37 protein-coding genes, 1 tRNA gene and 1 CRISPR repeat array are annotated in these 42,372 nt (G+C 57.3%); of the genes, 21 read left to right on the top strand and 17 right to left on the bottom strand.

Going from position 1 to position 42,372, the window contains the following annotated elements:
• Window positions 1–197 precede the first annotated feature (197 nt).
• From HZB29_05865 to HZB29_05855, 3 genes are all read right to left on the bottom strand, one after another.
• The gene (locus HZB29_05865; protein MBI5815119.1) at window positions 198–440 is read right to left on the bottom strand and encodes a CopG family transcriptional regulator; all 243 of its coding nucleotides are present in this window, start codon (window positions 438–440) and stop codon (window positions 198–200) included.
• Window positions 415–708 carry a BrnT family toxin gene (locus tag HZB29_05860; GenBank protein MBI5815118.1) on the bottom strand — a complete coding sequence of 98 codons (294 nt, stop codon included), beginning with the start codon at window positions 706–708 and terminating at the stop codon, window positions 415–417. The genes HZB29_05865 and HZB29_05860 overlap by 26 nt, the downstream gene beginning before the upstream one ends.
• A gap of 172 nt (window positions 709–880) precedes the next feature.
• The gene (locus HZB29_05855) at window positions 881–1,267 is read right to left on the bottom strand and encodes a DUF302 domain-containing protein (GenBank protein MBI5815117.1); all 387 of its coding nucleotides are present in this window, start codon (window positions 1,265–1,267) and stop codon (window positions 881–883) included.
• Window positions 1,268–1,486: 219 nt separating this feature from the next.
• On the opposite strand from HZB29_05855, the gene lexA reads away from it, so the two are divergent.
• From lexA to HZB29_05835, 4 genes are all read left to right on the top strand, one after another.
• Window positions 1,487–2,095 (top strand): transcriptional repressor LexA, encoded by a 609-nt coding sequence (gene lexA / locus HZB29_05850; GenBank protein ID MBI5815116.1) that lies wholly within the window; start codon window positions 1,487–1,489, stop codon window positions 2,093–2,095.
• Between the two features lie 315 nt (window positions 2,096–2,410).
• Entirely contained in the window at window positions 2,411–3,367 is a 957-nt protein-coding gene (locus HZB29_05845; protein MBI5815115.1) for a M23 family metallopeptidase, read from the top strand.
• 100 nt (window positions 3,368–3,467) lie between these two features.
• Entirely contained in the window at window positions 3,468–4,016 is a 549-nt protein-coding gene (gene pgsA / locus HZB29_05840; protein MBI5815114.1) for a CDP-diacylglycerol--glycerol-3-phosphate 3-phosphatidyltransferase, read from the top strand.
• A 174-nt stretch (window positions 4,017–4,190) separates the two neighbouring features.
• The gene (locus HZB29_05835) at window positions 4,191–4,634 is read left to right on the top strand and encodes a nucleotidyltransferase (GenBank protein ID MBI5815113.1); all 444 of its coding nucleotides are present in this window, start codon (window positions 4,191–4,193) and stop codon (window positions 4,632–4,634) included.
• 17 nt (window positions 4,635–4,651) lie between these two features.
• Here HZB29_05835 and HZB29_05830 read toward each other — a convergent pair whose 3' ends face one another.
• Window positions 4,652–6,169, bottom strand: coding sequence for a DHA2 family efflux MFS transporter permease subunit (locus HZB29_05830; GenBank protein MBI5815112.1), 1,518 nt, complete (start codon window positions 6,167–6,169; stop codon window positions 4,652–4,654).
• A gap of 215 nt (window positions 6,170–6,384) precedes the next feature.
• Window positions 6,385–7,557 carry an efflux RND transporter periplasmic adaptor subunit gene (locus HZB29_05825; protein ID MBI5815111.1) on the bottom strand — a complete coding sequence of 391 codons (1,173 nt, stop codon included), beginning with the start codon at window positions 7,555–7,557 and terminating at the stop codon, window positions 6,385–6,387.
• A 108-nt stretch (window positions 7,558–7,665) separates the two neighbouring features.
• On the opposite strand from HZB29_05825, the gene HZB29_05820 reads away from it, so the two are divergent.
• The 4 genes from HZB29_05820 to HZB29_05805 are packed head-to-tail and all read left to right on the top strand — an operon-like array spanning window position 7,666 to window position 9,793.
• The gene (locus HZB29_05820) at window positions 7,666–7,905 is read left to right on the top strand and encodes a rubrerythrin (protein ID MBI5815110.1); all 240 of its coding nucleotides are present in this window, start codon (window positions 7,666–7,668) and stop codon (window positions 7,903–7,905) included.
• Between the two features lie 19 nt (window positions 7,906–7,924).
• Complete coding sequence (locus HZB29_05815) at window positions 7,925–8,392, top strand: TIGR00725 family protein (GenBank protein MBI5815109.1); 468 nt, start codon at window positions 7,925–7,927, stop codon at window positions 8,390–8,392.
• Window positions 8,389–9,126 carry a M23 family metallopeptidase gene (locus tag HZB29_05810; GenBank protein ID MBI5815108.1) on the top strand — a complete coding sequence of 246 codons (738 nt, stop codon included), beginning with the start codon at window positions 8,389–8,391 and terminating at the stop codon, window positions 9,124–9,126. The genes HZB29_05815 and HZB29_05810 overlap by 4 nt, the downstream gene beginning before the upstream one ends.
• A gap of 7 nt (window positions 9,127–9,133) precedes the next feature.
• Window positions 9,134–9,793, top strand: coding sequence for a methyltransferase domain-containing protein (locus tag HZB29_05805; protein MBI5815107.1), 660 nt, complete (start codon window positions 9,134–9,136; stop codon window positions 9,791–9,793).
• Window positions 9,794–9,844: 51 nt separating this feature from the next.
• On the opposite strand, the gene HZB29_05800 is transcribed toward HZB29_05805, so the two are convergent.
• From HZB29_05800 to HZB29_05785, 4 genes are all read right to left on the bottom strand, one after another.
• Window positions 9,845–10,387, bottom strand: coding sequence for a response regulator (locus HZB29_05800; GenBank protein MBI5815106.1), 543 nt, complete (start codon window positions 10,385–10,387; stop codon window positions 9,845–9,847).
• A 13-nt stretch (window positions 10,388–10,400) separates the two neighbouring features.
• Window positions 10,401–11,774, bottom strand: coding sequence for a response regulator (locus HZB29_05795; protein ID MBI5815105.1), 1,374 nt, complete (start codon window positions 11,772–11,774; stop codon window positions 10,401–10,403).
• Window positions 11,775–11,869: 95 nt separating this feature from the next.
• Complete coding sequence (locus HZB29_05790; protein ID MBI5815104.1) at window positions 11,870–13,702, bottom strand: PAS domain S-box protein; 1,833 nt, start codon at window positions 13,700–13,702, stop codon at window positions 11,870–11,872.
• 222 nt (window positions 13,703–13,924) lie between these two features.
• The gene (locus HZB29_05785) at window positions 13,925–14,914 is read right to left on the bottom strand and encodes a hypothetical protein (GenBank protein ID MBI5815103.1); all 990 of its coding nucleotides are present in this window, start codon (window positions 14,912–14,914) and stop codon (window positions 13,925–13,927) included.
• 88 nt (window positions 14,915–15,002) lie between these two features.
• Here HZB29_05785 and HZB29_05780 point away from each other — a divergent pair, with 88 nt between their 5' ends.
• The 5 genes from HZB29_05780 (at window position 15,003) to HZB29_05760 (ending at window position 20,622) form a co-directional block, all read left to right on the top strand.
• Entirely contained in the window at window positions 15,003–16,082 is a 1,080-nt protein-coding gene (locus HZB29_05780; GenBank protein ID MBI5815102.1) for a VCBS repeat-containing protein, read from the top strand.
• Between the two features lies 1 nt (window position 16,083).
• Window positions 16,084–17,844: a VCBS repeat-containing protein gene (locus HZB29_05775; protein ID MBI5815101.1), complete on the top strand. Its 1,761-nt coding sequence runs from the start codon at window positions 16,084–16,086 to the stop codon at window positions 17,842–17,844.
• A 146-nt stretch (window positions 17,845–17,990) separates the two neighbouring features.
• Complete coding sequence (locus HZB29_05770) at window positions 17,991–18,320, top strand: flagellar protein FlaG (protein ID MBI5815100.1); 330 nt, start codon at window positions 17,991–17,993, stop codon at window positions 18,318–18,320.
• Window positions 18,321–18,448: 128 nt separating this feature from the next.
• Entirely contained in the window at window positions 18,449–19,420 is a 972-nt protein-coding gene (locus HZB29_05765) for an ROK family protein (protein MBI5815099.1), read from the top strand.
• Window positions 19,417–20,622, top strand: a complete 1,206-nt coding sequence (locus tag HZB29_05760) for an ABC transporter permease (protein ID MBI5815098.1) — start codon at window positions 19,417–19,419, stop codon at window positions 20,620–20,622. Before HZB29_05765 ends, HZB29_05760 begins: the two co-directional genes overlap by 4 nt.
• On the opposite strand, the gene HZB29_05755 is transcribed toward HZB29_05760, so the two are convergent.
• Complete coding sequence (locus HZB29_05755) at window positions 20,590–22,365, bottom strand: hypothetical protein (protein MBI5815097.1); 1,776 nt, start codon at window positions 22,363–22,365, stop codon at window positions 20,590–20,592. The two genes, HZB29_05760 and HZB29_05755, sit on opposite strands and share 33 nt — an antisense overlap.
• Before the next feature lie 130 nt (window positions 22,366–22,495).
• Here HZB29_05755 and HZB29_05750 point away from each other — a divergent pair.
• A tRNA-Ser gene (locus HZB29_05750) sits at window positions 22,496–22,588 on the top strand.
• 8 nt (window positions 22,589–22,596) lie between these two features.
• Here the strand turns inward: HZB29_05750 and HZB29_05745 are convergent.
• Window positions 22,597–23,133 carry a hypothetical protein gene (locus HZB29_05745; GenBank protein ID MBI5815096.1) on the bottom strand — a complete coding sequence of 179 codons (537 nt, stop codon included), beginning with the start codon at window positions 23,131–23,133 and terminating at the stop codon, window positions 22,597–22,599.
• A gap of 123 nt (window positions 23,134–23,256) precedes the next feature.
• Between HZB29_05745 and rnc the strand changes: the two genes are divergently transcribed.
• Together rnc and HZB29_05735 are read left to right on the top strand one after the other, a co-directional pair.
• Complete coding sequence (rnc, locus tag HZB29_05740; GenBank protein MBI5815095.1) at window positions 23,257–24,024, top strand: ribonuclease III; 768 nt, start codon at window positions 23,257–23,259, stop codon at window positions 24,022–24,024.
• The gene (locus HZB29_05735) at window positions 24,011–24,658 is read left to right on the top strand and encodes a radical SAM protein (GenBank protein MBI5815094.1); all 648 of its coding nucleotides are present in this window, start codon (window positions 24,011–24,013) and stop codon (window positions 24,656–24,658) included. Before rnc ends, HZB29_05735 begins: the two co-directional genes overlap by 14 nt.
• Before the next feature lie 28 nt (window positions 24,659–24,686).
• On the opposite strand, the gene HZB29_05730 is transcribed toward HZB29_05735, so the two are convergent.
• From HZB29_05730 to HZB29_05720, 3 genes are all read right to left on the bottom strand, one after another.
• Window positions 24,687–24,908: a YgiT-type zinc finger protein gene (locus tag HZB29_05730; protein ID MBI5815093.1), complete on the bottom strand. Its 222-nt coding sequence runs from the start codon at window positions 24,906–24,908 to the stop codon at window positions 24,687–24,689.
• Window positions 24,909–24,972: 64 nt separating this feature from the next.
• Entirely contained in the window at window positions 24,973–25,968 is a 996-nt protein-coding gene (locus HZB29_05725; protein ID MBI5815092.1) for a response regulator, read from the bottom strand.
• Window positions 25,969–25,983: 15 nt separating this feature from the next.
• Window positions 25,984–27,108, bottom strand: a complete 1,125-nt coding sequence (locus HZB29_05720) for an 8-amino-7-oxononanoate synthase (protein ID MBI5815091.1) — start codon at window positions 27,106–27,108, stop codon at window positions 25,984–25,986.
• 621 nt (window positions 27,109–27,729) lie between these two features.
• Here HZB29_05720 and HZB29_05715 point away from each other — a divergent pair.
• Together HZB29_05715 and HZB29_05710 are read left to right on the top strand one after the other, a co-directional pair.
• A complete protein-coding gene (locus tag HZB29_05715) occupies window positions 27,730–28,401 on the top strand; it encodes a hypothetical protein (GenBank protein ID MBI5815090.1) in 672 nt (223 codons plus the stop codon).
• A 174-nt stretch (window positions 28,402–28,575) separates the two neighbouring features.
• Window positions 28,576–30,102 (top strand): Rne/Rng family ribonuclease, encoded by a 1,527-nt coding sequence (locus HZB29_05710; protein MBI5815089.1) that lies wholly within the window; start codon window positions 28,576–28,578, stop codon window positions 30,100–30,102.
• A gap of 94 nt (window positions 30,103–30,196) precedes the next feature.
• Window positions 30,197–30,828: a CRISPR direct-repeat array (repeat unit 36 nt; unit sequence GTTGTGGATTCCGCGCAGGCTCCTATCTGATATAAT).
• A gap of 49 nt (window positions 30,829–30,877) precedes the next feature.
• Here the strand turns inward: HZB29_05710 and cas2 are convergent.
• From cas2 to cas9, 3 genes are read right to left on the bottom strand one after another with little or no spacing between them, the layout of a single operon-like run.
• The gene (gene cas2, locus HZB29_05705) at window positions 30,878–31,183 is read right to left on the bottom strand and encodes a CRISPR-associated endonuclease Cas2 (GenBank protein ID MBI5815088.1); all 306 of its coding nucleotides are present in this window, start codon (window positions 31,181–31,183) and stop codon (window positions 30,878–30,880) included.
• Between the two features lie 20 nt (window positions 31,184–31,203).
• Complete coding sequence (gene cas1, locus HZB29_05700; protein MBI5815087.1) at window positions 31,204–32,085, bottom strand: type II CRISPR-associated endonuclease Cas1; 882 nt, start codon at window positions 32,083–32,085, stop codon at window positions 31,204–31,206.
• On the bottom strand, window positions 32,078–35,047 hold the full coding sequence (cas9, locus tag HZB29_05695) for a type II CRISPR RNA-guided endonuclease Cas9 (protein ID MBI5815086.1): 2,970 nt from the start codon (window positions 35,045–35,047) through the stop codon (window positions 32,078–32,080). Before cas9 ends, cas1 begins: the two co-directional genes overlap by 8 nt.
• A gap of 293 nt (window positions 35,048–35,340) precedes the next feature.
• Here cas9 and glgP point away from each other — a divergent pair, with 293 nt between their 5' ends.
• The 3 genes from glgP to HZB29_05680 are packed head-to-tail and all read left to right on the top strand — an operon-like array spanning window position 35,341 to window position 42,163.
• Entirely contained in the window at window positions 35,341–37,896 is a 2,556-nt protein-coding gene (glgP, locus tag HZB29_05690) for an alpha-glucan family phosphorylase (protein ID MBI5815085.1), read from the top strand.
• Between the two features lie 15 nt (window positions 37,897–37,911).
• A complete protein-coding gene (locus tag HZB29_05685) occupies window positions 37,912–40,188 on the top strand; it encodes a glycosyltransferase (GenBank protein MBI5815084.1) in 2,277 nt (758 codons plus the stop codon).
• The gene (locus HZB29_05680) at window positions 40,172–42,163 is read left to right on the top strand and encodes a glycosyltransferase (GenBank protein ID MBI5815083.1); all 1,992 of its coding nucleotides are present in this window, start codon (window positions 40,172–40,174) and stop codon (window positions 42,161–42,163) included. Before HZB29_05685 ends, HZB29_05680 begins: the two co-directional genes overlap by 17 nt.
• Window positions 42,164–42,372 lie beyond the last annotated feature (209 nt).

Genomic DNA, 42,372 nt, shown 5'->3' with positions numbered 1-42,372 from the left:
TTGAAATCAAAAAGAAAAGGAAGGCCGCGGCGTAACTGTCCGCCGCTTGCGGCCCCGCCGGGATTAATCGGAAATCACCGGATGGACAAAGCGGACAATTCATGTGCTACTAAACCGGACATTTCTATTTGTTGCTAACATAGGGCGAAGGGGCAAGACAGCCCACTCCACCCCCGATATTTGCGATTGCGGACAATTCACTTCGACTGGTTGATCTCGGCATATAAGTCCAGGGTCTTTTTTATCATCGTCTGATACGGCACATGGCGCAGCTTGGCCTGCCGCTTGAAAAATTCAACGCTGTTCCTTGTGAGGCTCAACGTCACCTTCACCGACGGTTCCTTTGCCACAAGCTTCTCCGGCGGCGGCAGGAAGTCCCTTATCACCTCCATGTCAACCGGCTCGTCAGTGTACTTAATCCGCGTTGCCCGCTTTTTCATATGCAACTTTTCCCTTTCGCCAGTAACCGGCCCCTATTATCCGTATCCGCCCGCCGCGCCACGTGAAACGGACGGTGAGTATGCCTCCGCTCGCCTTGCCTATGCAGTAATATCGTTCTTCACCGGCCCCATGCTTTAAATCCCTGGCGATAACGCGTTTCGGATCGAAAAACGCCGACTGGGCAAGCGCAAACGAAACTCCGTGCTTCGCGAGGTTTTCCTTGTCCTTGCGCGCGTCCCATTCAAAGCTGGTTCTTGGTGAAGCCATATAAAAGTATGGCTCATCCGGACGTTTTATGCAATAACGGGATTACCGGCCGGTTCAAAACGCTGTCCGGGTTGTTGTGGCCCGCAAGGTCGGTCACCCCGGACTCATCATGCCGCCATAACGACGGCGGGGTGACGCGCTTCGCGCTCAAACACCCCGCCGAGCGAAAAGATCACACCTTGCCGATGGCGGTGGTCAGCTTGGCCGAAGCCTGTGTGGCCATCTCCGAAAGGTCCACCTCCGGCATCACCTGGGCGAACATGGCGGGATTGACGGCGCTCACCGATATACGCCCCGGGCCAACCTCGCGCACGACCACGTTGCACGGCATGAGCAGCCCCACCTCGCGGGTGGCGGTGAGGGCCTTGTGGGCCAAGGGGGGATTGCACGCGCCGAGAATCACGTAATTTTCAAAATCGGCGCCCAGCTTTTCCTTCATTGTGGCCTTCACGTCTATGGTCGTGAGTATGCCGAATCCTTCGCTCTTGAGCGCTTCTTTCGTTTTTTCCAGCACCGTGTCAAATTCGCCCGCCACGGTTTTATCTATGCCCAGTTTCATGCGCGATCTCCAGTTTTAACGATTAAACCTATGCCAGTCGCCTAGGTGACATTCCCGGAACAAAATCCTGACACATGAATATAGATGCCCCTCAGGCGGTTTAGGATTTATCAATGCACTGATGCGCCTGCAAGAAAACAAAAGCGAACTTTTTGCGAAATATTTATTGACTTTCGCTTTGCGTTCGCTTAGATTGACCACAGGTAAGGAGGCGCACATATGCACCTGACGAAAAAGCAGAAGCTTATTTTCGATTTTATCGTTTCATTCCTGGAGAAAAACGGGTACGCACCCAGCATTGTGGAAATTTGCGAATATTTCGGGCTTTCATCCCCAGCCACAATCCACAAGCATTTGACCAACCTGGAGGGCAAAGGGCTTATCCGCCGCCAGAAGAACATGAGCCGGGCCATCGAGCCTGTGCGCAAGGAGGACCAAATCCGGGCCGGGTCGGCGGAGGTGCCGCTGCTGGGGCTTATCGCCGCCGGATCGCCCATCGAGGCCTATCCGGGGGAGGACACTGTGGCCATCCCGGAGGACATGCTTGGGCGGAACAGGACATATGTTCTCAAGGTTCGCGGGGAGTCAATGATCGAGGACCAGATACGGGACGGGGATTTTGTGATCGTGGACGAGCGCCAGTACGCCGACAACGGGGACACGGTGGTGGCCCTGGTGGACGGAGAGGCGGTGACGCTGAAAAGGTTTTTCCGTGAAGGAGGCTCGGTGCGCCTTCAGCCGGCAAATTCGGCCATGGAGCCGATAATCCTTCCGGCGGATTCGGTGAAAATCCAGGGGGTGGTCATCGGATTGCTGCGGAAATTTTGATTCATTTGCGGACAACCACCGGACTTGGGAGCCTCACCACCCGGGCAAAAGTATTTAACATGACTGCCGGGTATTTCATACTGCGGTACATACCTTCATAACAGCTTGATGGATTACGGTGTTAACTGGCCCCCCGCCCAACAAAAAAAGGCTTGACTTTACTTGAAATAACTATTATAAAAACACGACTAGGCAAGTTTTAAGATTCTGTTAAGGCTTGTTTAAGTGACGTTAGAACACCAGGGGGGTTTTCCAACGGATTCTTTCAAAATCGTTTTGGATTGTTACTAGTCTTCAACTGCAAACACGGAAAGAATGTTTAAGGTAAAGCTGGCTGTATATAAAGAAAAACTCAAGGCCTTGATGGCCAAGAAGTACACCTTCATATTCGTCCCCGACGTCACGGGCAAATTCATGCGTTTCTCCGTCCCCAAGGCCGTTATTCACGGCATGGGGGGGGTGGCTGTCGCCATGTTTTTCCTTTTCACGTATTTTTCCCTTTCCATAATCAAAAAGAGCGAAGACCTTGGGGAACTGAGGGATTTGCGATCGGTGACCGCCAGCCAGAAACTTGAGATCCAGCAGTTCAACCAGAAAATGAAGCTGATCGAGACCCAGCTTGCAAGGCTGGAGAAGTTCGACAGGAAACTTCGCGTTATCACGGCGCTGGAAAAGCAGTCCCCGTCCAGCACGGAATTCGGTTTGGGCGGCCCGGGCCGGGACGACATGGACCTGACGGGATCTTCCCAGAAGTTGACCCATTCGGTGCTTGACTCGCTGAACACGGACCTGGACCGGGTCAAGCAGATGGCGGAGAACCAGGAGCTTTCCTTCTTCGAGCTTGACGAGTTTTTCAAGGAGCAGTCGGCCCTGTTCTCCCACACCCCGTCCATATGGCCCGCCAGGGGTTTTATAACATCCAACTTCGGCTACAGGCGCTCGCCTTTCACCGGCATGCGCGAACTGCACGAAGGGCTGGACATTGCCACGCAGGCCAACGCGCCTGTCCTGGCCCCCGCCAGCGGCGTGGTGATCAACGCCGGATTTAATCCCGGCTACGGCAACGTTCTGGAAATAGACCACGGATACGGCGTGGTGTCGCGGTATGGCCATGCGGCCAAAGTCACTGTGAATATCGGCCAGCGCGTCAAGCGGGGAGACACGGTCGCCCTTGTTGGCAGCACCGGCAGGTCCACCGGCCCGCACCTTCATTACGAGGTGCGGCTAAACGGAGTGCCGGTCAACCCATACCGGTACATCCTGGAGGACTAGAACACCGGGCAACGTTATTAACGTCCGGGCGGGAATTTCCATCCCGTCCGGATTTTTTATTTTCACCCCTTATTTTTTTAGAGCGTCCACTATGCTCGACATAAACCTTCCAAACAGGATAACGCTGCTGAGGATATTCCTTGTCCCGCTGGTCCTGGTGTTCCTCATTTCCCCCTCGTTATGGTCGTGCCTGATAGCGGCGGCCCTATTCGGCTTCGCCGCGGCGACGGACTGGCTGGACGGCCACCTTGCCCGGGTCACCAACCAGGTGACACTCCTGGGGAAGCTATTGGATCCCGTGGCGGACAAGCTTCTGGTTCTGGCGGCCCTGGTGCCGCTGGTGGAGCTGGACCGGGTGGCGGCATGGATCGTGGTGGTGATAATCGGGCGGGAGTTCGCCGTGTCCGGCCTTCGCGCCATCGCCTCGTCCCAGGGGATACACATCGCCGCGGGCGCCTGCGGCAAGTACAAGATGGGGGCGGAGATCACGGCGATTTTATTGCTGATACTCGATTTCAACCCGGTGTTCCACTACGCCGGGCAGCTTGCCATATGGACGGCGATGGTGCTTGCGATAATCTCGGCGATAGACTATTTCGGCCAGTTCTGGAACAGGCTGGACACGGAGAAGGCGGGGGAAGTGGTGTGACGCGCGCGGGATCGCGCCGACTTATGTCCGTGGTAAAATAGGCAATGCTCAAGAAAACCGTAAAAAAGCTCAATATGCGGGAAGCCTCATCGGCGAAGGCCGACCTTGCGTACTGGCTTTCCAGAACACCAGAAGAGCGCATCAAAGCTGTCGAACAACTACGCGGCCAATATAATGGACATACAGGCAGACTTCAAAGAGTTGTTAAAGTCATTCAACGCCCACAACGTTGAATACATGATCGTCGGCGGTTATGCGCTGGCGTTCCATGGGGCTCCGCGATTCACCGGAGACCTGGATATTTTCATAAAGCCTTCCTTCGATAACGCACGGCGCATCGTCGCGGCGCTGGCGGAATTTGGATTCGGTTCCATGGGCCTTGCCGAGGATGATTTCGCAAAAGAGGACAGCGTCGTGCAGCTTGGCGTCCCTCCCGTGCGGGTGGACATAATATCGTCTATCACAGGCGTAACATGGCCGGACGCTTTCGCGGGAAAAGTTGAGGGGAGCTACGGCGATATCCCGATTAACTTTATCGGCCGGGAACAATTCATCGCCAACAAGCGCGCCATCGGACGCAAGCGGGACATGGCGGACATAGAAGCGCTGGGAGAATAACGGTTCCCCGGGTTTTCTTACCGTCTTCCCACTGGCTCCGTACTCCTGGCCAGCCACACGAAAAACACCAGCAGGCTGAACACCGCGCCGCATAGCAGGAATATGTCGTTGGTGGCCAGCATCACCGCCTGGTTCCCAACCGTCCTGTGGAGCATCGCGTAAGCCCCTCCCTCACCGATCCCCAATGATTGCGCCCCTTCCAGCGCCGCGCGGCCCACCGGATCGAGCATGTTCACTTTCTCCACCAGGTAAGACTGGTGATACGACTCCCGCCGCTCCCACATCGTCACGCTGATGGATGTGCCGAAACTCCCGCCGATTATCCGCAGGAAATTCGTCAGCCCGGAGGCGGAAGCTATCCTGTCCGGCGAAAGACCGGCGATGGAAAGCGTGGTGAGCGGGATGAAAAAGCAGACCATGCCCAGCCCCTGCGCGAGCCTTGGCGCCGCCACATCGAAAAAACCGGCGGAAGTGTTGAACATCCCCTGCCAGAAGCAGGTGAACGCGAACACCGCGAACCCGAAGCTGGCCAGGGGGCGCACGTCCACCTTGTACACGATGGAGCCTATCACCGGCGACATGATAAGCGTGACGATCCCGATGGGAGCCGCCGCCAGCCCGGCCCAGGTGGCCGTATAGCCCATCTGGGTCTGCAACCACAGCGGGAAAATCACCACTCCGCCGAAGAATGTCATGTACCCCAGGCTTATCGAAAGCGTCCCCACTGTGAAGTTGCGAAGCTTGAAAAGCGAAAAGTCCACCACGGGGTGCTCCTCGTAATACTCCCACACCAGGAAAAAGCTCAGCGCCACCACGGAGGCCAGGGCCAGGAGCGTCACCTGATTCGACTCGAACCAGTCCATCTCGTGCCCCCAGTCGAGCATAAGCTGCAGGCTCCCCACCCCCGCGATGAGCAACATCAGCCCCACCACGTCTATCGGCTGCTTGACCACCGCCGACTCCCTTTCGCCAAGCACCCGCAAGGTGATGTAAGAAGAGGTGATCCCCACGGGAATGTTGATGTAGAAAATCCAGGGCCAGCCGATGTTGTCGGTGATGTAGCCGCCAAGGATGGGGCCGAGGATCGGCGCCAGCACGGTGGTCATGGACCAGAAGGCCAGCGCCAGCCCCTTTTTCTCCGGAGGGTAGCACCGCAGCAGCAGGCTTTGGGACAGCGGGATCATCGGCCCGGCCACAGCCCCCTGCAAGGTGCGCAGGAGCACCAGGGTGTAAAAGTCCGGCGAAAGGCCGCACAGCCACGAGGCAAGGCTGAATAAGGCCGTACAGGCGGTGAACACCCGAACCTCGCCGAACCTGCGCGCAAGCCAGCCGGTGAGCGGCAGCACTATGGCCATGCTCACCGAATACGACGTGATCACCCACGTCCCCTGGCTTGGGCTCACGGAAAGCGACCCGGCTATGGCGGGGATGGAGACGTTGGCGATGGTGGTGTCCAGCACGTTCATGAACGTGGCCAGCGTCAGCGAGAAGGTGGCGATGCCCCTTCGCGGGCCTTCTAGATAGGTGGGGTTCATCGGATGATTATAACAGCGGCGCGGCGGATGGTTTTGCGGTGAGGAAGAAGAATGTTGCAACCACAGAGGCACAGAGGCACGGAGGGGAAAGGAGCTTGCATGTCTCCACCTGACCACGGACAGCGGTAGAAACCTGATTTTTACCACAAGGAATGGAGAAAAACATTTCCTGACTCTGTGCCTCTGTGTCTCTGTGGTGAATAATTCCTCCTGGGCTACCGCGCCGGTTTGGCGCCGTTTATTATTTCCTCTATCATTTCGTCCGCCCCTTCGGACTGCGCGGCGTAAACTTCCGTCCCGTAAACCTCCTTGCCGCGCTCCACTGTGGCAAGGGCCTTGCCGCTCCTGTCGGAGGTGTTCACGTCCGCCTTCATTGAAAGGCCGATGAAAAGCGGATGCGCCGCAACCTCCGCCGGGTCCAGGTCTATCTTCACCGGGACGCGCTGGACGATCTTGATCCAGTTGCCCGTGGCGTTCTGCGGCGGGAGCAGAGAGAACACGCTCCCCGTCCCCGCCACTATGCCCGCCACCTTGCCGTGGAACACCACGGAACCGCCGTACATGTCCGAAGTGAGGGTGGCAGACTGGCCGATGCGCATGTTGGAAAGCTGGTTCTCCTTGAAATTCGCCTCCACCCGGATAGCGGCCACCGGTGCGATGGTCATAAGGGGCCTGCCGGGGGCCACCCTTTGGCCCGCCTGCGCCCCGCGCTTTGCCACATACCCTTCCACCGGGGAGACTATCACCGTCCTCTTCCACGCCAGGTGCGCCTCGCGCGCCTTGGACATGGCAAGTTTCACCGCCGGATTGTCCCGCACGTCCTTGTCCGGCGCCAGCGCCTGCGCCCCTTTAAGCTGGCGCACGGCGCCCCGCAGCGCCTGCCCGGCCACGTCATACGCGGTCTTGGCCCGGTCGAAGTCCTCCCGGGATATGGCGCCGCTCTGCTCTAAGGTCTTTCTGCGTTCAAACTCGTCCCGCGCCTTGGAAAGCTCCGCCTCCTTAAGCGAAACGCCTGCCTTCGCCTGCTCCACCTGCTCTATCATCTGGCCGGCCCGGCGCACGTTTTCGGCAAGCTCCGCCTTCGCTTTCTCCAGCGCCACCTGGGTGTCCGCCCCGTCCAGCCGGACAAGCACGCTCCCCTTTTTCACAAAATCGGTCTCGTCGGCGCCGATGGAAATGATGGAGCCGGCCACCTGCGGCTCTATGCTTATCAGGTTGCCTGTGACATATGCGTTGTCGGTGGTCTCGTGGAACCTGCCGTGGAAAAGCCAGTAGGCGCCGTATAGCGACGCGGCCAAAGCGAAGGCTCCGGCAAGCTTTATGAGGGCGTTTTTACGCCCCCCGTCCGGCTTTTCCCCCGGCGGTTTGTCCGATGGTTTGCCTTCCATGTCCGTTCCGTCACTTCGCAAGGTTTGCTTCAAATCGTTATTTTCGGCGCGAAACACCCCTTTTTCAATGTTAAAATTTATAATGGTCAATTTTGAGCGCCGGAAAAGATGACGGAAGACAAACGGATAGTGGAGGAAGAAATTCTCGCCATTCTCGAAGAAGCGATCCGGGAGGAAAGGGAATCGGCCTCCCGCTATCAAAAAGGGCTGGCGCTGGCCGCGGACCCCGAGGTAAAAAGCATGTTCGAACGCCTTATCCGGGACGAAGAAACCCATGAGAGGGTTTTAAAGGAGCGCTATTATGAAATAAAAAAGCGCCTCGGCCTGAAAGTGATGAAAGACAAGTGACCCGCCGCAAATTCAAGCCATGCCGGAAAAACAGCTAATCATCGGGATCATCGGAGGAGGCTCTTGCGGGCCGGAGGCGGCGGCGATGGCCCAACGCGCCGGCGAGCTTATCGCCCGGCGGGGGGCGGCGCTGGTGTGCGGCGGCCTTGGAGGGGTGATGGAGGCCGCGTCGCGCGGGGCTTCAATGACCGGGGGCGTTGTGATCGGCGTGCTGCCGGGGGACGACGCGCGCGCCTGCAATCCACATGTCACCTACCCCGTGGCCACCGGGATGGGGCACGCCCGCAATGTGATAATAGTCCGCACGGCCCATGTCCTTATAGCCTTCGAGGGGGAGAGCGGCACATTGTCGGAAATAGCCATCGCCTTAAAGCTTGGCAAACCGGTGATCGGCGTGGACGCGTGGAGAACGGTCAAAGGGGTAATCGTGCGCTCCACCCCGGAAGAAGCGGTGGAAGAAGCGTTCGGGCGGATCGGACGGCCGTGAAAAAGTTCTGTCTGCTCATAGCGCTGGCCATGATGGTGGTCCTCGCATCGTCGTGCGCGGAACGGGAGGCCATCCGCAGGCCATCGTACAAGCGCGGCGACGAGGCTCCCGCCGATTCCGGCAAGGGGCGGTATCATATCGTGAAAAGAGGCGAGACGCTGTACAGCATCGCCCGCAGATACAACCTTCCCCCCTCCACGCTCATCAAGCTGAACAACATCACCGACGTGCGCAACGTGAAGGTGGGCGCAAAGCTTGTCATCGCCCCCGGCGCCGCCGGACCGGAAGAGGAAAAGGCGAAGGACTACGAGGAGGAGGAAGAGGACAGCAAGGTATATACACCCCAGATGAAAGGAAAGTTCATCTGGCCGCTCAAGAGCGTGGCGATAGGCTCCGGCTATGGAATCCGGCGCAACATAAAACATGACGGGATAGATCTGCGGTCGTCCAAGGGAAGCCCCATCATGGCCAGCGCCGACGGGAAAGTGATCTACACCGGGTGGGGGCCTTCCGGTTACGGCAAGATAGTGATCCTCAAGCACGACAGGCGCACCATAACGGTGTACGCCCATAACGACGAGAACATCGTAAAGGAAGGGCAGGAGGTCAAACAGGGCGAACAGGTCGCCACCGTCGGAAAGACCGGCCGCGCCACGGGCTTCCATTGCCATTTCGAGATGCGTGTGGACAGAAAACCGGTGGACCCGAAAAAATACCTTCCGGCGCTGGAGTGATTGACCGATGACTTTCCTTTCAAAACTTGCCCACAAGGCCGCCAACTTCCCGTTCGTCAAACGGGCGCTGGCGGAGAACCGCTTTATCGTGCGGATGTATTTCAACTGGAAATACAAGAAACAGGACCCGTATCATGTGGGGCAATCCGATTACGAAAAGGAAAAGCTGGACCGGGCCATGGCCGCGCTGGCCTTCAAGGACAGTTTCGATAATGTCCTGGAGGTGGGCTGCGGCGAGGGTTTCATGACAGAGGCGCTGGCCGGCAAGGCGGCGCATGTGCTGGCCGTGGACATATCGGACATCGCCGTGAAAAGGACCGCCGAACGCACCGCCGGAACCTCCTGCGTCACCGCAAAAAGGATGGACGTGTTCACCACCCCTCCCTCGCCGGAGTATGACCTGGTGGTGTGCTCGGAGGTGTTGTACTACTTCGAGCCAGAGCAGCTTCCCGGAGCCGTGGAGAACATCATCGGCTGGATAAGACCAGGCGGCCACGCGGCGCTCATCCACGCCAGGGCGAAGGCGGACGACACCACGGGAATAGACATGAAAAAATTCGGCGCCGCGACGATACACGGGATGTTCGGGAAGGATCCCCGTTTCACCATCGTCTCCGACGACGTACAACCGCTTTACAGGATCACCGTGGCGCGAAAGGAATTGTAGCGCCGCCGTCCCGGTGGCATGCCGGCATCACGGCGCGACGCGCCCCCAGTGTCACGAAATCGAGCTTATGTAATTGCCTTCATCGTCCATCGTGAGCTTCGTTATCCCCGGATGGAGCTTTTCAAGCCGCTCAAGCTCGCGTTTCTGGAAGGTCATAATGTCGTTCAATTCGGACACCTTGCGTTCCCGCTGCCGCACAGTATCGGCAAGGCGCTGGTTTTCGGCCAACAGCTTGCTATGGGCGATGGCCTGGGCGATGGTGACCTTCAGTTCGTACTCGTCCCAGGGTTTGCTCAAAAACCTGTAAATCTCCGCCTTGTTGATCGCGCCGATAAGCTCGTCCCGGTCGGTGTATCCGCTCAATATCAGCCTTGCGGCGTGGGGCTGGCGCTCCTTTACCGCCGCCAGAAAGTCCACCCCGTTCATCTCCGGCATGCGGTAGTCGGACATCACCAGGTCGAACTCTTTCCCGTTGGCCCGCGCCAGCGCGGCGGATGGGGACTCGAACGATTCTATCTCATATTCGCCCGCAAGCGCCCGGGTGAGCGATTTGATGATGTTCACCTCGTCGTCAACTATCATTATCCGGAACATTGAAAAACTCCTTTCATGATTTAACATGGAAGACCATTGGGGCTTCGTCAATCCGCTCGATGGTCTTAAGAAGCGATATGGTGGACTCTGTGAGCGCCTGGCCTTTTGAAAGATAGAATACCTCGTGGGACGAATACAGGTCCCTTGAGAGCATCATCCCCGCCCGCAGACTGGACGAATCGAGCACCATCTCCCGGATGGAGGTCTCCATCGAGGAGCTGATGCGGCTGGCGATGAAGGCGTCCACCACTTCAGGATCGTATCTTTTGCCGCTGTTTTCGACTATGTACTCCACAGCCTGCTGGCTTGTGAACTTCTCCTTGAGCAGGAAGCCTTCCTGCAGCGCGTCCAGGTCGTTGGCCAGAAGCACGATCCGCGCCCCCATCGCAATGTCCTTGCCCGCGGCGTGGCCGGGGAATCCCTTCCCGTCGTGCTGCTCATGGTGCTGGCGGATGATCCCGCCGGCCTCGTTGAGCGATTCCAGCGGCATGAGCATCGCCTGGGCCAGGGTGGGATGCTTGGCGTATTCGGCCCGTTCGCTGTTGTTCAGCGTTATGAACGGCTTGCGGAGCATTTCGTCGGACCAGCCGATCTTGCCGATGTCGTGCAGCAGAGCCGCCACAACGATGTTCTGGATTTCGGTCTCCGGCAGGCCCATCCTTAGCGCCAGGTCCCTGGCGGTGGCGGCCACACGGCGCGAATGGCCGGCCATCGCCCCTTCGCGGCACTCCACTATGTTGGCGAACACCTTGATGGAGGTGAAGAACGACTTGCGAAGCTCCGAATGGGCGGCGGAAAGGTCCTGCAGCGATTTTCTGATTTCCCGCGTCTGCTCGGCCACCTTGGCTTCCAGGCTGGCGTTAAGCTCCATGAGCATGGCGTTCTGGACGCGGATTTTCTCCTCCAGCGCTTTCTTTTCCTGCTCCGCCCTCTTGCGCCCCAGGGCGTTGCGAACGACGATGAGGACCTCATTGTCGTCCCACGGCTTCATGAAATACTGGTAGATGTGGCTCTTGTTGATCGCGTCTATGGTGGCCTCGGTGTCCGCATAGGCCGTGAGCAGTATCCTGAACGCCGCCGGCCATTTCTCCCGCACGGTGTCAAGGAAGGTGACGCCGTCCATTCCGGGCATCTTAAGGTCGGATATCACAAGGTCTATCTTCCATTCCGACAGGATGGCAAGCGCCGGGGCGGCGCCCTGCGCCGTGTACACCTCATACCCGGCGTGGGTGAGAAGTCTTTTAAGGGAGGTGAGTATTTTTTCCTCGTCGTCCACCAGCAGGATGCTTGGCGTTTCTCCCGATGGCGCGGAAACAAAATGGGCGTCCGCCTTGTTGGACGCTTTTCCGGCGGTGGCCGTCTTGCCGGAACTATTCCCGTTCTCCACCACAGTATCATCCCTTCCCCGTTGCGCGCATTACGCGCGTCCGCCGGCGGCATGCCGGCGAAAAAACCACAGGATATGCGGCGTCCCCCGGCGCCTTATTCCGGTTGCGTCAAAGGCAGGGTCACCGTGAACGCCGTCCCCTTGCCAACTTCGCTTTCCACCGAAATGGTCCCGTGATGTTTCTGAACGATATTATACGCCAAAGCCAGCCCAAGGCCAGTCCCTTCACCAGGGGGCTTTGTCGTAAAAAACGGATCGAATATTTTTACCATGTTTTCCGGCGGTATTCCAGACCCGGTGTCCGCTATTTCCACCGCCACGCAGCCCTGTTCGTCCCGGGTGCGGACCGTTATTCTCCCTTTTTCCTTTATCGCATGGGCCGCGTTCACCAGCAGATTCACCATCACCTGCCCCACCTGGCTCGGGACGCATTCTATCGCCGTATTGACGGCATCATACTCTTTTACCACTTCCGCCTTGTACTTTAATTCGTTGTGGACGATGTTGAGCGTCCCGTCCAGGATCGCATGTATGTCCTCCACCTTCAACTCCTCGCCGGAAACGTGGGTGAACGTCCGCAGGTCTTTCACAATCGATACGATCCGCTTTGTCCCTTCCAGCGTTTCGTTCACCACTTCGATGGACTCTTCTTTCAGTTTGGCAAGCTCCTTGAGTTCGCCCTCTCTGTCCGCTGAGCGGCTTTGGGCCAGATCGAACATCTTTTCGATGTTTTTCTTCATATAAATAGTGTTGGAGTTCACAAAACTTAGCGGATTGTTTATTTCATGGGCGATACCCGCGGCAAGCTGCCCGATGGACGCCATCTTTTCGGACTGGAAAAGCATCTTCTCCGCCCTTTTGCGCTCCGAAATGTCGCGAAGCATCGCGATGGCCGTCCACTTTCCGCGTACCCTGGCCGCTGAAAGGGAAATCTCCACCGGAAGCAGCGACCCGTCCCGCTTTTTGGCCATAATTTCGGTCATTTTCCCTATCAACGGGCCGGTCCCGTTCACTTTGAACCGCTTGAATCCGTTTTCATGTGACTGCCTGTGATCGTCCGGCACTATGAGCTCCGCCACGGACTTGCCGATGGCCTCCGAGGATTTATAACCGGTCATCGCTTCTGCGCCGTGGTTCCAGGTGACGATCCTGCCATCCTCATCGGCTATGATCACCGCGTCCTGCGTGGTCTCGGCGACAAGACGGAACCGCTCCTCGCTTTCTAAAAGCGCATCCGCCGCCAGCTTGCGCGCGGTTACGTCCTTGGCCACGCCGACATAAAAAATGACCTCCCCTCCATCGCCCCGAACCGGGTAACCCCTGTCCCACACCCATGCGACAGAGCCGCCCGGACGGATTATCCTGTATTCATGGTCGAAAGGCTGACCGGTCTTTTGGACCTCAAGATCGGCCAGCGCCCGGCCAACATCCTCCGGGTGGATCGCTTCTATGAAAGAGCGCGGGTCGGCGTACAGGCTTTTGCATGACCGCCCCCACACTTTCTCGTAACCGGGGCTGACATATATCATCCTGTTTATAGCCGGATCTGCCATCCAGAACACTTCGTTTATGGTCTCGGTGATCAGCCGGAACCGCTCCTCGCTTTCCTTCAGGTGTTTGACCGTTGGCATCCATATTGTCAGCCCGGCGGCCAGCGCGAGAAAGCCGCCAAGATAAAGCGGAATGTTCTCCAGAAGTTCGAGGTCAGACGCCATGGCCTCAAAACCGCGGAATAAATGCGGCGCGAAATGCTCCATGGCCGTCTGGACGACATTGCCGAGCATGATAAGCAGTATGCCGATTATGATCAGATACCACCCCTGCCCGCCGGACAGCTTGTTCCTGCGGCTGAGGAAATAGATATACAGGATGATCAGAAAGCAGATGATTATCCTGCCCACTTCAAGGAAATAATGGTAAGCGGTCATATTCAGCCAAACCTCCCCAATGGAAAAATTATACCCCGGCGGAAGGTTTAAGGTGTTTTTTTACTTTCTTTTGGAGCGCGGGCGTCCCGCCCGCAATAATTAAACGGAGCCTCGACGGCTCTGTTTAATTACAAAATCGTTTCCTCAAGTCAAAGGAGCCTTCGAGGCTCCTTTGACTTGTTGCGGGCAAGACGCCCGCGCTCCAAACGGGATGCGGTTATATCAGCTCTGGTCCCAGTCGAAGGCCACCCGCTCGGACTCGAACCACACGCAAGGCTCGTCCGGGTCGGCGTTAAGCTTCCTCATGTCGCTGGTGAGAAGCTCCACGGGGACGCGGGCCATCTGAAGGTAAAGGTCCACCTGTTCTTCCTTGGAGGCCAGGTGCTCGTCTATCAGCTCCACCACCTCCTTGCGGGAGTTGGCGTTGACGTAAATGGTGGAATAAAAGCCCTTGGCCGCCTCCACCCCTTTTTTCGGCGGGGCGTAGCCGCGCACCTCCACCTTCCAGCAGGTCACCCCCAGCGGGGTCCCTTCGCTGTCGATGTTCTCCTCCTCCTCCTCGTCCAGGTACAGCTCGTAAAGATCGGCCATGTCCTCGAAAGCGGTAAGGAAATCGTCCCCATACTCCTCGTTCAAAGGGAGGGGTTCGTGGTAATGGGGCAAGTCCCAGAAAAATTTCAGGTCCATCTCGAAGGGTATTCCAAGCCGTTCGAGGGTGGCTTCCACCATGTCCGGATTGTTGTGATAGACGTGGATGGTCTTGTGGTCGTCCAGGAACACCTCCACCGTCTCCCCTTCGGCGAAAAAGCCGACGCCGAAAAATCCATCGTCCAGCGCCACGTCCTGCCAGTCCGCCACCCAGGACTCCGCGTCCTTGCGGGGGACAAGGTCCTCGCTTATGTACGTGTCGTGGTCCCGGTAATAGTCGTTGGAATGTATCTTGGTGACTATGAACACGTTCTCGGGCAAAAGCTGGCTGAGGCTGAAAAAAGTTTCCATGATCTTCTCGTGGGAGACGATCACCTCGTAATAAAAACAGCCTTCGTTTTTCAGGTAGCGGGAGTCATACCCCTCTTTCTGGGCAAACGGATCCTCCGGATAGACCCCATAAGGATATGTGAACTGGCCATGCACGGCGCGCGGAATGGGTTCCCTCCGCGCCGCCGCGCTACCCGGGGCTTTTTCTCGCTCTTCCATATACTCAATTATCAAGGCATCCCCCGCTTTTTACAAGTGCGAAAATTAGACGTGCGTTCCGCGGGTTATGCTATATTTGACCCTTCAAACATCTTGAAATGATATGAAAAACAAACTCATTTTCACCCTCGCACCCCTTTTAGCCGCGATTTTTTCCCATCATGCCGCGGCGGACAGCGCCCCCCCGCCAGCCCCTGTGGCCGCAACGGCAAAGGCCGCCCCGGCCTTCTCGGGCAAGACCATAGGCAAGTTCGCGGAACGCGTCGCCGCCCTTTACGCGTATGACCTGGACAAGGACGGGACTGCTGAAATCATCGCCGGATTTGATACCGGAGTGGCCGTATTCAAGCTTGAAAATGGAGTGTTGCGCAAGGTCGCCCGGCACGACACTGGGCCGCGAAGCCAGGTTACGGGAGTGTGCGCCGGTGATTTCTCCGGTGAAGGCGAGCCGGAGATATTCGTGAACAAAATCGCGGGAACGGCAGCCAGGGGGGAGATACTCTCATTTAATGGCAGGTCGCTGGACAGGGTCCAGGACGAGCTAAAATATTTCTTCATCTGCGGCGCCAATGGCAAGCTTTACCGGCAGGGGCAAAGGACCGACGGGGCCCTGCGCGACGAGGTGATGGCGGTGGAGTGGACAAACCAGGGGATGGGCGAGCGCCCATTCACCCCCCTTCCAGAACAGCGGCGCCTGTCCGGCCTTTCCATATTCGACATTGACGGGGACGGCGCCATGGACGTGGCCGGATTCGACATGAACAGGAAGCTTGTCTATCATTCCGGCGCCGGGGACGAATGGACCAATGTGGACGGGGAGTTCGGCGGATCGGACATCACCATAAGACTTACGGACGAAGCGGAAGCGGAGATACATCACGAGATACAGCCGGCCATGGTCCCGATGGCATCCTCCGGCAAATTTCCTTTGATTGTGGCGCCGCAGAACCAATATACCTTCACGCTGCTTTCGGCCACGCGCAATTATGTGAAATCGCGGATATTGGCGGTGGAGAACAAGGGACTTGGGTACGAGGTGACCGCCTCCACCCCTGTGGTGGACGGGGTGATAAACGCCATCGTTCCTTTCGGGAAAAACAGTTTCATCGCCGCCCGGTCGCAAAAAGGGCTGATGGGCGGGACAAAGTCCGAGATATTGTTGCTGACTGTGGAAGGTTTTTAAAATGACACGGACATTGCGGACACTGGCGCTGGTCCTGGCGATGTGCGCCATGGCGTTCCCATCGCCGGTGAATGCCGCCGGCGCAAATGATGAGAAGAAGGCCCAGGCCATCGTGGAAAAAACGGCGGGGCTTTTCGCCCGGTTCAAAAGCCGGGTGGTGAAAACAGAGCCGGGCGAGGTGGTCATATCCGTTCCCCATTCCGGCCTGATGGTGGGATCGCTCACGCGGATAACCGGGGCGGACGGATCATCTATTGTGGCGCTGGCCAGGGTGAAAAGCGTTTCCGGGGACACGGCCCTTTGCGCGGTGCTATACCAAAAAGGGAAAATAGAGCCGGGCAAAAGCCGGGCCACGGGAATCAGCAACCCGGTGCGCGCGCTGCTCATCGAAAAAAGCGGTGGAGAGGGGATAATCGGCGCTTTGGAAGAGGCGTTCGCGGAAAATCCGGCCTTCGACATTGTTCCCCTGGAATTGACGCAGGGGGCGGGGGCAAAGGCGTCCGTAACATCCCCCGGCAAGATCGCCCAGAGCGTGAAAGCGGACTTTGCTTTCGTGATTTCGGTGGAAGCGTCCAAAGAAGCCTCCATGGTGAAGATAACGGCCTTCTCTCCGGATGCGGGGAACGTGGCGGAATTGACCATGCGCTGGACCGCCGATAAAGCCGTCGCTTCTCACGTGGCCGGGCAGGATGACGAGAAGAGCTTCTCCATCTCCGCCGGGGCGGGCGCGAAGGCCGGATTCCTCCAGAAAGGCTCCGGCGCGGCCACCCATCAGCAAAAAGAGGCCACGCGGATGGCCATGGACATACGCGACAGGCTTAGCATAACAAAATACCAGGTGGACGGCGAGGTGGCCTCCGCCACGTGGGTGAAAACAGGAGCCGACGGGCGGGCGCTGGCCATGGCCGTTGCCGGGAGCCTTCGGATTGTCACTCCGGAAAACGGCAGGCTGAAAACAATCTGGGAGACCCGCCCCGCCGGTTCCCCCCGGATTTTAAGCGTGATGGCGTTCGACACCGACGGCGACGGGATGGACGAGATATTCGTCAACGCCGCCGGTTCCCAGGGTTTCGAATCGTTCGTGGTGGAGCGTGAGGGGCAGGGTTTCGCCGTCAAGCCCACCGCGTTGCCCTACTATTTCTCCTCGACGGGGGGCTCCCTGCTCGCCCAGAAAGGAATGGAAGAACACCCTGTGGCCACCGGGCAGGTTTTCACCGTCCGGCGCACGGGGCGGCAGGATTACTTTTTCGCCCCCGCGTTCACCCTCAAGGGGGGCGAGGCTCCCACCGGGATAAGCCGGGCGGACCTGGACGGGGACGGGGTGATGGAGATCATCGGCATATCCTCCCGGGGGCTTCTGATGATATACAACCAGTCCGGCGCGCTGGCGTGGAAAGGGGCCGGATTCGGTGTCACCGGAAAGAACATCGCCGTAGAAAAAAACTTTTATCTGCCGGTGTACCCCAGGATACTTCCCGTGGCCGACAGCCAGGCCGGGCTGACGCTGGCGGTGGCCGCATCCGAATACAAGCCCGGCGGCTTTCTGGACAAGGGGGGGCTGGAGAAAAGCTCCATCAAGTTCGTCCAGCCAGCCGAAAACGGCTACACCGTGGAGGACAGGCTGTTGTTCGCGGAAGGCTGGATCAGCGACATCGTTGAAGACCCCGCCGCCGCCACCGCCAAGGGAAGCGTGCTCGGATATGCTCTCGTCATCCCCGGTTCGTTGGGAGACAAATCAGAGATATATCTGCCAAACCGGTAGAGGGGGCGATAGTCATGGTTCGACATTGCTCACCATGACATTTTATTCACCCCCGCCTCCCCCGCCCCTCTCAAGTCCCCGCCCCCCGTTCCGATAAGTAAATTGAAGAGCATGGCTCTTCCTCACTATGGAAGGTGGTGATTACGATGACGGTCGGCAGGATTGATGGATTCGACCAGCCGGTTGTCCCCGCGGTAAAGCACACGGAGAACGCCGGAGGTCAAGGGAAACACCCTAAACGGGAAGCGGCGAAAGCCAGCGAGGTTTCCGACAAGGTGGACATAGGCCACGGGCCGGAGCCTGAACGGAAAAACACGGCATATGAATACGATATTTCGGACGGCCACAACCTGGTTGTAAAAATTGTCAACCGGGACAATCGTACCGAAGTGGTGCGCCAATACCCCAGCGAGGAGATGGTGAAGTTCCAGAAAGCCTACATGCAATGGATGAAGACCATGGGGCTGGAAGGCTAAACAGGCTCCCCCCTCCCTGAACGCTCTGTGTTCGCCCATTCCCGCGAAGACCCTCCAGAAAAACGCGCTCTTGCGCCGGCATGTAAAACCGGGTGGGCAAGGGGGCGGCGGGAAGGTATCATGGTTCCATGGGAAAAAATGATTATGTGGCGGGGATAGACCTGGGGGGGACCAATATCCGCACTGCATCCGTTTCCTTTGACGGCGCGATTTTAAGCCGGGTAAAGATTGAGACCGGCGCGGCGGATGGATACAAGGCGGTGCTGGAGCGCATTGTAGAATCCGTCCGTTCCGCCGCATCGCATACATCAGGCACACTGGCCGCCGTGGGGATTGCCGCGCCGGGGGCGATAGATTTTACGCGCGGTGTGGTCACCCGCTCCCCGAATTTTCCGGACTGGCGGGACGCGCCTTTAACAAACGATTTGGCCGCCGCCCTCAAAGTTCCCGTGGAGCTTGAGAACGACGCCAACGCCGCCGCTTTCGGCGAGGGATTTGCCGGCGCAGCCAAAGGGTGGCGCGACTATATAATGTTCACCCTTGGCACAGGGGTTGGAAGCGGAGTGGTGCTCAATGGCAAGGTGTGGCGCGGCCCCTCCGGCATGGCCGGGGAGATGGGGCATATCACCGCACGGCCCGATGGCCGCAAATGCGGATGCGGCAATAACGGGTGCGTGGAAGCGTACGCCTCCGCCAGCGGCGTTGCCGCCACCGCAAGGGAGCGGTTCAACGAACCTGCGGCCGCATGGCTGCAAAAAGCGTCCGGCGGGGACGCTTCCATGATAGACGCCGCCCTTGTCGCCAAAGGCGCCTTTGAAAACGATCCGCTTTGCCGGGAGATGCTCGAAGAGGCGGGCGAGTGCCTTGGATTCGCGCTGGCCGCCGGGGCGCTTGTGCTTGGCGTCACCCGGTTCGTGATCGGCGGCGGGATGGCCGGGGCGCTGCCTGTGATGGAAAATTCCATACGCAACAGCGCCGCAAGACGCGCATACACCATCGCCGGGAGCGGGATAGAAATCGTAAACGCCAGCCTTGGGGATGACGCCGGGATAATTGGGGCTGCGGCCATCGCCATCGGCGCCATGGAGAGCCTGCGATGATCTGGATAATCATGCGGGTGGCCTTCCGGGAGCTTAAGGGGGCGCTCACCCGGTCGCTTCTCACCATGCTCGGGGTGGTCATCGGCGTGGCGGCGGTGGTGGCGATGGTGTCCATGGGCGAAGGGGCCAAGCAGAGCGTCATCCGCAACATACAGAATCTTGGGACGAACCTTTTGATAATCCGCCCCGGCCTGCTTGAACAGCGGCACGTGCGCCGAGCCCCGGCGGAGACGCTTTTGATGGACGACGCGGCGCTGATAAAAAGATACGTCCCCCACGCGGTGGCCATCGCACCCTCCAGCTCCAAGCAGGCGCAGGTGAAGTTCGGCTCCCAGAACACAAGCACCAGCATCATAGGGGTCAGCCCGGAATACCTTTTCGTCCGTTCGTTCTCCGTGGAGGAGGGGCGGTTTTTCAACACGGCGGACATATCCGGGGCGCGGCGGGTTGTGGCGCTTGGCACGGAGGTTGTTAAAAAGCTTTTCGCCGGAAAGGATCCACTTGGCCGGTATGTGAAGATCAACAACATCAATTTCCTCGTGGTGGCCGTGCTGGCGGAAAAGGGGGAAGTGGGATGGTGGAACGCGGACGACCAGGCGCTTGTCCCCATCACCTCGTTCCAGCAGAGGCTATTCGGCGGAAAGCACCTGCAGGAAATATCCATTGCGCTCGACAGCGAGGACGCGCTCGACTATGGCAAGGAAATGGTCATCAACATCCTGCGCAAGTCCCACAAGATACGCAAAGGGGCGGAGGACGATTTCCACGTGCGCACCCAACTTGAGATATTAAAGTCCATGGAGGAGATCACCCGGACGATGACCCTGCTATTAGGCGGTATCGCGGCCATATCGCTTTTGGTGGGGGGGATCGGGATAATGAACATCATGCTCGTCACCGTCACGGAGCGGACCAAAGAGATCGGGCTTCGCAAGGCGCTGGGGGCGCGGCGGATGGACATCATGAAACAGTTCCTTGTGGAATCGGCGGTGCTGTCGAGCGTGGGGGGTGTGATCGGCATTTTGCTGGGGGCTGTGGCGGCCTTTGCCATCGCAAGCTTCACCGAATGGAAAACGTTCGTGTCCCCAAAGTCCGTGATCACCGCCTATTCGGTGGCGCTGTTTGTGGGGGTGTTCTTCGGCTGGTACCCGGCGTGGAAAGCGGCGAAGTTAAACCCTGTGGACGCTTTGCGCAGGGAGTGAGTTGGCGGTTTTACGGAAGATAAACAGGCTCGCCACCGAGACGGCGCCCCATGCGAAAAACAGGGGGACGGCGATGCGGCGCATTAATGTCCACACCGTTGGAGGCGAAAAACCGGCGCTGATTATATGGTTTCCGGCCGGGGCCATGAAAACAAGCCGCCAGTCCCTTGTCCGCAAATCCCCGGCGGCAACCGGCCTGCCATCCACATAAATCGTGTTCCAGGGGAATGGAACCAGGTTGGTCATCACCCATCCGGGCCTGTCGAGCGTCAACGCCACGTTTTCCAGTTCCCCGAATGAGCGATCCGTTTTGACATTGAATGTGGATTTTTTCATCCCGGCCGCCTCACCGTCCGTCAATTTCCGGTACAAACTCGGCGTGGTGTAATCTATCGGATACAGCAGGCTGGCCTGGACGATATCCTCGCCGGTTGCCCGGGATTGCGGCGCTGCCATGATCTCCATCGCGTGCGATAGCTTGACGGCCATGCCCGCGGCGGAAACGGCCAGCAAGAAGATCATGAGCGAAACGCCAGGCCAATTTGACGGCGCATCGGCTTTTAGTTCCGCTTCCGCCGGTTGTGACCCGTTCGCCAGGAAAAGCAAAAAGAAAAATCCGCAAAGCAGCGATACGTTCTGAAAAGAGACCAGGCGGGAGGCGTACTGGACCATATTGAACACGTCCGGCGTGAACGACTGCGAATGCGGATTCACCGAAATCCACAGGAAAAACGCGAAACTGAGCATGCTGACGCTTGAAACGATTGAAAGCGACGTCCATTTTTCACGGCGGCTCGACCGGAAGGCGAACACGGCGGTGGCCGCGAAAAGACCAAGCAGGGGAACGTTCAACTGCGTGTCCCAGTGCGGGACACGGATCGCATTGACCGCGCCGGATATCGAGCGCGCGTCGAACGGAAAAGGCATCAGCCTGCTTTTGAGCGAGTCAAACGTGAAATAGTAGATCAGCGATTCCCTGTTCGCGATGTCCAGCGCGCCCCCCAGGTCATGCACCGCGTAAAGCCACGGCGCAAGGCATAGGATGCAGGCCAGAGCGGAGCCGGCCGCTTTCCAAAGGCCCCGGAAAAACGGAAGGTTCGAAGGAGGAAGAAAGCTTAAAATGAACACCCACCAGAAAACGGACGCCGCAAACAAAGATGTGATGGGATGGGCGCCGGCCATGGCCGCGAAAAAGAAGACCGCCAGGTTCAGCCATCGCCATTGGCCCGACTTGATGAACAAAAACCAGGCGGATATGGCGCATGTGAAAAAAGCCGTTCCGAAAAACTCCGTCACCGCCGAGCGGTTATACAGGTTTGTGAGCGGGTATGCGGCCCAGATCACAAGGCAGGCGGCAGTGAATCCCATGAATCTGCCCCCACCAAGCCGCGCCACAGCCGAGGCCACAAGCGCGAACTGCGCCATGAACACCGCCCCCGCCAGCAGCCTTATCGCCACGGCGCCGCCAGTGGCCGATCCGATGGCGCCCAGGACCGGATACAGCAAGGTCCCATAAAACACCGGATGGGCCATTCCCGCGAAACGCTCCGTGTTGAGCCAGACGGGGAATTCCATACGCTGGCGGAAAGTTTCCGAGAAATAGTCGGTGACAAGCAGATGGAACGGCCCCCATTCCTGCCAGAAATCCCACATTATTCCATCGAAGGGGATCAACGGCAGGCACGGGACCGCAACCGCCATCAGGGAAAGACAGACCACAGCCATCCCGCCAGGACGGATCATACTTGACCGGCTATGCATTTTGATTGATTGTATTCTTCTGAATCGTTTGAAAGCGCAGTCAATTAAAATCGGCTGACGGGTATTTTACCATTCCGCCGCTGATGTTATAATAACTGACTGCATGGCCGCAGGAGAGATGACCGAGTTGGCCGAAGGTGCACGCCTGCTAAGCGTGTGTAGGGGTAAAACCTTACCGAGGGTTCGAATCCCTCTCTCTCCGCCATTTACTGGCTATTGGACTATATAAGCGGTCACTTCTGAATAGACCATCGTCCCGTCCTGCGAGTATCCCTCTATCACGCTTGATATGAGCGTCTCGCCGAAAAACCATTTTATCTGGTTCGTCCCGGTGTTGGATTTGTTCTGAAAAAGCACCGCCATGCCATAGGCCTTGCCGTTGGTCTGCTCGGTAAGTTTCGCCCCGGCTCCGTCCTGCACAGAAAATCCGGCGCCGCCGCCGGATATGGCCACCATCACGGTGGTGTTGGCCTTCGCGTCACCGCCAAAGTCGTTCCTGAATTTATAGCTTCGGATGCCCCCCTTCACGTTTATCTCCAGGTCTCCCGTGAACTTGCGTTCCTGGGCCACGGGCGTGGGGCCGGTGGAGAACAGGATCGTCCGGGCGGTGTAAGTGCGGTTCCTTGTCCCATCGGAGTGGAGCGTGGAAGTTTTCCCGCTGTCCCCTTTTGAACCAGAGCCGCCGGAAGCGCAGCCTGTGATTATGGCGGACAGACATAGCGCTATGGCGGCGATTTTACTTCTTTTCATGTTTTTTGATTCCTCTTCGGTTCGGGCCATGCCGTCCTGGGCGGCGGAATTTATTCTAGCATACCCCTTGCTATGAAATTGCCTTGGCGAATAAAATGATGCAACGTGATTTGAAAGGCAAACTTGGACAACACTCTTTCAACGAAACCGGGCGGCGGGACAGACGAGGCGCTGGCAAAACTTCAGATAGCCATCAATTACCAGTTCCGCGACCAGTCCCTGCTGGTAAAGTCCCTCACCCACCGCTCCTTCGCCAATGAACGCCAGCTTAAGATAAAGGACAACGAGCGGCTGGAGTTTTTGGGCGACTCGGCGCTGGACCTTATCGTGTCGCGCTACCTTTTCTTCCAGGGGCAGCAGCTGCGGGAGGGGGACCTTTCCAAGATACGCTCCCAGGTGGTCAACGAAGGATCGCTGGCAAGGTTCGCCCGGAACGTGGAACTGGGCAAATGCCTGTTGCTTGGCAAGGGGGAGGACAGCACGGGGGGGCGGGAGAAAAACTCGCTTCTGGCCAACGCTTTCGAGGCGCTCATCGCGGCCATATACCTGGACTCGTCTTTTGACACCACATATCACGTCACCCTGGGGGTGATAAAGGCGGCCATAGACGAGGCGGCGGAGCTCAAGCCCGAGGTGGACTACAAAGGCTTGCTGCAAAAACAGCTGAAAAGCGTCCCTGCGCCGCCGCAATATCGGGTGATGGAGGAGTCCGGGCCGGACCATGACAAGATGTTCAAGGTGCAGGTCTGGATCGCGAACACCCCGTATGGCGACGGGTCGGGCAGGACGAAAAAAGAGGCGGAACAGACCGCCGCGCGCAAAACCTGTGAAATGCTGGCCGCCGCCGCTCCGGCGGAGCAGCCGGCCGCCCCCGCTGATGAACTCCCTTAACGTATCGGAGATATTCGTCTCCATCCAGGGAGAGTCCAGCCAGATAGGCCGCCCCTGCGTCTTCGTCCGGCTGGCCGGGTGCAACATCAGATGCGCCTATTGCGACTCCGAATACGCAGCCCGTGGCAAAGGGGAGCCGATGACGATGGGGCAGATCGTTGAGCAAGTGAAAGCGTTCGGGGTGGACCTGGTGGAAGTCACCGGAGGGGAGCCGCTGATCCAGCCCGGCTGCGTGGCGCTTGTGAAAAAGCTGGCGGCGGAGGGGTTTGAGGTGATGGTGGAGACAAACGGCACGGTGGACATCGGCGAAGTGAACACCGTTGCCAGCTGCGTGGTGGACATAAAGACCCCCGGCTCCAAGTCTGAGGGGACGTTCAACGAGGTCAATTTCAAAAGGCTCACCACCGCCGACGAGGTGAAATTCGTCGTCACGTCCAGGGACGATTTTAACTGGGCGGTGGCGATATGCCGCGAACGGCGGCTGTGCAATCAGACGGCGGTGTTATTCTCCGCCGCCTGGGGAATGGTGGAGATGGAGGACCTGGCCATGTGGCTCATCGAATCGAAACTGGCGGCAAGGCTGAACCCGCAGTTGCACAAGATAATCTGGGGGAAAGACAGGAGAGGGGTTTAGGTGGGAGATATATTGTTCAATTCATCCCTCACGCCGCGTATCTTACTATTTCCAATTCCGCTGTTGCGTTCGCCTTGGTCAAAATAGCTTCAACTTTTTCCATTACGGAATCTTCAATGATGTATTCGCGGCAATTGCCGCATTGCAGGACTGGCAGGCCTTTTAAAATGACGATAGATTGATTGCCGGTTTTGAAAGGAAGATCCGTCACCTGCCGCTCCATCGAAGCGCCGCATGTCTGGCAGTTCATAGCGCACAATTTGTTAAAAAAGATGCTTCCCCGTGGTCGCTGACCACGGAAATTGTAATCCCCCTCACCCCCCCGCCAATCTCTTCATGATCGGGCAGTTGTCTTGCCGGCACAGGACGAACGTGTACATGAATTGTTCACGGCTGACCACCTTGGCCTCCATGCCTGTGGCGGTCCCTTTGGCGGATAGATATTCCACCCGCACCTTGTCGCCGTCCTTGGTCTCCCGCGCCCAATAGCAGTTCTGGCCGCCGCCGATCACGTTCACCTGCTCGTGATAATGGCCGTTTATATGCCCGTCCACAAGCTCCGCCGTGGGGGGGCCGTCGGTGGTGTAGGCCGGGCCCTGCGCCACGCGCCTTCCGTGGAACGCCACGCCGCCGGTCCCTCTGGACGCGGCCGCGGGGGCGGAAGCGGGCTTTGCGGCCATTCTCGGCTCCACCGTGGCCGGCATGGCCACCTGGGCCACCGGCGCGGCGGGTTCGGGCTTCTCCGCGGCAAAGGGGAACGCAGCCCCCACTTCTCCGTTGGGTTTGGGCGGCGGCGGCGCGGGAAGCGCTTTTTTCGCGGGAGCGGGCGCCCCAAGGCTGAAGGATTTTATGACCGGCGGCCTGTCGCTCCCCAACAGAACTTCGAGCTTTATGGATAGTATGTCTTTTGAAAACGGTTTGACGATAAAGTCGTTGGCCCCCGCGGGGCCGGCTATCTGGAAAATGCTCTCTTTCCCCTTCATGGCGGTGAAAAGGACGCAAAGCTGGTCCGGCTTGAACCTCGTCCGCAGCGCCTTTAAAAACGGCAACCCGCCGTCCGGCGCAAGGTCCGCGTCGAGTATCAATAGATCCAGGTCGCACACTTCCTTCGGGGCGGCGCCCCCCAAAAGGCCGGACATACCGGCGTTGCTGCGTATGTTCTGTTTGATTATGGCTTCCGCCTGGGCCTTGTTGGACGCTTCGAAGATGTTCTCATACCCCATTTTGTGTAGCATGATGGTTATGACATGCTGGCTTGTTTCGTGCGAATCGGCTACGAGAATCCTGGTCTTGTCCTTCGGTTTTGCCACTACCTCTATCCCTTCCTAATCCCCCTGCCCTGTCAATATCCGGCCAAACGCCGACGCCGCTTTCGCAATGTCCTGTTCCGTATGGTCCGACGTGATGGACACGCGGAACCGGCCCGTCCCTTTGGGCACCGTCGGCGGCCGTATGGCGGGGGCAAAAACGCCCAGTTCCAGCAGGCGATCCCCCGCGCTTGCCAGATCTTTATCGTCCACCCACGGCACAGGAATAATCTGCGACGCGCAACTCACTGAAATATAACACGCATTTTTAAAGCAGTAAACTACTTTTTCCATGTTTGTCATAATTTTACTTCTCAGTTTTTTGCCTTCGTCACTTTTTATTACATTCAAGGCCGCCATTGCGCCCACCGCCGCCGCTGGTGGAATACCGGTGGAATAAACGAACGAGCGGGAAAAATTGACAAGCCCGTCAATCAAACTTTTCGATCCGGCCACCACCCCGCCAGTCCCCCCGAATGCTTTACCAAGGGTAATTATATGGATATCAACAAGTTCTGCCGCCCCCGCTTCGTGTATGGTTCCTCGCCCATCCGGGCCGAACACTCCCACCCCGTGCGCGTCGTCCACCATGTATATGGCGCCATGCTCCTTTGCCACGCGGCCGATTTCCAGCAACCGCCCCTTGTCACCGTCCATGGAAAATACCCCTTCGGTGACAACCAGGCTTTTGCCTCGCCTCGAACCATGTTTTAGCATCAGGCTCCGGAGTGAATCTGCATCGTTATGGACAAACCGGACAAGTTTGGCGCCTGACCAGCGGATTCCGTCCAGAATGCTGGCGTGGCACAACCTGTCGGCGAACACCACATCACCTTTGCCCAGCAATGCCGTGAGCGTCCCCACGTTGGCCGAATAGCCGGAGTTGAAAGTGAGGGCCGCCGGTTTACCGAGATAAGCGGCGATCTGGCTTTCAAACTCTTCGTGGGCGGCGGTATTGCCGCATACAAGGCGCGAGGAACCGGCGCCAAAACCGTGTTTTTCAACGTGTCCGGCCACAGCTTTGACCACCTCCGGATGGCGCGACAAACCAAGGTAATCGTTTGAGCCGAACATCAAAACTTCCCGGCCGTTTATCACCGCCGTCCTGCCGGTGGAATTGACGACGGTCTTAAACGACCGCATAAGCCCGCTATCCCTGGCTTTTTGAAGCTCGTTTTCAAATAAAGAATTCATCGCACAAGTTTATGGGATATGGCGGGAGAGAGGAGAAATATTTTATTGCGGCGCCAGCATCTTGCAGGTGGGACTCCGGCCTATATAAGGACACGGCGCCCAAACACCCCGTTGATCGGGAAACGATTATACTCGCCTATTAATTCGCTCCTCCCTTGGCATACCCGGCTTAAAACCATCCTGCAGCTAAATCGTTACATTTACTAATCATAACTTTTCATATCGAAGCAGTTATCAAGTTGCCCCAAAGTAATAAAAAAATCCTTTTCGCATATGTTTTAGTCCATATCTCACAACTCGACATATCCGACAATATAAGACAGTTCAATCTGGGTACTATTTCAGGTGTTGCCGGGGGATTCTCCGCTATCTTTCCGAAGGACCAGCAAGTGGCTGTTATTCAATATATGGGGGACTACTTATAATATGGAAAGAACTTTACGCGGCCGAGTATTTGCCGCTATCTCAATTTGTTTCCTGATCGGCGCTACTCTCACGGCCTGCGGCGGCGGATATTCCAATACAGCCGGCTCCACGGCCTCATCAGCCTCCGCCCCAACGGAAGTTACGGTGGTCCGCGGGGAAGCGTCGGATGTAATAAGCTGGACCGTGGCGCCGGGCGCCGCAAGTTATAACGTTTACGCCCAGGCCGCCACAGCCCGCAACTCGGCCAAGGTGGACGGTACCCTGGTGTGCGGCCATGTTACCGCGACCTCGTGCGAGAACGCCCACAATGGAGGCGCCTATGATTACGTTGTCACCGGCGTGGACGGGGACGGCAATGAGTCGGATTCATCTTCAGCGGCGGTGGACGCCACTCCCCCGGATATAATGGGATGCACCGATTATCACGCTGAAAACTACGATCCCAGCGCCACGGTATATGGTCCCCCCGGGATTTGCCAATATTCGGGGTGCGCTGATCCGGCGGCGCTCAACTACGACTACCACAACATCGTGAACGACGGCAGCTGCGTATATCCGCCACCGACGGTAACCTCTGCGCAATACACGGTGACCCCGAGCGCTTTATTGGGGGCTGTTTCCAACCCAAACACTGCCCAGCCGGTGGCCTCCGGATCAACAATATCGTTTGTTGTGTCTGGCTTTCCAGGGCAGATAGTCGGTGGTACATGTCCCGCAGGCGATTGGACTGTGCCGATTAACCAAATGTTTGGCGAGGGTACCTACACCACAGGCCCCATCACAGCCGATTGCACTGTGATATTCACGGCAACTTGATACTGCGATGACCGTGCGTTTTGTGTTTTGATCTTGCCGTCCGGCGGGATTGTTTCCCCGCCGGGCGGCTTTGTTTTATCTCGTCAGTGTCAAACCACGTCCAATCACTTCATTGCATCCCCACATATGCTATAATTCCTTGATTTTTTAATACTATTATCACCTGGCGGGGCCGTGTCGAAAATCATCTGCAACATCACATCGTCGGAAAGCAGGGTCGCCCTGCTTGAAAACCGGCTGCTCACGGAACTTTTCATCGAGCGCAAGGCCGAACAGGGGATCGTCGGCAACATCTATAAAGGGAAGGTCACAAAAGTGCTGCCGGGAATACAGGTTGCCTTTGTTGACGTGGGTTTGCCTCGGGCCGGTTTCCTTTACGTTTCGGACATAGGCAAACCATCCGGCGGCGTATCCGGCTATATGGCCGGCGGCGAGGGGGGGGCGCCGCACGACGAAGAGGTGGAAATGGAAGGAGCCCCCAACGACCATGGGGCGCCGAAAATCGAGGACATCCTGCGCGAAGGAAGCGAACTTATGGTGCAGGTGTCCAAAAACCCCATGGGCGCCAAGGGGGCCAGGATCACCTGCTATGTCACCATCCCGGGCCGTTACCTTGTGTTCATGCCGGGGACGGGGCAGGTGGGCGTGTCCCGCAGGATAGAGGGGGACGCGGAGAAAAAACGGTTGCGCGACATCGTGCGGCGGCTGAAGAAAAACAGCTCCGGGTACATCATACGCACAGCCGCCGAGGGGCGGGACGAGGCGGACCTGGCCCACGACATCGAGTTTTTGGACAAGTTGTGGGCCTCCATCACATCAAAATACGAGACAGCCCCCACCCCCAGCCTTTTGTACCACGACCTGAACATCATCCAGCGCTCCATCCGCGACCTTTTCAACAAGGACGTGACAAGCGTGGTGATAGACGACCGGGACGAGTTCGAACGGGCGGTGGCCTTCTGCGAGTCGTACCTGCCGGAGATAAGCGGGGCGATAGAGCAGTACACCGCCGCCGAACCGATATTCGACGCGCACGGGATAGAGATAGAAATAGAGCGCGCCCTGGGCCGGCGCGTGTGGCTAAAGTCGGGCGGGTATATCGTGATAGACCAGACCGAGGCGCTCACCGCCATAGACGTGAACACCGGCAAGTTCGTCGGCAAGCACAACCAGGAAGAGACGATATTAAAGACCAACCTGGAGGCTGTGAAGGAAATCGTCTATCAGCTTAGGCTTCGCAACCTGGGGGGGCTTATCATAATAGACTTTATAGACATGGAGCGGGAAGAGAGCAAGGAAAAGGTCTATTCCGCGCTCAACCAGGCGCTGCGGGGGGACAGGTCGCGCACGAACATCCTGAAAATATCCGAGCTTGGGCTTGTGGAGATGACCCGAAAACGGGTGCGCGATTCGCTTTCGCGGACGTTGACCACAGTATGCCCCTATTGCGACGGGCGCGGGGTGGTGAAGTCCACCCTCACGGTGCTGTACGAGCTGTACCGGGAGATACGCCGCGTGGCCTCCCATGCGCCCGGCGGGGAGAAGAAGATAATATGCGAAGTGTCGCCCGGAGTCGCGGAACTTCTGTTCGAGGAAGAAAGCGCCCACTTGGACCACATGGAAGAAGAGCTTGATGTGGAGATAGTGATAAATCCCGACGCCAAGCTGCACCAGGAAAGATTTGAAGTGAAGGCGGTGTAGTTTGTTTTTTTCATGTTCAATGTTTTACAAAATGCCATGCTGTGCCTATGAAACAGGCGCAGCATGGCATTTTGTAATTTATTTTTAACGGGTCGTTGTGGATTCCGCGCAGGCTCCTATCTGATATAATTCGGCCCATCCAGATCAGTCATACGATACGGTTGTGGATTCCGCGCAGGCTCCTATCTGATATAATTGGAACAAGATGATATCACCGCGATATCACGTTGTGGATTCCGCGCAGGCTCCTATCTGATATAATTCCAGCAATTTCTGGAAAATCCGGCAAATAGTTGTGGATTCCGCGCAGGCTCCTATCTGATATAATATATGCTGTGCATTGAACTGGCAGACCTTGCGTTGTGGATTCCGCGCAGGCTCCTATCTGATATAATATGGAATACGATTGGGATCATAACGAGGCGGTTGTGGATTCCGCGCAGGCTCCTATCTGATATAATAGTTCATGTCTCCGGACAGGTTGTATCCGCGTTGTGGATTCCGCGCAGGCTCCTATCTGATATAATTAGAGGTATAAAATGGCTGATACCGATAGGCGTTGTGGATTCCGCGCAGGCTCCTATCTGATATAATGACGGCAAAAAACTTGCGGCGGTGCTGAGCGTTGTGGATTCCGCGCAGGCTCCTATCTGATATAATCTTTGATGTGCTTTCCCCTCGGCTGCCATCGTTGTGGATTCCGCGCAGGCTCCTATCTGATATAATAGGCTCTGCGGAACCGGTTGGTTTTGCAGGGCCTATTAGAGCCTTCAGTTCATAAAAACTCCAGCTGGGCCGGGGCGCGTTCCGCCGGTTTGCGCATTTTTCCATAGAAAACCTGCATCCGCTCAAACTGCTTGTCGGTGATCATTAGTGACCGCACCTCCCCTTTGTCCGGCAAAAATCCCTTCACCTTTTTTAAGTGAATCTGGGCATTTTCGTCGCTGGCGGCGTGCCGTGTATATACGGACAATTGCATCATGGTGAATCCGCAAAGTTTTAAGTCCTTGCGGAACCTGTTGGCCGCCTTGCGTTCCTCCGGCTCCACCACTGGCAGATCGAACATCAGAACAATCCACATGGAGCGGAACCCTCCAAAGCTTACCATTCCGGTATCGCAAGCGTTTCGCCATCGGCGATGGCGCGCCGCAAAGACGCGGCGTAATGTGCCATCGCCTCCATGAATGGCTCCTTGCCGCCATTGAACGCCAAATCCATGGCCAATATCTCCAGCATCACCCGTTTTGTCTCCTTTTCCACATCCACCTCAGGGTTTTCTTTCCATAGCGCGTAAGCTTTCATGTCCACTATCGGGCGGAGCGGCTCCATCGCGTCGTCGGCCAAACGAAAAGTGTTGTATCGGTTGCGGTGTTGGACGCCCAACGAAGGATGTAGCCCGGCCCCAACGAGGGAGCGCGCCACGGAGGCGCGGACGATGGCGTAACCATAGTTGAGGATGGAGTTGGGAGGGCCACCTTCCCTGTCCCGCCGGAAATCTTTTCCGAAAAGCCTGGGCCAATAATATTGGGCGGCGCGGGCCTCCATGTTTTCCGTGTCGCCGGACTTAACCTTTTTGGCCATTTCGAAAAGCGCTTTTCCTTTGCCACTACACGCCTCCAGCGCTTTGGCTTGGCCCGCGATTTTTGCCTCGATGATGGACTGCCATATCCGCTTTTTCACCGGTTGGCTGGCGGCTATCTGCGCCTCCATGGTCTCCGCCTGGGTGGTGTGGCCGCTAAAGGGGAGCATGGCCCCACCGGGCATGTGTTTACCGTCGCAAAATATAACAACAATGTTTTGAGCCGCGCATTCCGCCAGCAAGGCGTTGGTGATGGAGACATGGGGGTGGCTGATAACGAGGATCCCCAGATCCTCCAGCGGCACGGTCACTTCATCCTCGCCATCTCTTTTTACCGCAAGCTGTTTTAGCCGCAGGGAAAGATGCGCCGCCCCCGATGATATTTCGACCGTCCGTTTAATCATGTGCTGGAAAAACATCGCCAATGGGGGAGATAATTACCTTTTGCGCTCCAGTTCCTAGTAATGAGCTAGGGACAGGCATGAGCCTTGTTGAGTTATCTGTTATATCCGCAGAGGTATGTTTTCTTAACGTGATTTGCTTTGATGTTTGGTTTAGAAGTTGCACCCTATAATACTCAAACCCTCCATCCACCGGTATCTTCACCATCTCATTGATGGAAAGGGACATCACAAACTCATAATCCGCCCCGTGATCGCGCTGGATAATGGCCAGCTTCCCAATTCGGGCGCGCCGGGCGGCCTCCATGGTGGTAACAACAACCCCTTCATGTTTTCCGGTTTTCAGATTCTTGACGATCTCGATATGGTGGTTGTTGCCATATGTCACATACCTGTAAGCCTTGCCAGTTTCGTCTTTGATGGGGAAAACAGTGTCCACGCCCATGTTGACGGTGATCCTCGCCTTTTTTACCGGATTCTTGCCGATGACAAATTCGGTTTTGAGCGCGGCTTTATAATCACCTCCATGCTCCTCAATCCGTTTTTGAACCATATCCTTGATGCGCGCATCCCTGATCCGCTCCGCTTCACCGGGTGTCATGCTCTCTATCGCCTTTCGCCGGACGAAAACACCTTTTTCCGATGTCGCCCCATACGAAGTTTCTTCATGAAGCGCCCCGCGAATCTTGCGTGTGGCGCGGTGGGAGACGATGATTTCGTCAATGGCGGTCTTAACGTCATCGCGGAAGTTGGGCCAAGGGGCCGGAAAGTTTGAGTAACGCATCCGTCCATCACCGCGTGATGTAGCCCTGCTCATCACATGAACCTGCCATGGGCCGGTTAGGGCAATGACTATTGCGTCCAGAGCGTGATGGCGGTGGTCGGAGCGGTCCTTGCCGGCTTTCAGATCGTAATTGCGCCTGGGCAAAATATCATAAAGGCCCCATTCACCCCTTAGCCATGCGGTGAAAAGCCCCTTGTTCGTATCAACACGCACCCCGGTTGTTTTTAAATAGGCGCACACTTCCTTTGTGATATATCGCGTGTCAGTCAACTGGCTGTCCAGAAAGCCATCGGGGATTTCGGTCATGTAGAACCGTCGGCGTTTCGAAGGCGGAAAGTTTTGGATTCTCGTTTCAATTTCGCCCCATTTCTGTTCGTAGTGACCCCATGCTTCAAAAGGTGTTTTGTCCCCTTTTCCCAGATTTTCCGTGTGGAAACATAGCGTCTTGTTCATGTAGGAATTATCGAGTGAACGCTGCCATGGGAGAATATGCTCCACCTGAACATCGGCTGCGAATAGTTCCTGCTTGCCTATGGTTTTACCTGAATAGGGACTGGTTTGATTGCACTCAATCCAAAGGCGGTACTTTTCCCTATCCTCCCTTGTCGGCTTGGCTACACCGAATTCATTCTTAAGATCGTTATTTATAGTTTCGTTCTCCTCCTCTCGATCACGTATTTGCTTTAACCGATCATCTTTCACCTTCTTGGGTTGTTTGGCGTCCCGCGCCAGTTCCACCCGGATGATGTCAGGCTTACCAAATTTCCGGATGATGGCGTTTACTACCTTGCGGGTTTCATACAACGCTTTTTGGACAACAGGATTTCGCATTTGCGGCGGTTCGGGAAGTTGGCCAAGTCCACCACTGGCGCCGCTCACAGCGCCGTAGCCCGCCTTGATTTTGGCTTCTGGATAGGTGAGTCCGGCTTCCATATGTGGTAACAGCTTTTTGATGGCTTTTAAAGAATGGGCGGCGTAACCATCTTCCAACTCCACTTTGGCAAGAACTTCCGCCTCTTCCTTTGAAAAGCTCCAAGCCCCGGTAAGGCGTTTGATTAACGCCGCTTCGTTTTCAATTGTCGCAAGGTCGGTATATAAACATTCCCGCTTTGCTTCGTCCAGAGCACCCCATTTGCCGCCCAGGGCTCTTGCAATATTGAAAGATGTATAATCGCTAGGAATGTGCTTTTTACCGGTTTCTTCCAGGTTTAGCTTTGTCTCCTTATGCAGTCCCGCAACTTTTTTAACCTGCGCCCAAGTCAGCTTTTCCTTCCCGTCAATGGCAACTATGATGTCCTTGCGTTGCGTTTCGTTAAGAGGAGCGCCGTTGATTTTAAGGTTGGTGATGTCCTGCAAGGTTCTGATTCTCTGTGCCATTGGGTGGGACTTGGCGGCGCGGCGCGGGCCTTTGTCTATAAAGCGCCCTTCAGGCGTCTTCCATAATTTTTTCTCCAGATCGCAAAATCCCACAAGGTTTTTCTGCGACTTGAGCGGCCTCTGGAAGAAAAGCGCCCGGTGGATTTTTACTTTAAGGTCTTGCGTCAGCGCGGAATGATGGGCGGATTGCACGGCCCAAAGTTTATCAAACTCAGTTTCATACATGTCGCGGTGGGTGTATTGCTTGCGGATGGATATCCCGCCATTTTGTGAGTAGAGATATTGGCCAAGAGTGTCCCCGCCTATCTTTTTCGAAAGTTCCTTGATCGCGCCCAGAACCTTGCTTTTGTCTTTGTCCTTTTCTTTCCTGTCGGCCTTGCGGTTGCTTTTAAAACCGCGTCTTTTGTTCATGTGAAATAAAGCGCGGCCAAACTCGTGAAGGGAAAGCATCCTTTCCAGACCGTCCGTGCGAGCCTGATAAGGATTTATGGAGTTGCAAAGCTTTAACCGCTCTGCTTCGTTATCAAGGAAGTATGCTGGCAACATCCCCGCTGAAATAAGAACGTTAGCAAGGCTTAGCATCCGCATCCGGCGCCGCGCAAGGATTTTCCGCGCCCCCCGTTTCGCCCTGCGTTCCTGATTCTTTGGCGCTTCGGTCTTGTCTTCCACCGGGGCGGTGAACACTCTTGCCCCTGAGCCAAGTATTTTTCCGTTTCCGGCCACGTCGTCCTGTTTTTCGTCATCCCGTTCGATGACCGCCCACCCTATGGAATTTGTCCCTATGTCCAGCCCCAATATTTTCATGCCCGCCCCCTGCCTGTAAGAAAATCATTGCATTTGGAAAAGTGATTTATTATACTCCAACTCATCAGATAGGAGCCTGCGCGGAATTCATAACAAGAAGTTTACTTCGCAGGCTTACCCCTTCACGGGGTAAACCTTGGGCCGTCCAGCAATGGGCGGTCTTTTTTTGTTTCTCCCCCCCAAATCTAATTATTGCCCAAGCCTTTGTTGTTATATACTGGTACACGGCGCGGGGGAAAGCCTCCGCAGGTTGCGCCATTGAGGGATAACGCGTTAAGGGGAGATGCTGGTCTATGCGTAAAATAAAAGAATACATGATCCACCCGTCCCTGCCGGAGCGGCTGCGGCCGCTGGAGGGACTGGCAAAAAACCTGTGGTGGGCGTGGCACCCGGACGCGGTGAACCTTTGGGGCAGGCTGGACACCAAGCTTTGGATAGAGACCAACCATAATCCCGTGAAGCTCCTTGGGCTTATCAGCCAGTCGCGCCTGGACCAACTGGCGGAGGACGACGGGTTCACCACCCATATGGACCGGGTGCTTTACGATCTGAACAACTATATGGAGTCCTCCTTCTGGTTCCAGAAGACCCATCAGGCCCGTGTGGGCGATATCCGCGTGGCGTATTTCTCCGCGGAGTTCGGGATAACCGAATCGGTGCCGATATACTCCGGCGGCCTTGGCATCCTGGCCGGTGACCATCTTAAGGCCGCGTCGGACATAGGCCTGCCGATAATCGGGGTGGGCCTTATGTATCAGCAGGGATATTTCCACCAGTACCTCAACCCGGACGGGTGGCAGCGGGAGGAATATCCGGAGAACGACTTTTACACCATGCCCATCTTCCCCGAACGGGACGACAAGGGAAACGAGATCAGGATACAGGTGCAATACCCCGGCAGGATGGTGACCGCCCGCATATGGCGCGCCCAGGCCGGCCGCACTCCCCTGTTCCTGCTGGACACCAACCTTCCGGAAAACCGCGATGCGGACCGCTCCATCACATACCAGCTTTACGGCGGCGACATCAGGATGCGCATGGAGCAGGAGATAATGCTCGGCATGGGCGGGATGCTGGCGCTGCGGGCAATCGGCATCACCCCGGCGGTGTATCACATGAACGAGGGGCACTCCGCCTTCATGGCGCTGGAACGCATCCGCCACCTGATGGTTGACGACGGGCTTTCCTTCGACGAGGCGAAGGAGGAAGTGATAGCCTCCTCCGTGTTCACCACGCACACCCCCGTCCCCGCCGGCAACGACATGTTCAGCCGGGAGCTTGTGCTCGAATATTTCGGCGATTACATCCGCACCCTGGGGCTGGACCAGAAAATGTTCCTGGCTCTTGGCCGGCAGGACAGCAACAACGAGCAGGAGCCGTTTTGCATGACGGTGCTGGCGATAAGGCTTTCGGCGTTCACCAACGGCGTTTCGGAACTGCACAGCCAGGTGTCCAAGCGCATGTGGCAGGGAATTTACAAGGGGCTGGACACCCATGACGTGCCTGTGCGGGCCATCACAAACGGCGTTCACATACGTTCGTGGCTTTCCGACGACATGTGGGGGCTTTTCGACAGGTACCTGGGGCACCACTGGGTGCACGAGCCGGCCAACGACGCGGTGTGGAGCAGGATTGCGGACATTCCGGACGCGGAACTCTGGCGCACGCACGAGCGCAGGCGGGAGCGGCTTGTGGGATTCGCCCGTGAACGGCTGAAAAACCAGCTCATCAAGCGCGGAGCCCCGGCGGGCGAGATACGGTTCGCCGAGGAGGTCTTGCGCCCGGACGCTCTTACCATCGGTTTTGCCCGCCGGTTCGCAACGTACAAAAGGGCGAACCTGCTTTTCATGGACATAGTACGGCTCAAGAGCATCCTTTGCGTGAAGGACAGGCCTGTCCAGTTCGTGATCGCCGGGAAGGCCCATCCGCGCGACAACGAAGGAAAGAACCTGATCAAGAACATCATCCACTGGGCGCGGGACGAAGATCTGCGCAACCATATCGTGTTCATAGAGAACTACGACATAAACGTGGCCCGCTACCTTGTGCAGGGGGTGGACGTGTGGCTGAACAATCCGCGCAGGCCCATGGAGGCCTCCGGCACCTCGGGCATGAAAGCGTCCGCCAACGGCGCGCTGAACATGTCTGTGCTGGACGGCTGGTGGTGCGAAGGATACGCGGTGGACACCGGATGGGCCATCGGCGGCGGCAAGGAATACGCCGACCACACGGAGCAGGACTTCATCGAATCGCGCGAGCTTTACGACCTTCTGGAGAAGGAAATGGTCCCCCTGTACTACGACCGGGGGAAGGACGACATGCCGCGCGGATGGATAAAGATGATGAAATCGTCCATGTCCAAACTGAACACCGTGTTCAACACCAACAGGATGGTTCGCAATTACACCACCTATTTCTATCTGCCGTGCGCCACCCGGTCGCAGACCCTTAAAAAGGACGAGCGCAAACGCCTAAAGGACCTTGCCAAGTGGAAGAAAACGCTGGGGGAAAAATGGGGCGGGGTGGCCGTGGACGAGGTGCGGATGGAAGGGGGAGCGGATTTCCGCGTGGGGCAGATGCTGGAGGTGAACGCATTTATAAAGCTGGGCGGGCTGACCCCGGAAAGCCTGCGGGCCGAGCTGTATTTCGGCATGCTGGACTCCACCAGCGGGCTTTCACAGGGAAAACCCGCGCCGATGACCTTTTCAACAATGGACGGCGACAGGGCCATATTCAAGGGGGCTATACCGCTCACGGAAAGCGGCCGGCACGGCTTTTCCATAAGGGTCACGCCAAACCATCCGGACCTTTTCGACAGGGTGGAGCCCGGCTACGTGATCTGGGGCTAAAGGAGATGGACGTAATTGTCCGCTGAGGATATCACCGTAAGCCTGGCGGAGGCCCCGGCGGCTCTGGAAGGACTGGTAAACCAGTTCTGTTCCATGCCGGTGGACTTTTCCGACGTCCCTGTGCTGCCAGAGAATATGGACCCGGCACAGGCGGACCTTATTCGCCGCGCCGCCGAATCGGCCATGAACGGCGATTACCGGAGTGCGTGGGACACGCTGGCCACGGTGGATGACACCGCGTCATTCGAGCCGGACTACGCCCGGGGCAAGATCCTTTTCGCCATGCGCCTGTACCACGAGGCGGCCCGGCATTTCCAAAGGGGCGTAATAAGGTTCCCCGGCTACGGCGAAATGTGGTTCCTCTACGGAATGGCCAACTACCAGATGGGCCTTTTCTCCGAAGCTTTCATGGAATGGTACGAGGCCACCCGCGTCAACGTTAACCACCAGGACGCGCTTTATGTGATGAACCTGGCGGCGTCCATGATAAAAAACTCGCACAAGCATTTAAATCCCGAAGCGGAGTTCATGCTCCCCATCGTTTCCGGGAAAGGGATAGATGTGGGGTGCGGCTCGGCGAAGACCCATCCGGACGCCATCGGGGTGGACCTTATCCCTCCCGGCGAAAAAGGGGACGTGGCAAGCCAGAAGGGGCGAATATCGCAGGCGGACGTGACCGCTTCCGGAGATCACCTTCCAATGTTCGCGGATGGCGAGTTGGACTATGTGATCGCCCGGCACAACCTGGAGCATTACGGCGACCCGCTCGCCGCGCTCCGTGAATGGCGGCGCGTATTAAAGCCCGGCGGGCTTATAGGCATAGTGCTTCCCGATGACGACGAGTTTGACACCATGAGCGCGGACGCGACCCATAAGACAGCTTTCACAAAGAACTCGTTCGCGCAGATGGCGTCACATATAGAGGGGCTACGGATCGTCAGCGCCGGGACCTGCATGAACAAGTGGTCGTTTTATGCGATCCTGCAGAAAGTCGCGCCCGGAATGGCCGCATCTTTCGACTATGCCGCCGCGCTTGGCCGGTGGCTTGGGTTGCAAGTGGCGAAAAGGGGCCAGATGGCCCTGGACGCCGGGCTTGAAGACATAGCGGCGGCGGCGTTCAAAAAACTAAAGGAATTAAATCCCGAAGCGGCGCTGGAAATTGATCCATACGCCCTGCGTCCGTTTCCGTTTGAGGATATGGACGAGGCGAGCCACGCGGACGCATCCATGCCACATATTGCGCTTATGGACAACACCCCCCGCGCAAGATCGTGGAGACGGGCGCTATTGGACTTGGGCTGCAAGCCATTGACAGTCCCGTTGACCGGCGATGGAAAAGTGGACTGGCAGGTGGAAAAAGCGCTCCGCGAGGGGGGGGCAAAAACCGTTTTGATGGACCGGTTCAATCCGCCCGCGGCCAGAGCCCTGCGCAGGCTGGGCTTGAAGGTGGCGGTATGGGATGGCGGACCGGCCGGGGTTGACGATAGGCCAGCAAAGGAATCCGGACTCGATGATGTGCCGGTGTTCACCCAGATTAAAAGCCGGGGAACGTACCTTCCCGCCTCGGTGGACAAAATAGCGGGCCAGCCCGCCACTTCTGTAGAAATTTACGCTCTGTCTCCGCCTTCCGGGCAAAGCGCCTATGCGGAAATGATGAACAAATGGCGCGCCTCCCTTATGTCCAAAAGCGCCGGCGTGGAGGATAAAAACCGTGTGTTCGGCGCAATAAGGAGGATTGGAAAGCTGCTGGCCGCTTTGGAGGCGGGAAGCTTAGGCGCACTTGAGGATTTGCACAAAGCCGCCGCCGCCGCAGACCTTTCCGGCATGGGGATAAACACCGGGCGGATTGTTTGCGCCGTGGCGGAGGAGGGGGCGGCAAGAAATCTGCAATCCATCGCGGAAAGCCTTGGCGAGGGCGCAGTCAAATGCGCCGAGGTCACCTCTGAAGGGGGGCATTGTCCCCCCTGCTCCATCGCGCTTGTCCATGTCCCCTTAAATTACGCCGACGGAGTTTATCCGACCGCCATACTCGCCATGGCGCAAGGCGCCGTTGTCGTTTCAAATAGGACCGCCGGGATGAAGGAAGCTTTCCGCGAAGGTGAGGAAATTCTTTTTTATGATGATCCGGCCCAGGCGCGCTCACTCATTGGCGAATTGAATTCAGACGCCTCGCGCGCAAAGCGGATAGCGGGAAACGGGATGAAGGCCGTGGCAGAGCGGTTCGGGCTCAAACAGCGGCTGCGGACGATTCTGGACTCCCTGGCCGTCAAGTACGATGAACAGGGCGCATGACATGAAAATCCTCACCTTCAACTGGCACACCCCGTATCTTTCGCTGCTCGCGCGGCTGAATCACGAATTCGAGGTGGCCCCGCCAAACCTTGAAGGGGCTCCAATGGGATCGTGGGACGAAACCATGCGCCCCATTCCCTCCAACGTAAAGCTCGTGTCCGCCGCCGTGGCCAAAGAGCGCCTGGCCGCGCCAGGGTATTACGGCCTTATGCTGGCCCACAACGTCAAGGACATCGTGATGGCGCAGCCCTTCAACCTGCCGAAGATTCTTGTGTTCCACAACAGGCTCTCCACCGAGGCGCAGCTTGGCGGCAAGCTGGACATCGCCCCGGCATATCGTGAAAGCGTCCGCCAGCTTGTTTCCAACATATATTGCGTGTTCATATCGGCCAGCAAGCGTAACGACTGGGGCCTTGCCGGGGACATCATCCTGCCGGGGGTGGACACCTCTTTGTATGGCGGATATACAGGGGAAATCCGGCGCGCGCTACGCGTGGGGAACAACATGAAACTGCGCGACCTTATGACCGGCTACACGCTGGCCGAAGAGACGATGGCCGGCCTGCCAGGCGTGGTCATGGGGATGAATCCGGACATCCCCGGCGCGTCCGTGTCAAAGGGATGGGAGGAGCTGAAGGCCGCCTACCGGGCAAACAGGGCGCTGCTCAACACCACCACCCCCAGATGGGAGGATGGGTATAATTTAGTTATGCTCGAAGCGATGGCCACGGGGATGCCGGTGGTGTCGCTTGCCAATCCCACATCCCCGATAACCGACGGGGTGGACGGATTCACCGGCCATGACGCCGGACAGTTGCGGACGAAGGTGATGAAGCTTTTGGACGGTCCGGAGCTTGCGCGGGCCATGGGGGCGGAGGGGCGGCGGACCGTGGAGCGGCTTTTCCCCATCGGCGCGTTCCTGGAAAAGTGGGAGACGGCGATTGCGCGTGCGGTGGAATGCCACCCGGGAAGCCCCAAATACGTGGAAGACATCATTGTGGCTGGCCGTGACAAAGCGGTGTTCAAAAGGCCAAACCCGGAGGGGAAAAACATCATCCTCTCCTACACATCCTATCCTGTCACCGCCGCCAGTTACCTTCACAGGGCTCTCGGCGCAAAGCACAACATCCTCACCGTGGGAGCCAGGCTCACCCCGGACATAATACGCGCGTGGGACCTTCACGGACTCAAGGAAGAAGCCGGAATCCACGACATCCACACGCCGGACCTGACAGTTGACGCCGAATTCATGCTCGAACGGCTGCCGGACGATATGAATCCGGACTTTTTTCTGTGGGTGGAGACGGGGCTTGGGAAATCACCCGCCGGCCTTGGCAAGCTCCATATTCCCAAGGCGGCGTATTTTATCGACACCCACCTGCACATGGCGCGGCACATCGAGGCGGCGAAAGATTTTGACGCCGTGTTCCTCGCCCAACGGGCGTACATTCCCGAATTTAAAAAACGGGGAATCGCAAACGTGTTCTGGCTCCCCCTTGCATGCGATCCTGATATCCATGGCATGCGCGGGATGGACAAGAAATACGACGTGGGCTTCGTCGGCTCGATGGGCGACCCAAGGCGTGTGGCGCTCCTTCAAACGCTGGCCGAAAAAGTGGACGTGCGTTACGAGCGGTTTTTCATGCGGGAAATGGCGGACTTTTTCTGCTCGTGCCGCATCGTGTTCAACAACGCCATCAAGAACGACCTGAACATGCGCGTGTTCGAGGCCATGTGCTCAGGCAGCCTGCTTTTGACCGATCACGCGGACGGGCTCACCGATTTTTTCCGCAACGGGGAACATCTTGTTATCTACAATGACGGGAACATCGCCGGCAAGGCGCTGCATTACCTTTCGCATCCGCGGGAACTTCAACAGATCGCGGAGGCCGGGCGGCGGGCGGCGCTGGCGCGGCACACATACGCCCACCGGGTGGACGAGATAGTGCGCGTGATGGAAAACCTCAATAGTTGAATTGGGGCAAGTCAATCTGCATGCCCAAAGACCAACGCGGCGCCCCCCCGATACCCAGCGCGCCCTTTGCTCGCGTTGCCTCACGGGAAAAGGTAACCGAAGGGGGCGTGGATTTTCGCCTCATGGTTCATTGGCCCATAACTCATTAAAAAGCCTCCTGAGTATTTTTTCAAATTCTTTTCTCAAGTGGAAGGGATTGAGCGTGCCAT

This window comes from Nitrospinota bacterium (genome assembly GCA_016235255.1).
In the GTDB taxonomy this organism is placed as follows: domain Bacteria; phylum Nitrospinota_A; class UBA7883; order UBA7883; family JACRLM01; genus JACRLM01.
Note: the sequence above shows the minus strand (reverse complement) of the source record. Positions and strands in the feature narration are given on the sequence as shown.

Excerpts from the sequence above, each read along its gene's own strand:
- HZB29_05855 (MBI5815117.1), bottom strand. The coding sequence starts at position 1,267 with ATGAAACTGGGCATAGATAAAACCGTGGCGGGCGAATTTGACACGGTG.
- HZB29_05755 (MBI5815097.1), bottom strand. The coding sequence starts at position 22,365 with ATGATCCGTCCTGGCGGGATGGCTGTGGTCTGTCTTTCCCTGATGGCG.
- HZB29_05815 (MBI5815109.1), top strand. The coding sequence starts at position 7,925 with ATGCCGGAAAAACAGCTAATCATCGGGATCATCGGAGGAGGCTCTTGC.
- cas2 (MBI5815088.1), bottom strand. The coding sequence starts at position 31,183 with ATGTGGATTGTTCTGATGTTCGATCTGCCAGTGGTGGAGCCGGAGGAA.
- HZB29_05760 (MBI5815098.1), top strand. The coding sequence starts at position 19,417 with ATGATCTGGATAATCATGCGGGTGGCCTTCCGGGAGCTTAAGGGGGCG.
- glgP (MBI5815085.1), top strand. The coding sequence starts at position 35,341 with ATGCGTAAAATAAAAGAATACATGATCCACCCGTCCCTGCCGGAGCGG.
- HZB29_05765 (MBI5815099.1), top strand. The coding sequence starts at position 18,449 with ATGGGAAAAAATGATTATGTGGCGGGGATAGACCTGGGGGGGACCAAT.
- HZB29_05860 (MBI5815118.1), bottom strand. The coding sequence starts at position 708 with ATGGCTTCACCAAGAACCAGCTTTGAATGGGACGCGCGCAAGGACAAG.
- HZB29_05790 (MBI5815104.1), bottom strand. The coding sequence starts at position 13,702 with ATGACCGCTTACCATTATTTCCTTGAAGTGGGCAGGATAATCATCTGC.
- HZB29_05800 (MBI5815106.1), bottom strand. The coding sequence starts at position 10,387 with ATGTTCCGGATAATGATAGTTGACGACGAGGTGAACATCATCAAATCG.
- HZB29_05735 (MBI5815094.1), top strand. The coding sequence starts at position 24,011 with ATGAACTCCCTTAACGTATCGGAGATATTCGTCTCCATCCAGGGAGAG.
- lexA (MBI5815116.1), top strand. The coding sequence starts at position 1,487 with ATGCACCTGACGAAAAAGCAGAAGCTTATTTTCGATTTTATCGTTTCA.
- HZB29_05770 (MBI5815100.1), top strand. The coding sequence starts at position 17,991 with ATGACGGTCGGCAGGATTGATGGATTCGACCAGCCGGTTGTCCCCGCG.
- HZB29_05730 (MBI5815093.1), bottom strand. The coding sequence starts at position 24,908 with ATGAACTGCCAGACATGCGGCGCTTCGATGGAGCGGCAGGTGACGGAT.
- HZB29_05835 (MBI5815113.1), top strand. The coding sequence starts at position 4,191 with ATGGACATACAGGCAGACTTCAAAGAGTTGTTAAAGTCATTCAACGCC.
- cas1 (MBI5815087.1), bottom strand. The coding sequence starts at position 32,085 with ATGATTAAACGGACGGTCGAAATATCATCGGGGGCGGCGCATCTTTCC.
- HZB29_05805 (MBI5815107.1), top strand. The coding sequence starts at position 9,134 with ATGACTTTCCTTTCAAAACTTGCCCACAAGGCCGCCAACTTCCCGTTC.
- HZB29_05720 (MBI5815091.1), bottom strand. The coding sequence starts at position 27,108 with ATGCGGTCGTTTAAGACCGTCGTCAATTCCACCGGCAGGACGGCGGTG.
- cas9 (MBI5815086.1), bottom strand. The coding sequence starts at position 35,047 with ATGAAAATATTGGGGCTGGACATAGGGACAAATTCCATAGGGTGGGCG.
- HZB29_05845 (MBI5815115.1), top strand. The coding sequence starts at position 2,411 with ATGTTTAAGGTAAAGCTGGCTGTATATAAAGAAAAACTCAAGGCCTTG.
- HZB29_05780 (MBI5815102.1), top strand. The coding sequence starts at position 15,003 with ATGAAAAACAAACTCATTTTCACCCTCGCACCCCTTTTAGCCGCGATT.
- HZB29_05745 (MBI5815096.1), bottom strand. The coding sequence starts at position 23,133 with ATGAAAAGAAGTAAAATCGCCGCCATAGCGCTATGTCTGTCCGCCATA.
- HZB29_05865 (MBI5815119.1), bottom strand. The coding sequence starts at position 440 with ATGAAAAAGCGGGCAACGCGGATTAAGTACACTGACGAGCCGGTTGAC.
- HZB29_05830 (MBI5815112.1), bottom strand. The coding sequence starts at position 6,169 with ATGAACCCCACCTATCTAGAAGGCCCGCGAAGGGGCATCGCCACCTTC.
- HZB29_05820 (MBI5815110.1), top strand. The coding sequence starts at position 7,666 with ATGACGGAAGACAAACGGATAGTGGAGGAAGAAATTCTCGCCATTCTC.
- HZB29_05775 (MBI5815101.1), top strand. The coding sequence starts at position 16,084 with ATGACACGGACATTGCGGACACTGGCGCTGGTCCTGGCGATGTGCGCC.
- HZB29_05825 (MBI5815111.1), bottom strand. The coding sequence starts at position 7,557 with ATGGAAGGCAAACCATCGGACAAACCGCCGGGGGAAAAGCCGGACGGG.
- HZB29_05680 (MBI5815083.1), top strand. The coding sequence starts at position 40,172 with ATGAACAGGGCGCATGACATGAAAATCCTCACCTTCAACTGGCACACC.